Annotated in this window: 55 protein-coding genes and 1 riboswitch; of the genes, 18 read left to right on the plus strand and 37 right to left on the minus strand. The window is 58.9% G+C overall.

Annotated features, from left to right (window positions below):
- Nucleotides 1–1244 (minus strand): cobyrinate a,c-diamide synthase (locus tag DA915_RS25330; RefSeq protein WP_107677665.1); only part of this gene is annotated, 1244 nt, incomplete at its 3' end.
- Nucleotides 1241–2029 carry a uroporphyrinogen-III C-methyltransferase gene (cobA, locus tag DA915_RS25335; protein WP_107677666.1) on the minus strand — a complete coding sequence of 263 codons (789 nt, stop codon included), beginning with the start codon at nt 2027–2029 and terminating at the stop codon, nt 1241–1243. The genes DA915_RS25330 and cobA, both read right to left, overlap by 4 nt.
- A gap of 58 nt (nt 2030–2087) precedes the next feature.
- Here cobA and DA915_RS25340 point away from each other — a divergent pair, with 58 nt between their 5' ends.
- Complete coding sequence (locus DA915_RS25340) at nt 2088–3218, plus strand: cobalt-precorrin-5B (C(1))-methyltransferase (protein ID WP_162687267.1); 1131 nt, start codon at nt 2088–2090, stop codon at nt 3216–3218.
- On the opposite strand, the gene cobM is transcribed toward DA915_RS25340, so the two are convergent.
- From cobM to cbiE, 3 genes are read right to left on the minus strand one after another with little or no spacing between them, the layout of a single operon-like run.
- On the minus strand, nt 3173–3946 hold the full coding sequence (gene cobM, locus DA915_RS25345) for a precorrin-4 C(11)-methyltransferase (RefSeq protein WP_107677667.1): 774 nt from the start codon (nt 3944–3946) through the stop codon (nt 3173–3175). The genes DA915_RS25340 and cobM overlap by 46 nt on opposite strands.
- Entirely contained in the window at nt 3943–4362 is a 420-nt protein-coding gene (locus DA915_RS25350; RefSeq protein ID WP_192886661.1) for a cobalamin biosynthesis protein, read from the minus strand. Before DA915_RS25350 ends, cobM begins: the two co-directional genes overlap by 4 nt.
- Complete coding sequence (cbiE, locus tag DA915_RS25355) at nt 4356–5615, minus strand: precorrin-6y C5,15-methyltransferase (decarboxylating) subunit CbiE (protein WP_107677669.1); 1260 nt, start codon at nt 5613–5615, stop codon at nt 4356–4358. Before cbiE ends, DA915_RS25350 begins: the two co-directional genes overlap by 7 nt.
- Between cbiE and DA915_RS25360 the strand changes: the two genes are divergently transcribed.
- A complete protein-coding gene (locus DA915_RS25360; protein ID WP_107677670.1) occupies nt 5614–6396 on the plus strand; it encodes a cobalt-precorrin-6A reductase in 783 nt (260 codons plus the stop codon). The two genes, cbiE and DA915_RS25360, sit on opposite strands and share 2 nt — an antisense overlap.
- On the opposite strand, the gene DA915_RS25365 is transcribed toward DA915_RS25360, so the two are convergent.
- Genes DA915_RS25365 through DA915_RS25395 form a run of 7 tightly spaced genes read right to left on the minus strand, consistent with a single transcriptional unit; the run spans nt 6363 to nt 14675 of the window.
- Nucleotides 6363–7124: a precorrin-3B C(17)-methyltransferase gene (locus DA915_RS25365; protein WP_107677671.1), complete on the minus strand. Its 762-nt coding sequence runs from the start codon at nt 7122–7124 to the stop codon at nt 6363–6365. The genes DA915_RS25360 and DA915_RS25365 overlap by 34 nt on opposite strands.
- A complete protein-coding gene (locus DA915_RS25370) occupies nt 7121–7888 on the minus strand; it encodes a precorrin-2 C(20)-methyltransferase (protein ID WP_087745200.1) in 768 nt (255 codons plus the stop codon). Before DA915_RS25370 ends, DA915_RS25365 begins: the two co-directional genes overlap by 4 nt.
- Nucleotides 7885–8517 carry a precorrin-8X methylmutase gene (locus DA915_RS25375; RefSeq protein WP_107677672.1) on the minus strand — a complete coding sequence of 211 codons (633 nt, stop codon included), beginning with the start codon at nt 8515–8517 and terminating at the stop codon, nt 7885–7887. Before DA915_RS25375 ends, DA915_RS25370 begins: the two co-directional genes overlap by 4 nt.
- Nucleotides 8514–9869, minus strand: coding sequence for a precorrin-3B synthase (gene cobG, locus DA915_RS25380; protein ID WP_107677673.1), 1356 nt, complete (start codon nt 9867–9869; stop codon nt 8514–8516). The genes DA915_RS25375 and cobG overlap by 4 nt, the downstream gene beginning before the upstream one ends.
- Nucleotides 9869–13219 (minus strand): cobaltochelatase subunit CobN, encoded by a 3351-nt coding sequence (gene cobN, locus DA915_RS25385; RefSeq protein ID WP_107677674.1) that lies wholly within the window; start codon nt 13217–13219, stop codon nt 9869–9871. The genes cobG and cobN overlap by 1 nt, the downstream gene beginning before the upstream one ends.
- A gap of 2 nt (nt 13220–13221) precedes the next feature.
- A complete protein-coding gene (gene cobW, locus DA915_RS25390; RefSeq protein ID WP_003505281.1) occupies nt 13222–14259 on the minus strand; it encodes a cobalamin biosynthesis protein CobW in 1038 nt (345 codons plus the stop codon).
- On the minus strand, nt 14256–14675 hold the full coding sequence (locus tag DA915_RS25395) for a DUF1636 family protein (protein ID WP_107677675.1): 420 nt from the start codon (nt 14673–14675) through the stop codon (nt 14256–14258). The genes cobW and DA915_RS25395 overlap by 4 nt, the downstream gene beginning before the upstream one ends.
- 118 nt (nt 14676–14793) lie before the next feature.
- A riboswitch (cobalamin riboswitch) is annotated at nt 14794–15009 on the minus strand.
- A gap of 134 nt (nt 15010–15143) precedes the next feature.
- On the opposite strand from DA915_RS25395, the gene cobO reads away from it, so the two are divergent.
- On the plus strand, nt 15144–15761 hold the full coding sequence (gene cobO, locus DA915_RS25400) for a cob(I)yrinic acid a,c-diamide adenosyltransferase (protein WP_031233710.1): 618 nt from the start codon (nt 15144–15146) through the stop codon (nt 15759–15761).
- Between the two features lies 1 nt (nt 15762).
- On the plus strand, nt 15763–17220 hold the full coding sequence (locus tag DA915_RS25405) for a cobyric acid synthase (RefSeq protein WP_107677676.1): 1458 nt from the start codon (nt 15763–15765) through the stop codon (nt 17218–17220).
- Here DA915_RS25405 and cbiB read toward each other — a convergent pair.
- Nucleotides 17207–18172: an adenosylcobinamide-phosphate synthase CbiB gene (gene cbiB, locus DA915_RS25410; protein WP_107677677.1), complete on the minus strand. Its 966-nt coding sequence runs from the start codon at nt 18170–18172 to the stop codon at nt 17207–17209. The genes DA915_RS25405 and cbiB overlap by 14 nt on opposite strands.
- Here cbiB and cobD point away from each other — a divergent pair.
- A complete protein-coding gene (gene cobD, locus DA915_RS25415) occupies nt 18171–19220 on the plus strand; it encodes a threonine-phosphate decarboxylase CobD (protein ID WP_107677678.1) in 1050 nt (349 codons plus the stop codon). The two genes, cbiB and cobD, sit on opposite strands and share 2 nt — an antisense overlap.
- Here the strand turns inward: cobD and DA915_RS25420 are convergent.
- The 9 genes from DA915_RS25420 to DA915_RS25460 form a co-directional block, all read right to left on the minus strand.
- Complete coding sequence (locus tag DA915_RS25420; protein ID WP_107677679.1) at nt 19202–20479, minus strand: L-fuconate dehydratase; 1278 nt, start codon at nt 20477–20479, stop codon at nt 19202–19204. The genes cobD and DA915_RS25420 overlap by 19 nt on opposite strands.
- Nucleotides 20480–20515: 36 nt before the next feature.
- Entirely contained in the window at nt 20516–20845 is a 330-nt protein-coding gene (locus DA915_RS25425; protein WP_020809694.1) for an L-rhamnose mutarotase, read from the minus strand.
- An 11-nt stretch (nt 20846–20856) separates the two neighbouring features.
- The gene (locus DA915_RS25430; RefSeq protein WP_107677680.1) at nt 20857–21990 is read right to left on the minus strand and encodes a mannitol dehydrogenase family protein; all 1134 of its coding nucleotides are present in this window, start codon (nt 21988–21990) and stop codon (nt 20857–20859) included.
- Nucleotides 21987–22997 carry a zinc-binding alcohol dehydrogenase family protein gene (locus tag DA915_RS25435; protein WP_107677681.1) on the minus strand — a complete coding sequence of 337 codons (1011 nt, stop codon included), beginning with the start codon at nt 22995–22997 and terminating at the stop codon, nt 21987–21989. The genes DA915_RS25430 and DA915_RS25435 overlap by 4 nt, the downstream gene beginning before the upstream one ends.
- Before the next feature lie 3 nt (nt 22998–23000).
- The gene (locus DA915_RS25440; protein WP_107677682.1) at nt 23001–23822 is read right to left on the minus strand and encodes an amidohydrolase; all 822 of its coding nucleotides are present in this window, start codon (nt 23820–23822) and stop codon (nt 23001–23003) included.
- 3 nt (nt 23823–23825) lie between these two features.
- Entirely contained in the window at nt 23826–24839 is a 1014-nt protein-coding gene (locus DA915_RS25445; RefSeq protein WP_107677683.1) for an aldo/keto reductase, read from the minus strand.
- A gap of 97 nt (nt 24840–24936) precedes the next feature.
- Nucleotides 24937–25878, minus strand: a complete 942-nt coding sequence (locus DA915_RS25450) for an ABC transporter substrate-binding protein (RefSeq protein WP_003505310.1) — start codon at nt 25876–25878, stop codon at nt 24937–24939.
- A gap of 75 nt (nt 25879–25953) precedes the next feature.
- On the minus strand, nt 25954–26976 hold the full coding sequence (locus tag DA915_RS25455; RefSeq protein WP_003505311.1) for an ABC transporter permease: 1023 nt from the start codon (nt 26974–26976) through the stop codon (nt 25954–25956).
- 8 nt (nt 26977–26984) lie between these two features.
- A complete protein-coding gene (locus DA915_RS25460; protein ID WP_192886662.1) occupies nt 26985–28550 on the minus strand; it encodes a sugar ABC transporter ATP-binding protein in 1566 nt (521 codons plus the stop codon).
- A 255-nt stretch (nt 28551–28805) separates the two neighbouring features.
- Between DA915_RS25460 and DA915_RS25465 the strand changes: the two genes are divergently transcribed.
- Nucleotides 28806–29498 (plus strand): FadR/GntR family transcriptional regulator, encoded by a 693-nt coding sequence (locus DA915_RS25465; RefSeq protein ID WP_020809701.1) that lies wholly within the window; start codon nt 28806–28808, stop codon nt 29496–29498.
- A 44-nt stretch (nt 29499–29542) separates the two neighbouring features.
- A complete protein-coding gene (locus DA915_RS25470; RefSeq protein WP_107677684.1) occupies nt 29543–31075 on the plus strand; it encodes a UxaA family hydrolase in 1533 nt (510 codons plus the stop codon).
- An 84-nt stretch (nt 31076–31159) separates the two neighbouring features.
- Here DA915_RS25470 and purH read toward each other — a convergent pair whose 3' ends face one another.
- From purH to htpX, 4 genes are all read right to left on the minus strand, one after another.
- Nucleotides 31160–32776, minus strand: a complete 1617-nt coding sequence (gene purH, locus DA915_RS25475) for a bifunctional phosphoribosylaminoimidazolecarboxamide formyltransferase/IMP cyclohydrolase (protein ID WP_107677685.1) — start codon at nt 32774–32776, stop codon at nt 31160–31162.
- A 152-nt stretch (nt 32777–32928) separates the two neighbouring features.
- Complete coding sequence (locus DA915_RS25480) at nt 32929–34596, minus strand: heparinase II/III family protein (protein ID WP_192886665.1); 1668 nt, start codon at nt 34594–34596, stop codon at nt 32929–32931.
- Nucleotides 34597–34721: 125 nt separating this feature from the next.
- Entirely contained in the window at nt 34722–36107 is a 1386-nt protein-coding gene (locus DA915_RS25485) for an RsmB/NOP family class I SAM-dependent RNA methyltransferase (protein ID WP_107677686.1), read from the minus strand.
- Entirely contained in the window at nt 36104–37069 is a 966-nt protein-coding gene (gene htpX / locus DA915_RS25490) for a zinc metalloprotease HtpX (RefSeq protein ID WP_099085787.1), read from the minus strand. The genes DA915_RS25485 and htpX overlap by 4 nt, the downstream gene beginning before the upstream one ends.
- A gap of 116 nt (nt 37070–37185) precedes the next feature.
- Here htpX and DA915_RS25495 point away from each other — a divergent pair, with 116 nt between their 5' ends.
- Nucleotides 37186–37395, plus strand: a complete 210-nt coding sequence (locus DA915_RS25495) for a DUF1674 domain-containing protein (protein WP_087745228.1) — start codon at nt 37186–37188, stop codon at nt 37393–37395.
- Between the two features lie 59 nt (nt 37396–37454).
- Here the strand turns inward: DA915_RS25495 and DA915_RS25500 are convergent, their stop codons facing one another.
- From DA915_RS25500 to hemE, 8 genes are all read right to left on the minus strand, one after another.
- Nucleotides 37455–38336 (minus strand): ParB/RepB/Spo0J family partition protein, encoded by an 882-nt coding sequence (locus DA915_RS25500; protein WP_107677687.1) that lies wholly within the window; start codon nt 38334–38336, stop codon nt 37455–37457.
- Nucleotides 38337–38366: 30 nt separating this feature from the next.
- Nucleotides 38367–39161: a ParA family protein gene (locus DA915_RS25505; protein ID WP_003505322.1), complete on the minus strand. Its 795-nt coding sequence runs from the start codon at nt 39159–39161 to the stop codon at nt 38367–38369.
- 19 nt (nt 39162–39180) lie between these two features.
- Nucleotides 39181–39798 carry a 16S rRNA (guanine(527)-N(7))-methyltransferase RsmG gene (gene rsmG / locus DA915_RS25510; RefSeq protein WP_080866499.1) on the minus strand — a complete coding sequence of 206 codons (618 nt, stop codon included), beginning with the start codon at nt 39796–39798 and terminating at the stop codon, nt 39181–39183.
- A gap of 11 nt (nt 39799–39809) precedes the next feature.
- Nucleotides 39810–41693, minus strand: a complete 1884-nt coding sequence (gene mnmG / locus DA915_RS25515) for a tRNA uridine-5-carboxymethylaminomethyl(34) synthesis enzyme MnmG (RefSeq protein WP_107677688.1) — start codon at nt 41691–41693, stop codon at nt 39810–39812.
- A 63-nt stretch (nt 41694–41756) separates the two neighbouring features.
- The gene (mnmE, locus tag DA915_RS25520; protein WP_192886663.1) at nt 41757–43088 is read right to left on the minus strand and encodes a tRNA uridine-5-carboxymethylaminomethyl(34) synthesis GTPase MnmE; all 1332 of its coding nucleotides are present in this window, start codon (nt 43086–43088) and stop codon (nt 41757–41759) included.
- Between the two features lie 87 nt (nt 43089–43175).
- Nucleotides 43176–44441, minus strand: coding sequence for a transcription termination factor Rho (rho, locus tag DA915_RS25525; protein WP_004444236.1), 1266 nt, complete (start codon nt 44439–44441; stop codon nt 43176–43178).
- Nucleotides 44442–44626: 185 nt separating this feature from the next.
- Nucleotides 44627–45172, minus strand: coding sequence for a protoporphyrinogen oxidase HemJ (hemJ, locus tag DA915_RS25530; protein ID WP_020809711.1), 546 nt, complete (start codon nt 45170–45172; stop codon nt 44627–44629).
- Complete coding sequence (gene hemE / locus DA915_RS25535) at nt 45169–46203, minus strand: uroporphyrinogen decarboxylase (RefSeq protein WP_107677689.1); 1035 nt, start codon at nt 46201–46203, stop codon at nt 45169–45171. Before hemE ends, hemJ begins: the two co-directional genes overlap by 4 nt.
- A gap of 409 nt (nt 46204–46612) precedes the next feature.
- On the opposite strand from hemE, the gene DA915_RS25540 reads away from it, so the two are divergent.
- Genes DA915_RS25540 through dnaQ form a run of 5 tightly spaced genes read left to right on the plus strand, consistent with a single transcriptional unit; the run spans nt 46613 to nt 50217 of the window.
- Nucleotides 46613–47434: a pyruvate, water dikinase regulatory protein gene (locus DA915_RS25540; protein WP_107677690.1), complete on the plus strand. Its 822-nt coding sequence runs from the start codon at nt 46613–46615 to the stop codon at nt 47432–47434.
- Nucleotides 47435–47465: 31 nt separating this feature from the next.
- Entirely contained in the window at nt 47466–48065 is a 600-nt protein-coding gene (locus tag DA915_RS25545; protein ID WP_107677691.1) for a Maf-like protein, read from the plus strand.
- On the plus strand, nt 48058–48918 hold the full coding sequence (locus DA915_RS25550; protein ID WP_107677692.1) for a shikimate dehydrogenase: 861 nt from the start codon (nt 48058–48060) through the stop codon (nt 48916–48918). The genes DA915_RS25545 and DA915_RS25550 overlap by 8 nt, the downstream gene beginning before the upstream one ends.
- Nucleotides 48918–49526 carry a dephospho-CoA kinase gene (gene coaE / locus DA915_RS25555; protein WP_107677693.1) on the plus strand — a complete coding sequence of 203 codons (609 nt, stop codon included), beginning with the start codon at nt 48918–48920 and terminating at the stop codon, nt 49524–49526. Before DA915_RS25550 ends, coaE begins: the two co-directional genes overlap by 1 nt.
- A complete protein-coding gene (dnaQ, locus tag DA915_RS25560; protein WP_107677694.1) occupies nt 49519–50217 on the plus strand; it encodes a DNA polymerase III subunit epsilon in 699 nt (232 codons plus the stop codon). The genes coaE and dnaQ overlap by 8 nt, the downstream gene beginning before the upstream one ends.
- A 98-nt stretch (nt 50218–50315) precedes the next feature.
- On the opposite strand, the gene secB is transcribed toward dnaQ, so the two are convergent.
- Both secB and DA915_RS25570 read right to left on the minus strand, forming a co-directional pair.
- On the minus strand, nt 50316–50798 hold the full coding sequence (gene secB / locus DA915_RS25565; RefSeq protein ID WP_004444254.1) for a protein-export chaperone SecB: 483 nt from the start codon (nt 50796–50798) through the stop codon (nt 50316–50318).
- 102 nt (nt 50799–50900) lie between these two features.
- A complete protein-coding gene (locus tag DA915_RS25570; protein WP_107677695.1) occupies nt 50901–51449 on the minus strand; it encodes an FxsA family protein in 549 nt (182 codons plus the stop codon).
- Between the two features lie 140 nt (nt 51450–51589).
- Between DA915_RS25570 and DA915_RS25575 the strand changes: the two genes are divergently transcribed.
- From DA915_RS25575 to gyrB, 5 genes are all read left to right on the plus strand, one after another.
- Entirely contained in the window at nt 51590–52288 is a 699-nt protein-coding gene (locus tag DA915_RS25575; protein WP_003505341.1) for a Tim44/TimA family putative adaptor protein, read from the plus strand.
- Nucleotides 52285–53394 carry a murein transglycosylase A gene (locus tag DA915_RS25580; RefSeq protein ID WP_107677696.1) on the plus strand — a complete coding sequence of 370 codons (1110 nt, stop codon included), beginning with the start codon at nt 52285–52287 and terminating at the stop codon, nt 53392–53394. Before DA915_RS25575 ends, DA915_RS25580 begins: the two co-directional genes overlap by 4 nt.
- The gene (locus tag DA915_RS25585; protein ID WP_107677697.1) at nt 53394–53963 is read left to right on the plus strand and encodes a Smr/MutS family protein; all 570 of its coding nucleotides are present in this window, start codon (nt 53394–53396) and stop codon (nt 53961–53963) included. Before DA915_RS25580 ends, DA915_RS25585 begins: the two co-directional genes overlap by 1 nt.
- Nucleotides 53960–54325, plus strand: a complete 366-nt coding sequence (locus DA915_RS25590) for a helix-turn-helix domain-containing protein (RefSeq protein ID WP_107677698.1) — start codon at nt 53960–53962, stop codon at nt 54323–54325. Before DA915_RS25585 ends, DA915_RS25590 begins: the two co-directional genes overlap by 4 nt.
- Before the next feature lie 156 nt (nt 54326–54481).
- Entirely contained in the window at nt 54482–56917 is a 2436-nt protein-coding gene (gene gyrB / locus DA915_RS25595) for a DNA topoisomerase (ATP-hydrolyzing) subunit B (protein ID WP_003505346.1), read from the plus strand.
- Between the two features lie 105 nt (nt 56918–57022).
- Here the strand turns inward: gyrB and DA915_RS25600 are convergent, their stop codons facing one another.
- Nucleotides 57023–57625, minus strand: coding sequence for a nitroreductase family protein (locus tag DA915_RS25600; RefSeq protein ID WP_099085781.1), 603 nt, complete (start codon nt 57623–57625; stop codon nt 57023–57025).
- Between the last annotated feature and the right edge of the window lie 46 nt (nt 57626–57671).

Genomic DNA, 57671 nt, shown 5'->3' on the forward strand with positions numbered 1-57671 from the left:
GGACGACCCTGCCCGTCAGCAATCTGGGCGAAGGGCTCATCGCTGCCGGCATCAGTAACCCGCGCATAATGGAATTCATGGCCGCGCAGAACATCCCCCGCCGTGCCGAGCGGGCCGCTTGCCGCAATTGTTGCCTGCCGGTAGCCTAGATTCATCTTGCGCGTCGCAAAGCTGGTGGCATGCGACAGAAGCCCGGTCATTGCGTGGGTCACCCCATCCGCATCTTCCAATGCCTCGCCGAGTACCATGTAACCGCCGCACTCGCCATGCACAGGCTTTGTCGCGGCAAAGCGGGCAATGCCTGCCTTGAAACCAGCCGCATCTGCAAGCTTCCCTGCAAAAAGCTCGGGATATCCGCCGGGCAGCCAGCAGATATCACAGCTGTCGTCCGGCGCCTCATCCGCGAGCGGTGAGAACGGCACGATCTCGGCCCCGGCCGCCTGCCAATGCTTCCTAAGATGCGGGTAAAGGAAGGTGAACGCCGCATCCTCCGCCAGCGCGATACGCTGACCGGGCGGTGCGATTGCCGCATCCACCGAGCCTGAAGGCACGTCCACCGGCGCGGCGAGTGAAAGCAAGGCATCGAGATCGATGGATTTTTCCATCGCATCCGCCAGCCGTTCTATATGTGCATCGATCTCCGGATGTTCGCTGGCCTGCACCAGCCCCAGATGCCGTTCGGGCAGGATGAGCGAAGGATCACGCAGCACGCAGCCGGCAACGGGAAGGCCGATTTTTTCGATGGCTTCCGTGCACAGCGTCCGGTGTCTTTCACTGCCCGCCCGGTTCAGCACAACCGCCGCCATGGTAACGGCCGGATCGTAGTGAGCAAAACCATGGGCGACGGCAGCGGCCGTCTGCGACTGACCGGACACATCCAGCACGAGCAGCACGGGAATGCCGAACAGCCGCGCCAGATCAGCCGCAGAACCCGTGCGATTTTCCGCCACCGGAATGCCGTCGAACAGGCCCATGGCGCTTTCGATCAGAACGAGTTCCGCATCTTCCGTCTGTTGCGAAAAAAGATGTCGTAACAGGTCCGGCTGCATGGCCCAGCTGTCCAGATTAAGACCCGGTGTGCCGGTAGCGAAGGCATGGAAACCGGGATCGATGTAATCCGGCCCCGTCTTGATACCGCGCACCTTGATACCGCGTCGAGCAAAGGCGCGGAGCAAACCGATGGTCACGCTGGTCTTGCCAGAGCCCGAGCGTGGCGCGCCAATGATGATCGCCCGCGCCGTCATGAGCCGGAAACTCCAAGACGCGCCCGCATCGAAACAATCTCGCCGATAACGATCAAAGCCGGCGCTTCGAAATTTTCCCTGATTGCATCGTCAGCTATGTTTTCCAGCTTACCGATGAAAATCCGCTCCAGCGCAGTCGTTGCCGACATGATGACGGCGACCGGCGTTTCGCCGGAACGGCCGCCCTGCATCAGAAGACCGGCGATCGTGCCAATATTCTTCAGCCCCATGTAAACGACGATGGGTTCCCGTGTTTTCGCCAGCGCCAGCCAGTCCAGATCCTCTTCCGTGCCCGCTGCGTGGCCCGTGGCGAGAGTCACGGCGCGGCTGATGCCGCGCATGGTGGCGGGAATGCGGGCTGAAGCAAGCGCTGTGAACGACGAGGTCATCCCAGGCAATATGCGAAACGGAATGCCGGCATGGACAAGCGCCTCCGCCTCTTCACCGCCACGCCCGAAAATAAAGGGATCGCCGCCCTTCAGCCGCAGCACCTTTTTGCCTTGACCGGCGAAATCGATCAGCGAAGCGGTAATGTCATCCTGCGTTGCGGAAGGCTTGCCGCCCCTTTTACCGGCAAAAACAATCTCTGCCTGCGGACCCAAAGCGACGACATCGTCGCCCACCAAAGCATCGCGCACGATGACGTCGGCCTGAGACAGCGCGAGCGCCACTTCCAGCGTCAGATAACGCACATCGCCCGGCCCTGCGCCCGCGAGCCAGACGTGACCGGCCTGGAAGACCGGACCTTTTGCGGCAATGCTGTTCAAAATCTGCGGTATCGACATTCTTCTTGGCTGCTTTTTAACGATGACGGAAAAAGCCGTCCCGGCTATAGAAATTCATATGGATACGGATGGAAAGACCCTTCGCCGCGGCTGGACCACGGGCACCTGCGCGGCGGCCGCCACGAAGGCGGCCTGCGCTGCCCTTTTGACCGGCGAATTTCCTTACCCTGTCGAGGTCGAACTTCCAAGCGGCGCGAGGCCGGCATTTTCCCTCGCCACCGAGGAAAAGGGTGAAAATTTCGCCCGCGCCGGTGTCGTCAAGGATGCGGGTGACGATCCCGACGTCACCCACGGCGCGCTGATCGAAAGCACGGTGCGACGAGGTCAACCGGGAAGCGGTATCATTTTCAAGGCCGGCAAGGGCGTAGGCATCATCACAAGGCCAGGCCTGCCCCTGCCGCCGGGAGAACCCGCCATCAACCCCGTACCGCGCAAGATGATCGAAACAGCGATTCGCGAGGTGGCTGGAGAAAGTGCCGATTTCGAAGTCGAGATTTCCGTCCGCGACGGCGAGAAACTGGCGGAAAAAACCCTGAACGGCAGGCTCGGCATCGTTGGCGGTATTTCCATCCTCGGCACAACAGGCATCGTTATTCCCTTTTCCTGCTCCGCCTGGATCCACTCCATCTGGCGTGGCATTGATGTGGCGCGCGCGACCGGCTGCGCCCATGTGCTGGGCGCCACCGGCAACACCTCCGAAAAAGCCGGGCAGGCGCTTTACGATCTGCCGGAAACCGCGCTGATCGACATGGGCGATTTCATCGGCGGCATGCTGAAATACCTGCGCAGTCATCCGGTCGAGCGGGTGACGATTGCCGGCGGCGTCGCCAAGATGACCAAGCTCGCGCAGGGAATGCTCGACGTGCACTCCAAGAAGGGACTGGCAGATCTTGATGCGCTGGCGGCATTGGCGACGGAAGCCGGAGGAGACGAAAGCCTCGCCATTGCCATCCGTCAGGCCAACATGGTGGCGCACGCCTTTGAGCTGGCCGAACGCGCGGGTATAGACCTCGGTGCGGTCGTGGCGGAAAAAGCCTGGGTGACCGCAGCGGCGGCGCTGAAGACGCCCGCCATTGCGCTTGATATTCTGGTGTTCGATCGTCAGGGCACGCTCAAGGGGCGCACCGCCTCCACGCCGTCGCATCAGCCCGTCGCATCTTCTTTCGGAGATCGGAACCGCCGGACATAGTCGGTGCTATAAAGCGCGCTTTCACGAAAATCCGTCGAGGCAAGTCCACGTCCGACGAAGATCAGGGCCGTCCGCTCCACCGGTTCGGCTGCGAGCTTTCCTTCAATGTCGAACAGCGTTCCCCTGATAACCCGCTCATCCGGCCAGGAGGCGCGAACCACGATGGCAACCGGGCAATCGGAGCCGTAAAGTGGCGCCAGTTCTTCTACCACCTTGCCGATGGCATGAATGGCGAGATGAATGGCGAGCGTCGTACCCGTCGCACCGAAAGCCTTCAGTGTCTCACCGTCAGGCATCTTCGATGCACGACCGGAAATGCGGGTCAGTACAAGGCTCTGCGCCACTTCCGGCACCGTCAGTTCCCGCTGCAAAGTGGCGGCTGCAGCGGCAAAGGAGGGCACGCCGGGCGTGACGGTATAATCGAGACCCAGCCGCTCCAGACGGCGAATCTGTTCACCCATGGCGCTCCAGACGGAAAGGTCGCCGGAATGCAACCGCGCCACATCCTTGCCGGCCTCTGCTGCAGCCACAAACTCCGCCTCGATCTCGTCAAGCGAAAGCGCTGCCGTATCGACAATGCGTGCACCCGGCGGGCAATAATCGATGAGCGCCTTCGGAACCAGTGAACCCGCATAAAGGCACACCGGGCAGGCGGCGATAAAATCGCGCCCGCGCACCGTAATGAGATCGGCGGCACCCGGACCGGCGCCGATGAAATGAACCGTCATTGTTGTTCTCCATGTTCGATGGCGCAGCCGCTATCACGTGGGGCATCGTCAGTCGTTGCGATGGCCACCGTCACATCGCCAACCACAAGACGCGGCGCGACCAGCCTTGCATTCTCTCCGGCGGCGGCAAGCGCCGCCGCTTCGCTGACACTTGGCGAGCCGGCATGATCAAGGCTTGCCTGTGAAAATGTCATTGTTTTCGAAGCGACCGCATCGAGCCGCTCCTGCGATACGATTTCCAGCGACAGCGACAAACCTTTTGCCGCTTCCGCAAGTCCGGCTTCCCCGGCTTTGAGCGGCGCGGTCGCCAGGCATTCTGCGGTCATGCCAAAAGCATGCTCCGCAGCGCGCACGGCGGCCAGGACAGCATCCGGACCCGTGCCCTTGCGACAGCCTATGCCAGCCACTGTCACCATGGCTTGACCCAGTTCCACTGCGTCACCGGCATTGCCGGACGCCAGCCCGACATGGAGCCGACAGCCACCACCCGCGACACATCCAGACGGATCATCGAACCGCCAAGCCGCGCATGGGCGGCAAGCAGTACCGCCTCCATTTCCAGCGTCACCGCATTGGCGACCAGCCGCCCACCCGGTTTCAGGGCCTCCATGGCCCCCTCCAGCACGCCCGTTTCACTACCGCCGCCGCCAATGAAAATCACATCCGGCTGAGGCAAGCCTTCAAAAGCTGCGGGGGCCGCGCCGATCATGACCTCAAGCCCCGGTACACCGAAAGCTTCGGCATTGCGGGCGATACGCTCCGCCCTTTCCGGGTGCTGCTCTATTGCGATCGCACGAAGCGAGGGATGCGACAGCATCCATTCGATACCGATCGAACCCGAACCGGCACCAATATCCCACAACAATTCGCCCCGCCGTGGCGCGAGAGAGGAAAGTGTCACGGCGCGGATTTCGCGTTTGGTGATCTGCCCGTCATGTTCGAACAGGCTGTCATCCAGTCCCTGTGCAAAAGGCAGGATACGGGCACCCTCAGCCGCGACGACATCAATCGCCACCACATTCAGCGGGTCGATGTCTTCAAAGGCGAAATCAGCCGCCCTGACCTGCCGCTGCTTTTCCCGCTCTCCGCCTAGGGCTTCGAGCAAAACGAATTCCGACTGACCGAAATCCAAATCGGACAACAATTCCGCAATCAAAGCCGGGGCGTGAGCATCCGAGGTAAGCGCAATGATGCGCGCACCGGCATGGAGATACGGCCGCAAGAGATCGATGGAACGGCCGTGTAGCGAAACGCATTCGACCGATTGCAGCCCCCAACCAAGCCGCGCAGCCGCCAGGGAAAAGGCGGAAGGCGAGGGATGACAAACCGTCTCATCCGCCTCGACATGCCGCAGAAGCGTGACGCCGACGCCATAAAAGAACGGATCGCCGGAGGCGAGCACACAAACCCGCTTGCCACGCAGCGCCACGACATCACTCATATCCGTGTCGAACGGCACCGGCCAGCGTCGTGCTTCACCACGAACAGCCGCAGCCGCCAGTTCCAGATGGCGTTTACCGCCGAAAACGATCTCGGCCGCCCCTATCGCCTGGATCGCGTTCCGGCCCAGCCCCGCGAGCCCATCCTCACCAATACCGACGATGGAAAGCCACGGCTCCTCTTTCTTTTCTGTGGAAGCATCGCCCGTTCCGGAATATTCAGACGTCATGACACGCTCCATACTCATCCTTGGCGGCACGACGGATGCCCGCATTCTGGCCGGCAGGCTGGCAGAAGACTCCGGCTACCGAATTCTGCTTTCCATGGCCGGTCGAACACTCTCGCCGGTCGAACAGCCGGTGCCGATGCGCAGTGGCGGTTTTGGCGGTGCCGTAGGTCTTGCGGATTTCATTCGCACCGGGGGTTTCGATATTCTGGTGGACGCCACGCATCCCTATGCGGCGAAGATTTCCACCAATGCCGTTGAGGCGGCGCGGCTTGCCAAGGTCCCGCTTGTGGCGCTTTCGCGTTCCGCCTGGCAGTGCCAGCCGGATGACACATGGCATGGTGTCGACAGCGTCGAGCAGGCTGTTATTGCGCTCGGCAGCGAAGGCCGGCGCGTGTTTCTGGCTTTGGGACGGCAGGAGCTGCTTCCTTTCGAAGCCGCGCCCCAGCACAGCTATCTCATCCGCAGCGTTGACCCCGTGGAGCCGCCACTGAAACTGCCGCATGCGCGCTACATCACCGCGCGTGGTCCTTTTGCGCTGGATGATGAAATCCGCATGCTGGAAGAAAACCGCATCGAGACATTGGTCTCGAAAAATTCCGGTGGCAGCGCCAGCTATGGAAAGATCGAGGCCGCAAGACGGCTCCGCCTGCCGGTCATCATGATCGAGCGGCCGCGAAAGCGAAACGACGCGTCCATGAATGATGTGACGGTGCCGGATATTGCAGCTGCGCTCACCGCCATCCAACATCAGCTCTCTCTTCTCGAAAAACGCGGCGAATAAACCAGCGGTTCTATGCCGGATCGTTCAATCAATCGGGTTTCAACCGAACCGACGATGATGCAGGTGGCCATGTCAGCCATGTCGCTCGAGGCTTCCGAAAGAGGTACCACCCGGATACGCTCATCCGCCCGGCCTGCTGCCCGACCGAAGATCACCGGCACAGAACCGGGCAAATGCGCCCGCAACAGATCAAAAGCGGTACTGAGCTGGTGCGGACGCGCCTTGCTGACGGGATTGTAGAAAGCCATGACAAACCCTGCTTCCGCCGCCGCAATCAGCCGTTTTTCAATGATGCTCCAGGGCTTCAGATTATCCGACAGCGAAATGGCGCAGAAATCATGGCCAAGCGGCGCGCCGGCCCTGGCAGCGACCGCCAGCATGGCGGTCACGCCGGGCACGACGGAAAAATCGATCTCGCGCCACTCGGAAGGACCGCTTTCGATCGCCTCGCAAACTGCCGCCGCCATGGCGAAAACGCCGGGATCACCGCCGGACACCACGCAGACCTTGCCGCCGGAAGCCGCAAGCCGCAAAGCCTGCTCGGCGCGGGAAATCTCCTCGCGATTGTCGGACGCATGGCGACGCTGGTGCGGCCCAAGCGAAAGGCGATCGAGATAGGGAATATAACCGAAGAAATCCTCCGAGGCATCGACAGCGGCAAGCGCCTCCGGCGTCACCTGCGCCGCACTGCCCGGGCCGAGGCCGACAACGACGAGCCTGCCGGTCATGGCTTTTCACCTGCAGAGGGCCTCGTTTTCCAGCCCGGCACCAGAACCAGTGAAAAATAGGGAGCAGGCGATGCATCACGCTCGATGAGCCGCACCGCATGGCTGTTGGCCATCGTGCCGCGCTCGACATAAAGCGCTTCTTCAAGCTTACCGGCCTTTTCCAGCGCCCGGCGAATCTTTGGCAGGTTGCGCCCCACCTTCATGATCACCGCACCGTCCGTGCCGGACAGACGTTCCGTCAGAACATCTTCGCCAAGCGTGCCGGGAAGGACGCTCAAAATATCATCGCCCTGCACCAGCGGCAGACCGGCCATGGACCAGCAGCCGGACATTGCCGTGATACCCGCAACGACCTCCGCCGGGTAGGACGGAGCAAGTCGCAAATGAAGGTGCATATAAGAACCGTAAAACAGCGGATCGCCTTCCGACAGCACGGCAACATTGCGCCCCGCCTCGAGATGCACAGCGATATCCTTCGCCGACTGATCAAAAAAGGCGGCGATCGCATCGCGATAATCGCTGCCGTTTTTGTCGCTTTCGACGGTTACCGGATAGACCAGCGGCATTTCCAGCGTACCGGGGCGAATGAAGGCTTCGACAATGCCACGACCGTTACCGCTGCCACCCTTTTTGCAGAAGAAGGCGAGCACATCGGCATTTTCGATGGCACGAACGGCTTTCAGCGTCAGAAGTTCGGGATCACCGGGGCCGGTGCCGACGCCAACGAGTTTACCCCTGGGGTTTTCAAAAAGAGCCGCGCTCACAGGCCAGCCCTCGCAACCGCGTTGATGGCGGCAGCCGTCATCGCCGAGCCACCCATGCGTCCCTTGACGATGGCATAGGGGATGCCGAGCGAACTTGCCTCCAGCGCGTCTTTCGATTCCGCCGCACCGACAAAACCAACGGGCATGCCGATGATGGCGGCGGGGCGCGGCGCGCCTTTTTCCAGCATTTCCAGAAGATAAAACAGGGCCGTCGGCGCATTGCCGATGGCGACCAGCGCGCCATCCAGCTTCTCGGCCCAGAGATCGAGTGCGGCGGCGGAACGGGTATTACCGATCTTTTGCGCTATCTCAGGCGTGCGCGGATCGCGAAGGGTGCAGATCACATCGTTATCAGCCGGAAGACGGGCACGCGTCACGCCGTGGGCCACCATTTCAGCATCACAGAGAACGGGCTTGCCGGCTCGTAGAGCACCACGTGCAGCGGCAACAAAATCCGGCGAAAATCGGAAATGGCTGGCCGCCTCCACCTGCCCGCAGGCGTGGATCATGCGAATGGCGATATCCGCCTGCTCTTCGGTAAAGGCGGACAAATCCGCTTCTTCGCGAATGATGGCGAAGGAGCGCTCGTAGATCGCATTGCCGTCGCGAATATAGTCATAGTCGGTCATCGGTCATCCTGTCGAAGCGCCGCACCGATCGCCTGTTTGCCCAGGCGGGCAAACAGGGTAGCGGCGTTTTCCCCGGGCTTATGTTCTTTTTCGTAAAGACGGGCAAGCCGCGAAAGCGCCGTCCTCTGATGCGGGAAAGGTAAAATGCCATCGGGCACGTCACCGGGGCGGCCTGCAATAGAAAAGACCAGGCCATCGGCAGTGCCGGAAAAAGTGAGAAGCGACGGCGCGGGATGAGCGCAACCCTTGCCACAGCCGGAAATATGCAGCGTGAAAGAGCCATCCAGCAATGACGCGCATTCCTCGGACGCAAAGGCGGCCAGTTCATGGGTGGGAAGAAAAGCCGAAACGCAGCCCGGCGCGCCGGGACAGACGGCGATGGAAGAGCGTGCATCACCTGCCATCGTGATGAAACCGGCCTCCCGCGCGATCTCAAGCAAGGCGTTGCAAGCGGATGACGATCCGAAAAATAGCAGGCTATGGTTTGGGGATGGCCGTAGAGCCTTGATGCCGAGCGTACCGGCCCGTTCGCAGAGATGGGACAAATCGCAGGCCCGGATTTGCCCGAAAGCAGGCGCGACAGCAACTGCAAAGCAGTCCTTTCCCGTCGTCATCAGTCCCAGAGGTGCAGAAGCCACCCTGGCTTCGTCCGCAATCACCCGATCGAGCAGGCGATCTCCGCAAACTGTCTTTATGGTCGAATGGTCCAGATCGCGGCCACGCGCAAGCGCTCCATTGCCGGCCAGAAAGGCGAGCAGCGACACGACGACGCCCGCCGCCGCGCCGGTCTCGACCAGTCCCGCATTCAGCGCCCTGCTTTCCGGCCCGCCAACGAGCAATCGCCAAAAGGTCCGACCATCAAGCGACAGTGCTTTCAGGCGAATATCGGCCAGCAAATCTCCCATGGGGAGGAGCCCGCCGCCATCAATGACGACAGACATTTTAGCGGCAAGCTTCTCATGGAGAATGAGCCTGTCAGCCTCTTTTCGAATCTCTGCGGCGAGTGGGCGGCCATCAGCGATTTCCGCGTCATCCCGACCGGCGAGAGGCGAGGTCTCAACTGCCAGTCCCCCACGCAGCGGCAAATCCAGCGCCAGAACATCTTTTTCCAGGGCGCGGGCGCTTTCCGGCGTCAGGCCGCGAAATTGCAGGCTGCCGCGTGCGGTAATGTCGATCAATCCGTTGCCATGCAGTTCGGCAAAATGGCAAAGCGCCGCCATGTCACGCGGGGCAATATCCGCCTCGAAAGCGATCCGCGACAAAAACCCGTCTCCGGTGCGCATGGGAACGGAGAGGGCCGGGCAGAGGCCACGGCGGCCAAAGGGCTGAACGGGATCAGCAGCGGCCATCATCACGCCTCCACCCTTTGGGGCCGCGGCATGATGAGCATTTCAAGTTCCGCATCCACAGCATTGCGGCGGCTATGCCACAACCCACGACGGCGGGCGGATAAAAACCGTTCGGCCATCACTTGCGCCGCTTTCGGATTTTCCAGCAGAATGAAATCGCGCACGTCCTCATTGCCGAAATAGGCGTCGTAAAGCGCCTCGATCAACGAGGAGGACACCGCATGTGTGGTTTCGGCAAAGCCGATCAGCCGATCCACCGTCTCGGCGAACTCCGCCGCCCCGCGCGGACCATGCCGCATCTGGCCTGCAATGAAGCGTGGATTGACGGCGCGCGCGCGCACCACCCGCGTCAGCGCCTGCGTCATTGACCTTGCACGCGGGCGTGCCGGATCTGTGGTATCCAGCGCCACGATGTCAGCGACCCCGCCAAGCACGGCCTTCGCAGCGGAAAAGCCGCCGATAAAGGCGACATCGGAAGAACCATCGAGAAGGTCACGACCCGGATCATCGCCAGTATGAACCAGAAGGTCGGCCCGCCTGACGAGCTCCACAAAACCGGTATCTTCGAAAATCTCCAGCCCGTCCGCACCACCGAAAGCGTGGCTCGCCGCGTCGAGATAGGCCTGCCCCAGCTCCTCGCGTTCTTCCCATTTCCCGCTCGCAAGCTTTTCTTCGATGCCGGCACCATAGGTGCCGGGCGCGGAGCCGAAAATGCGCGCCGGAATATGCCCAAGCGCGACGGCCTCTTCCGCCAGAGGATTGTCGCCCGGCGCTTCCTCCCGCCGCGCAACGGCCTTGGCGGCGGCGTCGAGAAGCGCGATCAGTGCCGGAAACATGTCGCGGAAAAGGCCGGATATGCGAAAGGTGACGTCGACACGCGGCCGCCCCAGGCTCGCCGGCGGCAGAACCTCGATGCCGGTGACCCGGCCGGTGGCGGGATCGTGGATCGGTCTCGCCCCCATCAGATGCAGCGCTTGGGCCACATCCTCACCGCCATTGCGCAGACTGGCGCTGCCCCACAGATCGAAAACCAGATGTTTCGGCCAGTCGCCGTGGGACTGCAGATGATGGCGCAGCATCTCTTCGCCCGCCATTTTGCCGAGCTCGAACGCCGTCGGCGTCGGCATGGTACGCGGATCGGCGGCATAGAGATTGCGGCCCGTGGGCAGCACATCGAGCCGTCCGCGCGCAGGTGCGCCGGAGGGGCCGGGGGCGATATGCCGGCCATCAAGCGCAGCCAGCAGGGCAGCTTTTTCCGATTTGGCGCTTTCAAGCCTCAGAAGATCGGTCTCGGCTTCGGCACAGCGGCCAAAAACATGCTGGCCGTCCTTGATGGCGAAATCCTTGAGGTCGCACAGAAAGGCGTCGATGCGCGACAGGGCCGCATCGGCATCATCCTTCACACCCACGCCCGCCTCAGCTGCAAGCCCAGTCTCCAGCGCCTTTTCGACAATCAGTTTCGCCAGCCGGTCACGGCGACGGCGATCCAGCCCATCCGCCTGCGCATATTCATCAACGAGCTGTTCCAGCGCCGACTGTTCCGGGGAAAGCCCGGCATTGACCAGCACCGGTGGAACATGGCCGATGGTCACGGCCGCGATACGCCGCTTGGCGACCGCCGCTTCGCCTGGATTGGAAACAATGAACGGATAGACTACGGGCAGCGAGCCGGTGACGATTTCGGGAAAACAATCACGGGAAAGCGCAACCGTTTTGCCCGGCAGCCATTCCAGCGTGCCGTGCGCGCCCACATGCACGATGGCATGCGCATCTGCGACCCGCTGCATCCACGCACCGAAAGCGACTAACGCGTGACGCGGCGGCAGGGCAGGGTCGTGGTAATCCACCCGGCGATCCTCGTTGCGGCCCCGGTCGGGCGCAAGCGCCACGAATACTTCGCCGAAACGGGCGACACGAAACCGGAATGCACCATCAACCAATGCGTCGTCGTCGGTTGCTGCGCCCCATGTCGCATTTACGGATGCGGCAGCTATAGGTGGCAGGGCGGAAAAAAAACTTTCATAGACGGAAAGACCAATCGTCGCTTCCTGCTTTTCGACGCGGTCGAGCAGCGCCCGCGCGGTCTTAGGAATATCCTCGACCGCATAACCTGCGCCAGCGAGATCGCGCAGCATTTCGAGAACGCTTTGCGGCACATCAAGACCGACGGCATAACCGGTTCGCCCGGGCGCCGCACCGGGATAATCCGGCATCAGAATGACGATCCGGCGATCCCGTGGAGCGGCATTCCGCAGCCGCAGGAAAGCGGCGATGCGATTTGCCACCTGCTCGACGCGATCGGCCTCGGGTACATTGAGCAAACTCGCGCCACCATCCATTCGCGCCTGTTTGAACGAGATCGCACCGGCAAGAATCCGGCCATCCAGTTCCGGCAGAACGACATGCATGGCAAGATCGGAGGGATTGAGGTCGCGCGCATTTTCCGCCCAGCCGTCCCGTCGCGTCGTCGCCATCACCACCTGAAACACCGGCACGCCGAGCCGGTCGAACAGGGTTGTGCCCTCGTCATCCGTCTGGCTGGCGAAGGCGGTGGCGGCAATGATGGCGGCGGGTTTGAGATCGGGCAGCACCGTTTCGAGGAAGCGGATCGCCTCGCCATCCTTCAGGCCGCTGACAAAAATCGGCAAAGGTGCAAAACCGCGTTGCTCGAGCGCTTCGAAGAGCGCATCCACAGGTGCAGCATCTGCCGCCAGAAGCATGGAGCGGTAAAAGAGGATCGGCAAAAGGGGCGCATCGGCGGGAAAACCCTCGCAGGCTTCCGCCCGATCCATGACGCCCCTGCCGGGTCGGTAGAAACCGGCTTTCGGCAGCGGTTCAGCCTCGATATCCGGCCATGTCTCACCCTTTGCAAGAGCGGTGAGACCACCGGCAAGCCGGCCCATATTCTCCTCCCCACCCTCACGAAAGAAGGAGAGGGCAGAGGCTAAAGTCCGCCGGTCGACGGTTGATGCCGCTTCAAGCTTTTCATCTCGGTCGCTGCATTCTCCCGGCAGGAGCAGCAGCCTTATGCCGCGCCTGCGCGCCAGAATGGAAAGCTGATCGACACCGTAGCGCCAGCGTTCTGCACCGCCGAGAATCCGAATAAGAATAACCTTGGCGTATTCCGCCGTCTTTTCAATCCACAGATCGACCGACATGGGGTGCCGAAGCTCGGACAGGTTGGCGGCGGACAGGGAGGGTGGTGTACCCTCGGTTCGCCGCCAGGCCTGTTCCAGCCCGGCCAGATCACTGGCCGAAAACGACAGCATCACCACATCCGACCGGGGCTGGTTGAGATCAACCGGCTCTATCAGGTCGTCCAGAGACGAGGATGTGGTGGCGAGAATATGCATCGTCAGGCGGCCAGCATCTGCTCGATCTTTTCGCGGTTCAAGCCCTTTTCACCGATGACGACGAGACGGCTGCGGCGTTCTTCACCCGCGGCCCAGGGCCGGTCGTAATAGTGGTTGACGCGGCTGCCGACAGCCTGCACCTGCAGGCGCATCGGCTTTGCGGAAACCTCGATGAAGCCCTTGATCCGCAGGACATTTTCCGCAGCAGCCGTCTCGGCGATACGGATAGCCAGTGCTTCCGGGTCGGTGACGGCCGGCAAATCGATGACGAAGCTGTCGAAATCGTCATGCTCGTGGTCAAGCTCGCCATCATGGTGGGTGCGGCGGTTTTCGATATCCTCTTCCACCGCAAGGCCAAGACCGATCAGCACGGCGGGATCAATAGCGCCATTGGAGGCCACGACGATCTTTGCTGCCTTCGGCAGATGTTCGAGAATATGCGCCTTGGCCTTGTCCAGGCCGGCATCGTCAAGAAGATCGGCCTTGGTCAGCACAATAAGATCGGCGCAGGCGACCTGATCCTCGAAAACCTCTTCGACCGGGTCATCATGATCGAGCGCCTCGTCATTGGCCCGCTGAGCGGCGAGCGCTTCCATGTCATGCGCCACCTGTCCTTCGGCGAGGGCAGCGCCATCCACCACGGCCACGACGGCATCCACCGTCACGCGGCTCTTGATGGCCGGCCACTGGAAGGCCTGCACAAGGGGCTTCGGCAGGGCAAGGCCCGAGGTCTCGATGAGGATATGCTCCACCTTCGGCTGGCGGCTCAGAATCTGTTCGATGGCGGGCTGGAAATCATCCGCCACCGTACAGCAGATGCAGCCATTGGCCAGTTCGACGATGTTTTCTTCCGGGCAGCTTTCAATACCGCAGCCTTTCAGAATTTCGCCATCGATGCCGATATCGCCGAATTCATTGACGATGATCGCCAGCCGCTTGCCGTCAAGCTTTTCGAGAAGACCGCGCAGCAGCGTGGTTTTGCCGGCCCCCAGAAAACCGGTAACGATGGTGCAGGGAACGCGGTCCAGAAGGGTGCTCATGATCTCTCCTCGGTAAAATCGAATGGGGGAATGCGCGCCACCATGCCGCGCTTTAATGGTTCGGGGCGGCCGCGCCAGGGCATCAGGCCATCGGGGGCGGCAGCCAGCAGCCGCGCGCCGGTCAGCAAATCTTCCGCATCACCGGTCGTCAGCCCGCCGAATACATAGGACCAGCCATTGGCGCTGCGCAGCACGGCGCTGAGGCCGCGCTTGCAATTGGCAAGACAGTTGACGGAACGAACGGTGACACCCGTTTCCTCCGCCTTTGCCATGACGGCATCGACGAGACGCGAACCGGGGCGCGGTTCGGCATTGGCTTCATCGCGGCAGCTTCTGCAAATGAAGACGGTCACGCCGGACGCCGTTTCGTCCTGCGTGTTTCCACTCGTAGAAGAAGATGTCGCTGAAATATCCAAACCGTATCGTTTCCCGCGCCTTGCAAAAAATCTCGGGGTGCGGATGTCGAAAACGGCATGCGGACAGGCGCAAACCGGATGTTCGATCTAACCGACTGACCGGAGCACCCCGCCCGGCAGACGTTTTTCCTGAAACGGCAGGTCTCCTGGCTCGCGGCTTTACACCCTGACACCGCCTTCCCGAACCATCTTCAAGGGTCCAGTGGCTTTACGGTGCGGGCTTACCGCTTACAGTTGCGGGGGCAGCCACGGAATGACCCGGCAATCGGGTTGGACCGTGTTCCCTCTTAGCTTTTCCCGTTGCCGGGAAAAGACCGTCAGTCCGTTACCCTTAGGCTGAACGGGCGTGAGGGTCAATGCTGCGGGCCCTGCGGCGGCACATTGCCGGGTGCGGCAAATTGGGTATAGTCGCCGCTCCGAATGGCGGGGGCACCGAATCTCGCACAGCTGGATGAAAAGGAAAATGCAATGACACGCGACATCAGCGACAGCGAGGCCGAACGCCACCGGCAGAAAATGGTCAACCGCAAGACGGTGCAGGATGCCGAAGTTGCGGAAAAGACCATTGAAAAGGGTCTGCTGATGATTAATACCGGCCCGGGCAAGGGCAAATCCACCGCCGCTTTCGGCCTTGCCCTGCGCATGCTCGGCACCGGACGCAGGGTCGGCGTGGTGCAATTCATCAAGGGGGCATGGTCGACGGGCGAACAGCAGGCGCTGACCTTGTTCGGCGACAAGGTCGTCTGGCGCACCATGGGCGAGGGTTTCACCTGGGACACTCAAGATCTGAAACGCGATGTCGCAGCGGCGGCAAAGGCCTGGGAAGAAGCCAAGATCCTGATGGCCGACGAAACCATCGGCCTGCTGATCCTCGATGAGCTGAACATCGCACTCCGCTACGATTACCTGCCGCTGGAGGAGGTGGTGGAAACGCTTTCCAGCCGCAGGCCCGATCTGCATGTCATCGTTACCGGCCGCAACGCCAAGCAACCGCTCATCGACGCCGCTGACATGGTGACGGAAATGACCCTCGTCAAACATCATTTCAAGGCGGGCGTGAAGGCGCAGGCGGGGATAGAATTCTGACATGGCTGCACGCGTGCTGATGTTTCAGGGAACCGGCTCGGATGTCGGCAAATCGCTGATGGTGGCCGGTCTTGCCCGTGCCTTCGTCAGGCGCGGCCTGTCTGTCATGCCGTTCAAGCCGCAGAACATGTCGAACAATGCGGCCGTGACCGCCGATGGCGGCGAGATTGGCCGCGCGCAGGCGCTGCAGGCGCGGGCGGCGGGCGTGCCGCTTTCCGTGCACATGAACCCGGTGCTCCTGAAGCCGCAGAGCGAAACCGGCGCACAGGTGGTCGTGCAGGGCAAGATCGCTGGCAATGCCAAAGCGGCCGATTACCAGCACATGAAGGCCGGACTGATGCCGCGCGTGCTGGAAAGCTTCGAGCTCCTGAAACAGCAGGCCGATCTGGTGCTGGTGGAAGGGGCGGGCAGCGCGTCCGAAATCAACCTGCGTGCCAATGACATCGCCAATATGGGATTTGCGAGAGCTGCGGACGCGCCTGTGATCCTCATCGGCGATATCGACCGGGGCGGCGTCATCGCCAGCCTCATCGGTACCAAAGCCGTGCTCGAAACGGAAGACGCGGCGATGATCGAAGGTTTTATCGTCAACCGCTTTCGCGGTGATCCGGCCCTGTTTTCGGACGGCATGCGGATAATTGCGGAAAAGACCGGCTGGGCCTCCATCGGGCTTCTGCCGCATTTTGCCGACGCCGCACAATTGCCGGCGGAGGATGCTCTCGGGCTTTCCGGGCCAGCTGAACGGAAACCTGGCGCGAAGATGCGCATTGCCGTGCCGATCCTGCCGCATATTTCCAATTTCGATGATCTCGATCCCCTGGACATGGAACCCGATGTCGAACTGATCCGCGTGCGGCCGGGCGAGACAATTCCTACCGATTGCCGGCTGGTATTGCTGTGCGGTTCGAAATCCACTATCGCCGACCTTGCCGTGCTGAAGAATGCTGGCCTGGACATTGATATCAAGGCGCATGTAAGACGCGGCGGCTATGTTCTGGGCCTCTGCGGCGGATACCAGATGCTTGGAAAAACAGTTGCCGATCCTGACGGTATCGAAGGATCGCCAGCGACGGTCGAGGGAATGGGCCTGCTGGATGTCGACACGGTTCTGACGGGCGACAAGCGGCTCATTTCCGTTCGCGGCACGAGTTTCGACGGCATAGATTTATCCGGCTACGAAATGCATGTCGGTGAAACCACAGGCATGACGGACCATCTGCCGTTCTCGACGCTTGATGGGCATAATGATGGCGCCATCTCGGCCTCTGGCCGCGTCTTCGGCACCTATATTCACGGTCTTTTCGCGGATGATCGCCAACGCGGCGCATGGCTGGAGCGGCTCGGCGGGCAGGGCGCGGACCTGAACTATGATGCGCAGGTGGAGGCCGTCCTCGATCATCTTGCGGCGCATATGGAGCAGCACCTCGATCTCGACCGTCTGCTGGCTATAGCGCGATAAGGATCGCCAGAAGTCCGAACAGGCCGATCAACAGCAGGTCGGCAACCCGCGCCAGCTCCAGCGCCCTGCGAATATCCCCCGCAACCAGCGTCGCCCTCCCGCCTTCGCCCATGAAGCGCGCCTCGATCATCTGCCCGCCATAGGAGCGCGGCCCTGCAAGCGCGAAGCCCAGAGCGCCGGCCAGCGCCGCCTCCGGCCAGCCGGCATTGGGGGAACGGTGATGACGGGCATCGCGACGTATCGCGGCAATGGCCCCGCCGGGTGATGCGCCCTTCACGAAAAACGAAGCGGCCACGAAAAGGCCGCCACTCAGTCTCGACGCCGGCAGATTGACCAGATCGTCCAGCCGGGCGGACGCCCAGCCGAAGGCCTCATGGCGGGGTGAGCGATGGCCGATCATGCTGTCAGCCGTATTGATTGCCTTGTAAGCCGCGCCGCCCGGCAGGCCCAGGAGACCGAGCCACAGGGCGGGTGCAACGATGCCGTCGGAAAAATTCTCGGCCAGACTTTCAACCGCCGCCCGGCAGATCGCCGCTTCGTCCAGCTTTTGCGGATCGCGCCCGACGATCATCGATACCGCCTTGCGGCCGCCTTCCACACCCTCGCGCTCCAGAGCAATGGCGACAGTCTCCACATGCTGCTCAAGACTTTTCTGCGCCGGAAGCGAAGCGCCCAGCACGGCAACCAGCAAAATGCCGAAGGGCAGAAAAATCAGAGTGGATTGCGCAAACCACGCAACAAGCAGCGTCAGCCCGACGAAACCGGCCAGAGCCGCCACACCTGCCGCCTTGCGCTGTGAAAATGACTCGTTCTCCCGGTTCCATTTTTTGTCCAGCAGCGCGATAAGCGAACCGACCCAGGTTACGGGATGGCCGATGCGTTTGAACAGCCAGTCCGGATAACCGGTCAGGCGTTCGATCAAGAGCGACAGGAAAGCGAGAGCAAAGAACATGGGTGAAACAGTACCAGAAAAGGCGCGGGCTGCGATCCGTCACGGCGGCAATCTCGGCAGGGCGCGTCTGATGTTTCCTGAAGCGCCGGCACCGTGGATCGACCTTTCGACCGGGATCAATCCGCACTCCTATCCGCATTCGGCCGTTCCCGCCAGCGCATTCACCCGCCTGCCGGAACCGGATGCCGCCGAAGAATTGAAACAGCTGGCTGCAGCCCATTTCGGCGCGCCTTCCGCCCGGCATGTGACGCTTTCCCCCGGCACCCAGATGCTGATGCCATTACTGGCTCAGATTGCACTTGCCCGCGGGGCAAAAAGCGGAGCCGTGCTTTCGCCCGCTTATGCGGAACATGCCCGGACCGCGCGGATGGCCGGACTGGCTGTGACCGAAGTGGAAGACACCCGGGAACTGTCGGCTCACGACTATGCCGTGGTGGTTAATCCCAATAATCCCGATGGCCGCATCACGGATCGCGCAGCGTTGCTGTCGCTGGCCGAAGCCATGCGCGACAAGGGCGGGCTGCTCGTCGTGGACGAAGCCTTCATCGAGACGGGAGGAGGTGCAGAAAGCCTCGCAAATGCAGCCAGCCAGGATGCGCTGGTGGTCCTGCGCTCTTTCGGCAAATTTTACGGTATGGCGGGCGTTCGGCTAGGTTTCGCCATTGCGCAGCCCGATATCGCTGCTGAACTGGAGGGAAGACTCGGCCCCTGGGCGGTTTCCGGCCCTGCGCTGCATATCGCAACACAGGCTCTGGCAGATGGAAAATGGCAATCGTCCATGCGTCTGCGCCTTGCCGAAGACACCCGGCGCATGAACGACATGCTGGAAAAAGTGGGACTGGCGATTGCCGGCGGTACGTCCCTTTTTACTTTGGCGCGGAACCCTCGCGCCACCGAACTGTTCAGCCATCTTGGCCAACACGGCATTCTGGTCCGCATTTTTGATGAAAGGCCGAACGACGTGCGTTTCGGCCTTCCCGGGAGCGAAACGGAGTGGCAGCGCCTTGAGGAGGCGCTGTCATCCTTTGGTTATTCCTCGAAGGTGTAGGTCTCGATCGACTCCGGCTTCATTTCGATGGAGAAGCCCGGCAGTTTCGGCGGCATGTAAGCGGCGTTTCTGATATCGCAGGGTTCGATGAAGTGCTCGTGCAGGTGGTCGACATACTCGATCACACGGCCTTCCTTAGTACCTGATACCACCAGATAGTCGATCATCGACAGATGCTGCACATATTCGCAAAGGCCGACGCCGCCGGCATGCGGCCAAACCGGCAAATTGTATTTGGCGGCGATCAGGAGAACCGCCAGCACCTCGTTCAGGCCACCCATGCGGCAGCTGTCGATCTGCACCACATCGATCGCGCCTTCGGCGATGAACTGCTTGAACATGATGCGGTTCTGGCACATTTCGCCCGTCGCTACCTTCACCGAGCCGATGGCAGCACGAATTTTGCGATGACCAGCGACATCATCCGGGCTGGTCGGTTCTTCGATGAAGAAGGGCTTGGAAAAGGCGAGCTTATTCACCCACTCGATTGCCTGATCAACTTCCCACACCTGATTGGCATCGATCATCAGGTAACGGTCGGGACCAATCACCTCGCGAGCTATGGTAAGACGGCGAATGTCGTCTTCCAGATCACGGCCGACCTTCATCTTCACATGGTTGAAACCGGCATCGATGGCTTCCTGGCAAAGACGGCGCAGCTTGGCGTCGTCATAGCCAAGCCAGCCGGCCGACGTGGTATAGCAGGCGTAACCTTCGTTCTTCAGCGTCTCGATACGTTGCTTCTTGCCGCTTTCGGCTTTTTTGAGGATCGCGAGCGCATCGTCGCGGGTGAGCACGTCGGTCAGATAGCGATAATCGACGATATCGGCGATTTCTTCCGGGCTCATATCGGCAACAAGCTGCCACACTGGCTTGCCCGCCTTCTTGGCCAGCAGATCCCATACCGCATTCACAACGGCGCCGGTGGCAAGATGCATCGCGCCCTTGTCCGGGCCGATCCAGCGCAGCTGGCTGTCGCTGGTCAGATGCCGCCAATATTTGCCGGGGTTCTCGGTGACGGTGGCAAGATCGGTGCCGACCACCAGATGACGCATCGCTTCGATGGCCATGCAGCAGATGTCATTGCCGCGGCCGATGGTGAAGGTCAGCCCGTGGCCTTTGAGACCCGCCTCATCGGTATCGATAATGACATAAGCCGCCGAATAATCCGGGTCGGGGTTCATCGCATCCGAACCGTCGAGACTTTGGGAGGTCGGAAAACGCAGGTCGAAAACACGCAGATCAGTAATTTTGGTCATGGCCGGTCACTCGCGGTCAGTGTCAAAGGAAATCGTTCAATCGTGGTGGAAGGTCTCTTCCATCATCGCCCACCACTCGCCTTCCTTGCGGCTTTCGAGTGGTTGCTGGCAGGGAATCGTGAAGGACCACCATTCCTGGTTCTTGGGGCTTTCGGCCATCTTCGCCATGTCGGCGCTGATATCGGTGCCGTGATATTCCCAATAGCCGAAGAGCAGATTTTCCGGCTCGCGCAGGAAGATCGTGTAATTGCGGATATTGCAGTCGCTGATGAGCGCCAGAATTTCAGGCCAGACGGCGGCGTGCAGCCTTTTATATTCCGCGATCATGTCAGGTTTGACGCCTATGACCATGCCCATACGCTGCATGAAAAACTCCGTTATTGCTTGATGGTGGCGAGCGCAGCGCGCAGCTTTGTCTGCGGTAAGCTTAATCCCAGCCGTTCCGCCGCGGCAATGACCGAAGCGAAGCGGCGACGCTTCTTTTCGTCGTGGTTGCCGGCGATATCAGCCAGCCGATGCGCGAGAAAGGGATTGCGCAAACGCTCCCGCAACTGACCTACATAGGCCTGCGCTTCGTCTCCCATGCCTTCAGCCGCAAAGACCGGCAGAACCTCGTCCCGCCAGAGCGTCTCCAGATCCGCGACGAGAGCGTCGTCGGCCATTGCCTGACGCACCGTTTCGTCCTTCCCGCGCGCATCCTGCGTCCAGCGTTCCGCCAGATAGGAATGGCCGAGATTGAGCAAGAAAAGCTTCAGCTTTTCATAGTGATCGAGATCGTCCGTGAGCACCACGGCAGGGTGCGTGCAGGGAATGACAAGCCCGTCCTGCTTCTCGATCGCCCATAGCGCATAGGGCTCCGCCACCGCACCCACCGGATCGATAGGTTCGGAGACGATGCGATCCACCAGACTATTGGCGAAACGGCACTTCTCGTTCAGATAAAAGGCAAAACCCGCCGGCAATTGCCATTCATCGGCAAGCCGGCGAATGACCTCCTTCAGCCTTTCGCCGTTACGCGGCACAAGCTCACAGGGGAAGATGGACACGGTCGCTTCCGGATTGCTCTGAAAACGCTCCAGCAGCAACATGCAGAGTTTCGCCGGAAAGCTCTTCGGCACGATCGTAAAATCGCCAGCAAGCCCAGCATTGTCGGCCGAATCCAGCTCATAACCGCGGTCGCCCGTATTGGACAGAATGACCTCGGCCTCGCAGGCGAGGCGGCGCACTTCGGCCCAGTCGGTCGCAGCGGTCAGTGCCCGCGCGACAGCCCTGCCTTGAATTTCCTCGTCCACTTCATGCCCATCACGGATACCACGAATAAGCACGGGATAGGGCGCGCCGCTGTTCAGCGCCGCAACACGCTTCAGGCTCTCCGCATTGCCGGTCGTCTGGACAATCGCGATGCGCCCGAGCGCTTCGCCCTTGTCCAGCGCCTGCGAAACAAAGAGATCCGCATGCGCCAGGAGAAAGCGGCTGGTGCCAAATTGCAGGATGGGCGTATCGGACGTCATGCGACCTCCACCATGCCTTTGATCACTCCGGCCTTCGGATCGGTCAGGCCGGCGAATCTGGAGGGCACATCGGCAAGTGTCATGCGATGGGTGATCAGTGCCTCCGGCACCTTACCTTCCCGCAGCGCCTGCAGGACGCGCTCGAAATCTTGAGGCGTGGCATTGCGGCTGCCGAGCAGCGTCGTCTCACGCTTGTGGAACTCAGGATCGTTGAAGCTGATATCGCTGGCGACGATGGAGACCAGCACGTAGGAACCGCCATGGCCAACAAAGGAAAAGCCGCGCTCCATGGCTTTCGGATTGCCGGTCGCATCAAAGACCGCATCGAAGAAATCGCCGTCGGTGATTTCGGAAAGACGATCTTTGTCGCCTTCCCCGAGTGTCACCGTATGCGCAACGCCAAGATGCTCCTTGCAGAAATCCAGCCGGTCGGTACGCCCATCGATCATCGTCACTTCGCCACCATCGAGAACGGCGAAAACCGCAACGGCCATGCCGATCGGGCCGGCACCGACGATCAGAACCTTCTGCCCCTTCTCGACTGCGCCACGGCGCACCGCATGCGCACCAATAGCCAGAAATTCGGTCATCGCCGCCTGGTCGAGGCTTAGCCCCTCCGCCTTCAGTACAAATTGCTGCGGCACGCTCAGATATTCGACCATGCCGCCGTCACGATGAACGCCGAGCACACCGATATTGCGGCAGCAATTGCTCTTGCCCTTAAGGCAGGCGCTGCATTTGCCGCACGAGATATAGGGAATGACGGTGACCACGTCGCCCGCGGACAGATGGCTGCCTTGCGGCGCCTCTTCCACCGTGCCGGAAAGCTCATGGCCCATGATACGCGGATAGGAAAGATAAGGCTGGTTTCCGGTGAAGATGTGCAAATCCGTGCCGCAAACACCAATGCGGCGGATGCGCACCAGCACTTCACCTTCGCCACGCGCTGGTTTCGGCAGTTCCTTGGGGACGAGTTGACCTGGAGTTTCGCAGAAAATCGCCAGCATGCATCACCTGTGGGAAAGGGAATAAAAACGAATGGCGTTACCGCCAAAGACTGCCGCATGGTCCTCTGCCCGCACGATATCGCGGCAGAAATCCAGCCATGCCTGATAATCGCCGGCCAGCCGCAACACCGGCCAGTCACTGCCGAAAATCACGCGGCTACTGCCAAAGAGTTCCAGAATGGTCTCGGCATAGGGTCGCACGGCTTCCGGTCGCTGTTCACCGCGCTCGGTCAGCAGACCGGAGAGTTTGCAATGGACATTGGGAAGAGCAGCCAAAGCGGCCATATCCTTGCGCCAGTCGCTGTAGTGACCGGTGGCAATCAGGGGCTTCGCGCCATGGTCGATGACAACAGTCAACTGCGGATGACGGCAGGCGAACGACAGCAGATGCGGCAGATTGGGCGGCAGGACCAGCGCATCGAACGCCAGACCGTGCTTTACCAAAGCCGCCGCGGCTGGATCGAGTGCCGGATCATCGATCCAGGCAACATCCTCCATGCCCTGCAACATCGGACGCACAGCCTTGAAGGCCGGATGTTTTGCCCGGCGAGCAATTTCACTCGCCGCGTCGGGAGACTTCATGTCCACCCAGCCGACCACACCCTTGATGAAATCGGTCTTTTCCGCCAGTTCCAGCATGAAATCCGTGTCGGCCCGCGTCTCCATCGTCTGCACCAGCACGGTGCCGGAAACTCCGGCAGCGGCCAGCAAGGGCGACAGATCGGCGGGGAGAAAATCCCGATGGATGGCGGCGAGCGACGGCGGCGGCCATTGCCCGGCACGATCCTTCATCAGCCAGAAATGCTGGTGGGCGTCGATAATCATGCCTCAAGCCTTCCCGGCGGGCGTAGGCGCACCTTCGGCAATCAGGCCACGCCTGTGCAGCTCGGACCAGAACTCATCCGGGATCGACTGTTCGAACCATTCGATATTGGAAGCGAGCTGCTGCGCATTGCGCGCACCCGAAACAACAGTGACCGAAGCCGGATGGGCGAGCGGAAATTGCAATGCGGCGGCCTGCAGCGATACGCCGAGTTCCTCGCAAACACCCTGCAGCGCATCGACACGCGTGAGAATATCGGCAGGCGCGTCAGCATAATTGAATTTGCGGTTGCCAGCCAGAATACCGGAATTGAAAGCACCGGCGACAACGATACCGACGCCGCTTTCAGCGCAACGGTTCATGAAACCAAGGCTCTGCTGCTCCAGCAGCGTATAACGGCCAGCGAGCATGGCGACGTCGATGTCGAAGACATCCATCGCGTCGCTAACAATTTCCCACTCGTTGACGCCAAGGCCGATGGCCCCCGTCGATCCTTCCTCGCGCAGCTTGCCAAGCGCCCGGAAGCCGCCGCCCGTGGTCAACTGCTCCCAATAATGCTGGTGCTTTTCGCCATGGGTGTAGGAACCGATATCATGGACATAAAGAATATCCGGCTTCAGGACGCCTAGCCGCTGCTGGCTTGCCTCGAAGGAGCGCAGAATACCGTCATAGGAATAATCATAGACCGGGCGGAAGGGCAGGGGTGCTATATAGGCATCCTCCTCCGGACCGACGGTCTCGTCAGGAACCATCACACGGCCGACCTTGGTGCTGAGCGTATATTCGCTCCGGTCATGCTCCGTAACCATGGTGCCGAGACGACGCTCCGACCGCGTATAGCCATAAAACGGCGCGGTATCGAAATAACGCATGCCGCTTTCCCATGCCTTGTCGAACGCACCCTTGGACTCTTCATAGGGGGTGACGCGGTAGAGATTGCCCATCTGGGCGCAACCGAGGCCCATGACGGTGACGTCAACGGCGCGGTGCGGCAACTTACGTGTATCGGAGACTTTCATCGCAGGGACTTCCTGAATTTCTAGCTAGAGCGGGATGGTGAAAACCGCATCTCAAACAGGTAAGGCGCGCCGCCACAGGGCGGCGCGCCATCATGCATCAGTAAAGAACGTTCTTGGCTTCCGGCTTTTCGATATTGTCCTTGGTGACAACAACGACGCCGGTATCGACGAACTTCTCGACCTTTTCCTTGTTGATGAGCTTGGAAATGGTCTCTACGCCCTTTTCACCCATCTGGTAGGAACCCTGAACCACGATACCGCCCAGCGTGCCATCCTTGACGAAGCTCTGAAGGTCCTGATTGCCGTCGAAACCGATGGCGACGACCTTGCCGGCCTTGCCGCTCTGGGCGAGAGCGCGGCCAACGCCGATTGCCGTCGGCTCGTTAGCGCCGAAAATGCCCTTGAGGTCCGAATTGGCGGCCAGAACGTCGGTCGTCTGGTTCAGCGCGGTGGCCATCTGCGACTGCGAGTAGAACGGTCCGACAATCTTCAGATTGGAGTTCATCTGGATATAGTCGGTGAAACCGCCGACACGGCCGATTTCGGAACCGGCACCGGCGACATAGGACATGACGGCGATCTTGCCTTCCTTGCCCACCTTGTCGATCAGCGCCTGCGCTGCCAGTTCGCCGGCTTTCTTGTTATCGGTCGCCAGGAACGACTGGTAATATTGCTCCGAGCCCTTGGCGAGCTGCGAGTCGATCAGGACGACGGGAATACGGGCTTCCCAGGCCTTCTTGACGGCAGGCACCAGCGCGTCCGGATCGGAAGGTGCGAGAACAATACCAGCAACCTTACGGTTGATGGCGTTTTCAACCATGTTGACCTGGTCGGCAATCGCCGATTCAGCAGCCGGACCCTGGAAGGTCATGGTGTTGCCGGAAGAATTCTTCATCGCCGCGTCAGCGCCCTTCTGGACGTTCTGCCAGAAGGTGGAGTTGACGGTCTTGACGATGACGGCGATTTCACCGGCCTGCACGGTGGAAACGCTCCACAGCGCGATTGCGGATGTCAGAAGGGCAGTCGCAATTTTCTTCATTTCTTCCTCCGTGATGTCGGCATACCGGGCCTCCCCTGCCGATCTTTTTTGCGGAAAGGGTCCGCAGCCCTTTGATCAGCGGCGGTTGCGCAGCTGGTCGATCCAGACGGTGACCAGAATGACGAGGCCGATGATGATCTGTTGCGTGAAGGCGGAGACGCCATTCATATTGAGACCGTTGCGCAGGATGCCGATGACGAAGGCGCCGATGGCCGTACCGGAAATCGTGCCGACGCCGCCGATCAGCGATGTGCCGCCAATAACGGCGCTGGCAATCGCATCCAGCTCATACATCACGCCCTCATTCGGCTGGGCCGTGACAAGGCGCGACATCAGCACGCAGCCCGTTAGCCCGGCGAGCGTGCCGGACAGGATGTAGGTGAAATTGGTGACGCGGGCGACGTTGACACCGGAAAGGCGTGCAGCATCCGCATTGGAGCCCACGGCGTAGATGTGGCGGCCGAGGATCGAGCGGTTGAGCATGAAGGAAACCGCAAGCGCGATTACCACCATCAGGATGACAGGGTAAGGAATGCCGGGGAAAACGACATTCGGAAAGCCGTCGTCACCGATATTGACGATGCGGAAGAGAGCGCCGTTACCGAGTTCGCCGAAGGATTCGCCAAGGCCCGAAACAGCGCGCGCACCGGTGATCTGCAGCGCCACGCCGCGCGCGATCAGCATCATGCCGAGAGTGGCGATAAAGGGCGGTAGCTTAAAACGCGTGACCAAAAGGCCGTTGATGAAACCACAGAGCGATCCCGTCAGAATGCCGAGCAGCATGCCGATCGGCACCGGCATGCCGAGTTCCTTCACCGCCAGGGCGGCAACCACACCGGCGAGCGCCAGCACCGAACCGACAGAAAGATCGATGCCGCCGGTGATGATGACGCAGGTGGCACCAATGCCGAGCAGAGCGATGGACGTGACCTGCAACGCAATCGTCATGCCGTTATTGACGGTGAAGAAGGCGCTGCTGGTGGCGGAGAAGACCGCGACGAGGGCGAACAGGCTGCCGAGCGCAGCAAACTTCTGGATGATGTCCTTCTGGCGGTCGCTGACAGCAAAGCTCTTCTTGGGTTCTGCAATATTGGCCATGTCGTTCCTCACTGCGCGGCCCGGCCGTAACCGGACGCATACCGCATGATTTCTTCCTGATTGGTCTTGGCGGTTTCGAGTACGCCCGTGATGCGGCCCTGATGGAAGACCGCGATGCGATCCGTCAGCCCCAGAATTTCCGGCAATTCCGAACTGATGAGAACGACGCCGATGCCCTGTGCGGCCAGTTCGTCCATGATCTTGTAGATCGCGAATTTCGCGCCGACATCGATGCCGCGTGTCGGCTCATCGAAGAACAGCACGCGCGACTGGCGGAACAGCCATTTGCCGATGATGATTTTCTGCTGATTGCCACCCGAAAGCAGCCGCACCGTCTGATCGATCGAAGGGGTGCGGATATTCAGAAGGTCGACGTAGCGCTTGGCGACGTCGTCGTGCTTCTTGAAGTCGATCAGCCCGAAACGGTTGGAAACCTCGCCGAGATTGGCAAGCGTCGTATTGGCCGCCACCGACATCTTGATGGCGAGGCCATCGCTTTTGCGGTCTTCCGAGAGATAGGCAATACCTTCTTCGATCGCGTCTTGTGGCGAGTTGATCGAAAGCTCGCGCCCATTGAAGGTGATTTTGCCGGCATCAAGCGGATCGGCCCCGAAGATCGCCCGCGCGACTTCCGTTCGTCCCGCGCCCATAAGTCCGGCAAAACCGAGGATTTCACCGCGCCGCAGTGAAAAGCTCACATCGCTGAACACGCCATTGCGGGCCAGACCTTCAACGGAGAAGATGACGTCTTCCGTCGGGCGCGATGTGCGCTCGGGGAATTTGTCTTCCAGTGAACGCCCGACCATGCGGGTGACGATGTCATCGACGGTAATCGAGGCGAAATCGTCGGTCGAAATATAACGTCCGTCACGCAGGACCGTCACACGGTCGACGATCTCGGCCATTTCATCGAGACGATGGGAAATGTAAACGATGCCGACGCCGGAGGCCTTGAGGTCCCGGATAACCTTGAAAAGAAGGCGGGTTTCCTGCTCGGTCAGCGAAGAGGTCGGCTCATCCATGATGAGCACTTCCGCATCAAGCGACAGCGCCTTGGCAATCTCCACCATCTGACATTGGGCGACGGAGAGGCCACGGACCATCTGGTCGGGGTTGATATCAACACCCAGCCGGTCGAGACAGCGCTTGGCGTCGAGACGCAGCTTCTTGCGGTCAACGAGGAAACCGCGACGCGGTTCGCGCGCAAGATAGATGTTCTCGGCAACGGAAAGATGCGGAACGAGGTTGAGTTCCTGGTGAATGATGGCGATGCCGGCGGCTTCGGATTCCAGCGGTGATGCATATTGCACCTTCACGCCCTTGTGCAGGATCGTGCCGTCGCTCGGCTGATAAACGCCGCTGATGATTTTCATCAGCGTCGATTTTCCCGCACCATTCTCACCGCAGACGGCATGCACTTCACCGCCGCGCAAATCAAAATGCACGTTGGACAGCGCTTTGACGCCCGGAAATTCCTTGCTGATATTGTCGAGACGCAGAAGGGCCGAACGCTCCGCGCGCGCCATCTCCTCAGGCGAAAAATAGCCCCGAATTGTCGATGCGCCCTGCGACATCTGGAAACCTCCCACCCGTATCCCCGCTCCACCGGGGTTCATGAACAGGTCAAATGGTTAGGCCGATTTTTCAGAATGGTCAAGCCAATTAGGTCAAAATTTGCTATCCTGCATCCGAAGCGGAAACAGAGTATCGAAATCATATCGGTAATAAGCATGTATTTTCATGTGATTAAGTAATTCCTTGCGCATTGATACGCTTGGCGTTACGGTAAGGCCAAATACGGATTGCAGATAGGGCTCGTCGGAAAACACATGAGTGGTCAGGCCAAAATAGCGGAACCGCGCAGGCTTTATCAGCAGATTGCGGACCAGATACGTGAACTCATCGATATAGGTGAATTCCTACCCGGTACGCGGCTTCCCGCCGAACGGGAACTGGCCCAGAAGCTCGGTGTATCAAGGCCTTCGTTGCGCGAGGCGCTGATTGCGCTTGAAATCGACAACACCGTCGAGATTCGCATGGGTTCCGGCGTCTATGTGTCGGCGGAAGCTCTGCAGACGACCCATCATACCAAATCGCTTGGCGACAGCCCCTCCGAACTGATGCAGGCGCGGGCCGCGCTGGAGGGCGCGACCATCGTGCTGGCGGCAAGCCGGATGACCGATGAGACGATCGCGACCCTCCGCCAGATACTCAACACCATGCAAAGGGAAATCGAGGCCGGTCGCAAACCTCTGGATCAGGACCGGCTGTTTCACGTCACCATAGCCGAGCAATCCGGTAACAGCGTTCTGGCCCGAATGGTGGCGAACCTCTTCGATGAGCGCCACAGCCCAATTTCGGCCCAGCTTCGCGTGAAATTTGAAGACCGCGATACCTGGACCCATGCGCTTCAGGAACATGAAGCCATTCTGGCGGCGCTTGAACTTAAAGACCCGCTGCTGGCGCAGGCGGCCATGCATACCCATCTGGAAGGTTCGAAGAGACGCTGGGTGGAAAGCTGATTTTGAAACATAGCAGGCAATATATACCGGGAGGAGGATAACCCGTGAGTGAGAATTCCGAGGCGACCATTTTGCTGAACGCCAACGACAATGTCGCGGTGGCGCGTCGGTCCATTCCGGCCGGCGGCGCAACGGGCAGGGGAGATCTGGCGGCGCTCGAGCTGATCGGGCGCGGGCATAAGGTGGCCCTCAAACTCATCAAATCCGGAGACGAGGTGCTGAAATACGGACAGGTGATCGGCATCGCCACACAGGATATCGAGCCCGGCCGGCATGTTCACCTGCACAATCTTGCCATGGTGCCGTCCGAACACGCCCATCAGTTCAGTGTCGATATTGAAGAAAAGGGCATGCTGCCGGAAGCCGAGCGCCGGACGTTCAAGGGGTATGACCGCGGCCTCGGTGGCGTCGGAACGAGAAACTATATCGGCGTCATCGCTTCGGTGAACTGTTCCGCCACGGTATCGCGTTACATCGCTGATTATTTCAACAAGCAGGGCGGCCTTGATGGTTTCGACAATGTCGATGGCGTCGTGGCGCTGACCCATGGGGGCGGCTGTGCGCTGAACACAAAATCGGAAGGTTACCGCCTGCTGATCCGCACCATTCAGGGTTATGCCCGTCATCCCAACTTCGGCGGCATTCTGCTGATCGGCCTCGGCTGTGAAACCAACCAGATCGCCCCCATCCTCGAACATTACAAGATGGAAGAGGGTGAGCGGCTGCGCACCATGACGATCCAGCAGCATGGCGGCACCCGCAAGACGATCGATGCGGCGATTGCCGAGATCAAGGCCATGCTGCCAATGGTCAACGCCGCCAGCCGCACCGAGCAATCGCTCTCCAAGCTGAAGGTGGCGCTGGAATGTGGTGGTTCGGATGGTTACTCCGGCATTTCCGCCAACCCGGCCCTGGGTTATGCCTCCGACCTCATCGTCCGCAACGGCGGCACCACAGTCCTCTCCGAAACGCCGGAGATTTACGGCGCCGAGCATCTGTTGACGAAGCGCGCAGTCACCCCTGCTGTGGCCGAGAAGCTCTTGCAGCGTATCGACTGGTGGCGGGATTATACCGCCAGGAACGGTGACGAACTAAACAACAACCCTTCCCACGGCAACAAGCTTGGCGGCCTGACCACCATTCTGGAAAAATCACTCGGCGCAGTCGCAAAGGGCGGCTCCATGCCGCTGAAGGCAGTTTATGAATTTGCCGAGACCGTGACGGAGCAGGGTTTCGTCTTCATGGATACACCAGGCTATGATCCCGTTGCCGTCACCGGCCAGGTCGCGGGCGGCTGCAACGTCATCTGTTTCACCACCGGCCGCGGCTCGGTCTCGGGCTTCAAGCCGGCTCCCTGCATCAAGATCGCCACCAATTCCGAAATGTATGAACACATGAAGGAAGACATGGATATCAATTGCGGCGAGATCGTCACCGGCAACGAAACCATCGAAGAATCCGGCAAACGAATTTTCGAGCATATTCTGGCCGTCGCATCCGGCGACAAGACCGTCAGCGAGATTTACGACTACGGCGACAACGAATTTGTGCCGTGGCAGGTTGGGGCTGTGACCTGAACCTGCGACACCAGACTGTCCCACGTGAAACAAAAGGCCCGGAAATCACTTTCCGGGCCTTTGTCATTTCTGCCTGTTCCGCACTTAGTGGCGGAAGTGACGCATGCCGGTAAAGACCATTGCCACATTGTGCTCGTTCGCAGCGTCGATCACTTCCTGATCGCGCATGGAGCCACCGGGCTGGATAACAGCGGTAGCACCTGCGGCGATCGCGGCGAGCAGACCGTCAGCAAAGGGATAAAATGCTTCCGAAGCGACGGCAGAGCCGCGTGTCAGCGGCTCGGAAAGACCAAGAGCCTTGGCGGCATCTTCCGCCTTCTGGGCGGCAATGCGGGCGGAATCCACACGGCTCATCTGGCCGGCACCGATGCCTGCGGTCTGCCCGTCCTTGGCATAGATAACGGCGTTGGACTTCACGTGCTTGGCGATCTTGAAGGCGAACTTCATGTCTTCAAGCTCCTGCGCCGTTGGCGCACGCTTGGTAACAACCTTGAGATCCAGGTCTTCGACCATGCCATTGTCGCGGCTCTGCACCAGCAGGCCACCCGAAACGGTCTTCGCCGTAATCCCGGCCGCGCGCGGATCAGGCAGACCGCCAGCGGTCAGCAGGCGCAGGTTCGGCTTGCGGGCGATGATGGACTTGGCTTCTTCCGTCACGTCAGGTGCGATGATGACTTCCGTGAAGAGCTTGACGATCTCTTCTGCCGTTTCCGCATCTAGCGTGCGATTCAAGGCGATGACACCGCCAAAGGCGGAAACGGAATCACATGCCAGCGCGCGCCGATAGGCTTCGGCAAGCGTCGGGCCGGTCGCAACGCCACAGGGATTGGCGTGCTTGATGATGGCAACGGCCGGCGCGTTTTCCGGCAGGAATTCCGCCACAAGCTCGTAAGCTGCGTCGGTATCATTGATGTTGTTGTAGGAAAGCTGTTTGCCCTGAAGCAGAGTGGCGGTCGCCACGCCAGGGCGCTTTTCGCCCGTCAAGTAGAAGCCGGCGCTCTGATGCGGGTTTTCGCCATAGCGCATCTTTTCCTTCAGCACGCCGCCGATGGCGCGGTAATCCGGCGTCTCGATCGCGAGCGCCTGGGCAAACCAGTTGGAAATCACCGCGTCATAGGCAGCCGTGCGGGCATAGGCCTTGGCGGCAAAACGCTGGCGTAGCGCATAGGAGGTCTGGCCGTCATCAGCCTGCAGGGCTTCAACCAGGTCAGGGTAATCGGACGGATCGGTAACAACAGTGACATAGGCATGGTTCTTGGCGGAAGCGCGGATCATTGCCGGGCCACCAATATCGATGTTTTCGACCGTCGTCGGATAATCGCCGCCCTTGGCGCGAACTTCCTCGAAGGGATAGAGATTGATGACCGAGAGATCGATCGCCTCGATGCCGTGCGCCTTCATCGCCTCGACATGCTCCGCGTCATCCCTGATAGCCAGCAGCCCACCATGGACATTGGGGTGCAGAGTCTTGACGCGGCCGTCCATGATCTCAGGAAAATTCGTCACGTCGGAGACATCCGTCACCGGCAGGCCTGCTTCCGCAATGGCTTTCGCCGTACCACCGGTCGACAGGAGCTTGACGCCAAGCTTCGACAGAACCGTCGCCAGCTCTATAATGTCAGTCTTGTCAGACACGGAAAGAAGCGCCGTGCGGATTTTGACCTTGTCGGGGGCGGGGATTTTCTTGGACACGACGGCCATCAGGCATACTCCGTTAAACGGGGAGGACAGGCTGGAATGGGATTGATCCAGCAATTGCCGCCGCGTTAACACAGCTTACCGGATTAATAAACAGCGGGGATGCTGAACGGCGTAAACTATGGCGGTTTTTGCCCCGCGCCGCCGGAAATTTCCTAGGCCTGGCGTTCAATCAGCCAGCGGATTTCCCGCGTATTCGCAAGATTGAAGGGGAGCTCGATTTGTTGCGACGGGCGCATACCGGACGCATCGGCCATAAACACATCCTCGGTGACGAAAAGCTCCAGCCCGGGTGCCGAAAACAGCCAGACGGTTCCATCCGCCGCCTCCAGGTAGACCGACTCTTCGTCCCGCTGATGCAGCTGAATGTGAGGATGAATGTGGAAACGCGAAACCGCGGAGATCGACTGCAATTGCGTTTTTGCGGCATTCTCATCAGCCCGAAGCAGATCCCGGCCTTTTATCTTGGTGCCGGCCGCATTCAATTCTATTTCCCGCTCATGATAGCAGCCGAAATTCTGCAAATAACCGTCATGAGACGCCCACAGGATGTCATTGCCGTTTGCGTCCGTTCCACGTCGGCTGTCAACCTGGCTGACACCTGATACCATGATCGGACCAAGCAGCCTCGAGCGCGACAGTCTGCAGGATGATGTATCCGCAAGCGTGACAGTGGAATGCGCGGCCGTCGAACGGCTGGCCCGCTGATATTCCGGCGCGGCATTGCGCGGAAAACCGGAATTGACGATGAAGCGGTTCTTGCCACAGGACATTTCAAACGAAAGGCAACCCGAATGGGCATTGCGTGAAAGCTCCGCCGAACCGGGATACCCTGTATCGACGATGATGACCGTATCGTCCGTCGCAAGCCGGTGATAGTTCACATCCGGCAGGACTTTGGAGGGCCTGCCAGCCGTTTCGTCGTAGCGCAGCACGGAAACAAGCTCATTGGCCAGTGTGGCCGTGGCGCCGTTGAACAGCGCGAGATCGCCGCCCTGATGCCGGAAGAACCGGATCGCCGGAAACATGCGGTCTATCGCCGGCACCAGACCGGAGGGCAGATCATGGCCCAGATTGATATAACTTTGTCGCAGCGGCAGGAGATCGAGCAGCAAATCCAGCATGACCCGTGGGTTGCGGGAAACATGCCCGCCATCTGGCAGAATCTGGCGTTCCATTTCCTGAGCCAGCTTCATTCCGTTCCGGTTGATGCGCGACAGGCGGGTAGGCATGGCGATAGAGGCCATGGCAAGCGCGATCCTAACCCTCAGCCGCGCTTCGCCGTCAGGCGCATGTCTGACGATTCTTTCGAGATACCGCACATGAAAGGCAAGGCTTTTCAGAAAACGGCGATAAAAACCGGCATCAGCCTCGTATAAAACCACGGGAGAGTGCGAGAGCCAGGCTATCAACCTCTGCGCCGCGATTTCCGGCGACCAGGCGATACCCGCAAGCCGTCTGCCATGGAGCACCATCCATTCGGCGACGATGCGGCGAGCCCGCTTGCAGGCCTCGCTCGATTTATCGGAACGAATATGCCGCAGCCAAGTGAATGCATGCAGCCGTTCTTCAAAAACCGCCGAGGGGTAGTCCACCTGAAAGGGCGAAGCTCCGCCGGTTTCGACGACACGCCCGGCCAACGCGATGCGGCCCCGCAACAATTCCTCGGCGAAATAGGGATCGATCGCTCTGAGATCGGTCGGCGCCGCCACCAGACCATCGGGCACACGATTGGCAAATCGCGACACATGCAGGCGCAAGGGCGTAAGGCCGACACACAAATGACGATACGCCATCCGCGAAAGAAGACCGGCGGCATTCATGCTGCCTGCAAAGGACCCTAACAAGCTGTGTTTCCCGTTTCACATGTTTTGTTTTTATCAGTGAACCGCGACGACCGGAACGTTTTCGATAAATATCTAATGATTCGCGAGAGCTTGGCTTTTTTCTACTTCTTACGCAAGACACTGCTAAAAAACCCATCGACGCCGCCGAACATATCAGGCGTCGTACGAAGATCGCCATCGGCGCTGATAGCCGCTTCCATTCCGGGCCAATCCTCGCGGCGGACGGCAACACGCTCCACGCCGGGAATTTCCGCCAGAACCTCGGCAATCATCTCTTCCCCTTCGGAAGGATCAAGCGAGCAATTGGAGAAGACCACGAGACCGCCGGGACGAACAAGGGTCAGCGCCTGCCGCAGCATCTGGCCCTGAAGAGCGGCCAATTTGGCGATATCGTTCTCATCCTTAGTCCAGCAGACATCAGGATGTTTGCGAAGTGTCCCGGTGGAAGAACATGGCGCATCAAGGAGAACCGCGTCAAAAAGCTGTTCCGGCTGGTACTTCAGCATATTCGCCTCCACCGTCTCGGCATTTAGGCCAAGTCGATCGAGATTTTCCCTGAGGCGACGAAGACGGTTGCCGGACTGATCCAGCGCCGTCACCCTGGCGCCCGCCAGCGCAAGCTGGGCGGTCTTGCCGCCCGGGGCCGCGCAGAGATCGGCGACACGCTTGCCGGAGATATCGCCCAGTAACCTGACAGGCATGCTCGCCGCAAGATCCTGCACCCACCATGCACCCTCGGCAAAACCCTCGAGCGATGGGATTTGTCCCTCGAATTCACCCAGTCGCACGCTGCCGTTCGGCATGAGCGTACCGCCCAGTTTCTCCGCCCAAAGAGCGGGATCCGCCTTGATCGTGAGATCAATGGAGGAGGGTGTCAGCTGCGCCTGCGAAATCCTTTGAGCTGCCTCATTTCCGTAAGCCGAAACAAGCCGCGCATAGAACCAGTCCGGCAGCACGGGAACATCGGCGACAGCCTTTTCGATCTCCGCTTTTTCACGACCGAGCCTTCTGAGAACGGCATTCACCAGCTTGACGAAACGCTTGTTGCGCGGATCGCGGTGAGCCTGCTCCACGGCGAGGTCGACAGCGGAATGATCCGGCACATCGAGGTAGAGCATCTGGGCTGCACCGACGACAAGGACGTGGTGCAGCGATCGCGCGCCCTGCGGCAACGGCCCATCGAGCAGCATCGACAATGCCGTTTCAATCCGGGGCAGGTGGCGAAGCGCGCTGTTGACGATGGCCCTTACCAGCGCCCGGTCGGCAAGCGACAGGGCTCGATAGACGGGATTGCCGTTTTCGCTATCAAGCATCCCGTCCAGCGAGGTCTTCTTTTCCAGAACGGCCGCCAGAATGCGGGTGGCGGCAATGCGCGCGGCAAGGCCTGGCTTATCCTGGAAAGACGAAGGGCCGTCTTCACGGCCCCCACCATTCGCCGGTCTCGGTTTTCTGGACCGCGCCGGCTTATTCTGAATATCGGATGTCAAGACCACGGCCCCTTGCGCTCGTTTTCATTGCCTCGTCCCCAGCCTGTTTTGGGGACGGAACCTGATTTGCGCAGAGGTCTATCACCCGATGACGGCGGCGTCGATCCTCGCGGAGAAAACTCCTGCGCCATGGCGTGCAGCGCCGCCACGCGGTTTTCCGTGTTCGGATGCGTGGAAAAGAGATTGTCCATGCGCTCGCCGGAAAGCGGATTGATGATGAACATATGCGCCGTCGCCGGGTTGCGCTCGGCATCATCATTGTGAATGCGCTGCGCCATGCCCGAAATCTTCTGCAGGGCGGAGGCAAGCCAGAGCGGGTTGCCACAGATTTCCGCGCCGCGGCGGTCGGCGGAATATTCACGCGTGCGGCTGATCGCCATCTGCACCAGCATTGCCGCCAGCGGCGCGACAATCATCGCAACCAGCACACCGATAAAGCCCAACGGGTTGTTGTTGTTCTCCCGGTTGCCGCCGAAGAAGAAGGCAAAATTGCCGAGCATGGAAATGGCACCCGCCAGCGTGGCGGTGATTGTCATGGTCAGCGTATCCCGGTTCTGCACATGTGCGAGTTCATGCGCCATGACACCGGCCACTTCCTCAGGGGTCAAGCGCTCCAGCAACCCGGTCGAAGCCGCAACAGCGGCGTTCTGCGGATTTCGTCCAGTCGCGAAGGCATTGGGCTGCGGGCTGTCGTAAATATAGACCTTTGGCATTGGCAGACCGGCATTCTGCGACAGATCGCGGATCATATGAAAAAACTCGGGCGCATTGGCCTCATCAATCTCCCGCGCATGATAGGCGGAGAGGACCATCTTGTCAGAATTCCAGTAGGAGAAAAGATTCATACCGGCCGCAATAAGCAGCGCAATCATCATGCCGCCCTTGCCGCCAATCAGAAAACCGACACCCATGAACAATGCGGTCATGAAGGCCAGAAGCATTGCCGTGCGCATCATGTTCATCCGTTAAACTCTCCTTCTCACTCACCGGGAATATTCCGGGGTTTATAAAGCCCATCAGATTATATAATCTGGTAAGCGGCAAACGTATTTCAATATCCCGTCATAGGGAGGATTTCATGCAGAATGCGGATAATGACAATGCCACGGACGGCGCGGAAAGGCCCAAGCAGCTTTCGCCGGCGGCGCAACGGGCTTTGAAGGAAGCAGAAGAACGGCGCAGACAACAGGCCGATCTTCAATTGCCGCCGGAAACCGGCGGTCGCGGTGGCGCTGAACCCGTGCGTTTCGGTGATTACGAAATAAAAGGCCGGGCCATCGATTTTTGAGCCCACAAATAAAAATACCCGCCTTTGGCGGGTATTTTATAATTAAAAACAATTAGTTACTACTTCTGATCCAGAAGGCGGCATACCGCTTCAAGCTGTTCCAACGTCCGGTAACCGATGCGGATTTGCCCGGATCCACCTTTGTGGCTGATCTTCACATCGAGTCCGAGAGCATCGGACAGGCTGCGTTCGAGCGCGATCGTGTCGGAATCTTTTTCCGCAGCAGGTCGCTTCTCCGCTACATCACCCTGCGACTTGATATCGTTCTGCGCCAGGCGCTCGGCATCACGCACCGAAAGTCCCTTGGACACGATTGTTTTGGCAAGCGTCGCCGGATCGGATGTGGAAACAAGCGCACGCGCGTGACCTGCGGAAAGCGAACCATCCGCCAGCATATCACGTACCGGATCTGGAAGCTTGAGAAGCCGAAGGCTATTGGCAACGTGGCTTCGGCTCTTGCCGATGATTTCGCCGAGATCATTTTGCGTATAGCCGTGTTCGGCGATCAGCTGTTCATATCCCATCGCTTCTTCGAGCGGATTGAGGTCTGAACGCTGTACGTTTTCGACAATCGCCAATTCCAGCGCCGTGCGATCATCCACGTCGCGAACGATGACAGGGACATCGGCAAAGCCCGCCAGCTGCGCCGCGCGCCAGCGTCTTTCACCCGCAATAATCTCGTAGCGGTTGACTCCAACCGTTCTCACGACCACAGGCTGAACAATTCCGTGCTGACGAATGGAGGCGGCCAGATCCTGCAGCTCATTCTCATCGAAATGACGACGGGGGTTTCTCTGGCTGCGAGCGATGAATTCGATCGGAATGGTACGGTCAGCATTAACAGCGCGCTGAGGCTCACCCACCGGCACTGGTTGATCCATTTCTCCGATCAATGCAGCAAGACCGCGCCCCAGCCGACGCTTGGAAAGATCATCACTCATAAGATATTACTCCATACATTCCGGCAAACGTCAGGCGGCTTTACGCAGACGCTCTCTCTGGATCACTTCCGACGCCAGCTGCAAATAGGCCTGGCTGCCGGCGCATTTCAGATCGTAAAGAATTGCCGGTTTACCATAAGAAGGCGCTTCGGAAACACGCACGTTGCGTGGAATGAGCGTGTGGTAAACCTTTTCTCCAAGATGCGTGCGTACATCTGACACAACCTGTTGCGCAAGATTGTTCCGCGCATCGAACATCGTCAGAACGATGCCCTGTATATCAAGCTGCGGATTGACAGACCCGCGAATCTGACTGACCGTGTCCAGCAGCTGACTAAGGCCCTCCAGCGCAAAGAACTCGCATTGCAGCGGCACGAGTACAGAATGCGCCGCCGTCATGGCATTCATGGTCAGAAGATTGAAAGAAGGGGGGCAATCAACGAGAATATAGGAATAGCCTCTGGCTTCCTGTGTTTCCATGGCTGCGCGCAACAGAAAAACGCGGTTGGAAACATTCGCGACCTGCATCTCGAAACCGAGCAGATCCATTGTGGAGGGCACAATATCAAGATTAGGAACTGCCGTGGGAACAGCGACTTCCGCGACTCCATGATCTCCCACCAGAAGATCATAAGACGAAAGCTTGCGCTCCTTGCGGTCGATTCCAAGGCCGGTACTCGCATTACCCTGCGGATCCAGATCCACGATCAGCACCCGCTCACCAATAGCCGCCAGCGCGGTAGCCAGATTAATGGCGGTGGTTGTTTTACCAACGCCGCCTTTCTGGTTAGCAACTGCGATAATCCGGTTTTTTTCAAAAGTCATACCGCACCTGGCCAGTTCGTCAGCGCCTCAAAACGAGGTTGCTGATTTCAAGAACAACAGAATCTGCCTCAATGGCACTCTGATGTTTTACCAGATCAAACTCCCAGCGACCATGTGCTTTCTGCACTTCGGAATCATAATCCCGGCCTTTATTAAAATAGGCCTTCAGATTTGGATTATTCCGCGCCCAGGGGTGAATATAATCGAAAAGCAGGTCCAGTTCGGCGAGCGCGCGCGCTGAAACGGCGTCGCAATTCTTGATGACTTCGGGTGCCCTCTCGATTCTGACAGGATGTACCGCACCTCTTGCACCGGTTTCCTTCAGTGCAATTCGCAGGAATGCCGCTTTTTTATTGTTGCTTTCAACGAGATCGACCCAGCCATCGCCAAGCTCAGCCAGAAAAATTGCAGTGACGACGCCAGGGAATCCGCCGCCGCTTCCAAGATCAATCCAGTTTTTTGGCCGAGGGGAGAGCTGAAATATCTGCGCGCTGTCGGCGACATGCCGGCTCCAAAGCTCGGTGAGAGTGGAGGGCGCGACCAGATTTGTGGTTCTGTTCCACTTCTTAAAAAGCTCGACAAAATGTTCGAGCCTCTCCTGTGTTTCACGTGAAACACTCTGGCCGTTTATCTTCATAATCCGACTCGCTATTGGTGCATGCGCAATTTTTCATTTCGCGTTGCGGAGTCCTTCCGCAGAAGCGCGAGCAGCAGCGATATCGCAGCCGGTGTCATGCCGTCAACACGAGCGGCCTGCGCAATATTTTCGGGACGGGCTTTTTCCAGCTTTTGTTTAAGCTCATTGGAGAGGCCGGAGAGGTCCTTAAAGTCGAAATCGTCGGGAATTTTCCTGTCTTCATCCCGTTTGATATCAACGATATCAGCGCTCTGCCTCTGCATATAGACCGCATAGCTCGCTTCGATCTGCAAGACTTCGGCGACTTTCCTGTCAAGCGCGCCCAATTCAGGCCAATGTCCGGTGAGGGTCTCCAACGTCATATCAGGATAGGCAAGTAATTCATAAACGGAACGGCGCTGGCCGTCCTGATTGAGTTTCAATCCCTGTTTTGCCGCCTGGGACGGACTGATGGAGATTGCCTTCATCAACTCACGACCACGATCCAGATCGGAAATGAAATTTGCAAAGCGTTCCTGCCGCTCACGACCGACAATGCCCACCATCTGGCCGACCGGTGTAAGTCGCAGATCCGCATTATCCACGCGCAGCGAGAGGCGATACTCCGCTCTTGATGTAAACATCCGGTAGGGTTCACTGACACCCTTTGACGTCAGGTCATCGATCATGACACCGATATAGGACTCGGTGCGGCTGAAATAGACTGGATCAGCATCGCCCGCATAAAGCGAAGCGTTCAGACCGGCCACGAGACCCTGGGCACCCGCTTCTTCATAACCGGTCGTGCCGTTGATCTGGCCGGCAAGAAACAGCCCCGGAATCTTGCGGCATTCCAGAGACGGCTTCAGCTCGCGCGGATCGACATAATCATATTCGATCGCATAACCAGGCTGGAGAATTGTAACCTGTTCAAGCCCGGGTATCGTCCTGATAAATTGCTCCTGCACGGAAGCGGGCAGGGAAGTCGATATGCCGTTCGGATAGATGGTGTGATCATCAAGGCCTTCCGGCTCAAGAAATATCTGGTGGCCGTCCCGCTCGCCGAAACGGGTTATCTTGTCTTCGATTGACGGGCAATAACGCGGACCAACCCCTTCGATCTGACCGGAGTACATTGCCGATAGATGAATATTGTCCTTGATAATATTGTGACCAGCCGGCGTGGTGCGAGTGACGCCACATTCGATCTGGGGATTAACAATACGATCCGTCATGAAGGAAAACGGTACGGGATCCTCATCAGCCGCTTGGCGATCCACCGCATTCCAGTCAATCGTACGTCCGTCCAGTCGGGCAGGGGTCCCTGTTTTCAGACGACCCATAACAAGACCGAGCCGCGAGAGCGTGTCCGAGAGACCTAGAGACGGCATTTCTCCTACGCGGCCCGCCGGAATCTTTTCGGAACCGATATGAATGAGACCACGCAGGAAGGTGCCGCTCGTCAGCACGACGGCGCCACAAGGAATCCGGCTACCGTTTTTCATGATGACCGCCGCGACCCGATTATCGGCCATTTCAATATCGAAAGCATCGCCCTCAATAATCGTCAGGTTTTCAATCGCATCGATTTCACGCTGCATCGCCTCGCGATAAAGCCGTCGATCAGCCTGTGTGCGCGGCCCGCGAACAGCGGGACCCTTCTTGCGATTGAGCATGCGGAACTGAATACCCGCCGCATCGGCAACGCGACCCATCAAACCATCCAGCGCATCGATCTCACGAACGAGATGCCCCTTGCCGAGGCCGCCAATAGCGGGGTTGCAGGACATGACGCCAATCGTCTCGCGCTTGTGGGTCACAAGGGCGGTCTTTGCACCGTGCCTTGCAGCCGCGGCGGCGGCTTCGCTACCCGCGTGACCACCACCAATAACAATGACATCGAATGACTGGTGCATATCCTTGCGCCCTGTTCCGTCAGCGTCAACATCACGGTCTCAGCCGCCGATGTTTCACGTGAATCATTTTCCTATGCAGAATTCCGAGAAGATCACGCCCAGCAAATCTTCCACATCAACACGGCCGGTGATCCGTCCGAGCGATGTGGCGGCGAGCCTCAAATATTCCGACCTTATAGCAAGGTCTGGGGTCGCGGAATTGAGCGCATCACTAACATAGTTCAGCGTCTCTTCAAGTCGTTTTTTATGACGGGCACGGGCAGGAACCAAAGTCTGGCCGACACCGACGCGCTTTTCTATTTCCCGCTTAAGCACCGAACGCAATTCGTTGAGGCCTATCCCTTCTTTGGCTGAGATAGACAAATCAAATTCATCGTCCAATATAGCGGAATGGAGTGCGGTTTTTGTTCTCACCCGCAGATAGCTCTGATTTTTGAATGATTCGAGAGATTGTTTCGGGATCGAATCATTATCTTGCAGCAGCAGAATAAGATCTGCCGTTTCAGCCGTCAGAACCGCACGCCGCACGCCTTCCAGTTCCACGATATCCTTTGTTTCCCGTATTCCTGCCGTATCAAATATCCTGACCAGATATCCTTCCAGATTGATATCGACACTCAAGACATCTCTCGTCGTGCCGGCAATGTCGGTAACGATCGCAACGTCTCGGCCGCTCAGGGCGTTCAAGAGGGTGGATTTACCCGCGTTCGGTTCGCCAACGAGCGCAACCTTGAACCCGTCACGGATGATTTCACCACTTCCGCCTCCCTGGAGATGATCACGGATTTCCTCGCGCAACTGCACCATTGCATCCCAAACCTGTTCAGCCACCGAATCCGGAACATCCTCCTCGTCAGCAAAATCCAGTTCCGCTTCGATGAGGGCACGAGCACGCGTCAGGCGGCTGGCCCAGCCATCATAGAGTGCCGATAATTTGCCGGTGCTCTGTTCCACCGCCAGCCGCCGCTGCATTTCCGTTTCGGCCTGCAACAGGTCTGCCAGACCTTCGACCTCAAGGAGGTCCATCTTCCCGTTCTCGAAGGCTCTACGGGAAAATTCGCCAGCGTCAGCGGGCCGAAATCCACTGAGGTTTTCGAGTTCGGTAAAAATCGAAGCCATAACCGCGCGACTGCCGTGGCTATGAATTTCGACGCAATCCTCACCGGTGAAAGAATTTGGCGCTGGAAAAGCAATTACCAGCGCCTGGTCGATCACCTCATTGTTTCGATTCCGAATCGAGCAGAGCGTGGTCTTTCGTGGTGATGGAAGTTCCCGACCCGTCAGCATCTTCAAGGCATCAAAAGCCCCCGACCCGCTGATCCTGAGAACAGCGACGCCAGCAGGCAAGGCACCGCTGGAAAGCGCATAGATCGTATCGGCGGAAGCTGGCATCATTTACCTCGGTCTAAAACAGTCAAGCCGCATCCGAGTGAACGGATACGGCTTTACAGATCTTATGATGAATCCGGCTAAAAGTTCGGATCAGGTATTCATTGATTCGAAGAAATCCGAATTGTTCTTTGTCTGCTTCAGCTTGTCGATCAGGAACTCGATGGCGTCCATCGTTCCCATCGGCGCGAGAATGCGGCGAAGAACGAAAATCTTTTGCAGATCCTGGCGCGGCACCAGCAGGTCTTCCTTACGCGTACCGGATTTGAGAATATCCAGAGCCGGGAAGATACGCTTGTCGGCAACCTTGCGGTCAAGCACGATTTCCGAGTTGCCGGTACCCTTGAACTCTTCGAAGATGACTTCGTCCATACGGCTGCCGGTATCGATCAGCGCCGTGGCGATAATCGTCAGCGAACCGCCTTCCTCGATATTACGAGCAGCGCCGAAGAAACGCTTCGGGCGCTGCAGGGCGTTGGCATCCACACCACCGGTCAGGACCTTGCCGGAGGAGGGAACGACGGTGTTGTAGGCGCGGCCAAGACGGGTGATGGAATCGAGCAAGATGACAACGTCGCGGCCGTGTTCGACCAGGCGCTTCGCCTTTTCGATGACCATCTCAGCGACCTGCACGTGACGGACAGCCGGCTCGTCAAAGGTAGAGGAAACAACCTCGCCCTTCACGGAACGCTGCATGTCGGTCACTTCCTCCGGACGCTCATCGATCAGGAGAACGATCAGGTAGCATTCCGGATGGTTTGCCGTGATGGAGTGGGCGATGTTCTGCAGCAGAACCGTCTTACCGGTGCGCGGCGGCGCCACGATCAATCCGCGCTGGCCCTTGCCGAGCGGCGCGACGAGATCGATCACACGCGACGACAGGTCCTTCGAGGTCGGAACATCCAGTTCCATTTTGAAGCGCTCATTCGGGTAGAGCGGCGTCAGATTGTCGAAGTGAACCTTGTGGCGGATCTTTTCAGGATCGTCGAAATTGATCGTGTTGACCTTGAGAAGTGCGAAATAACGCTCGCCTTCCTTGGGGCCGCGGATCGGGCCTTCAACGGTATCACCGGTCTTCAGCGAGAACCGGCGGATCTGCGAGGGCGAAATATAGATATCGTCCGGACCGGGCAGATAGTTTGCGTTTGCGGACCGCAGGAATCCGAACCCGTCCTGCAGGACTTCAACGACGCCTTCGCCGATTATTTCGATGTCCTGGCTCGCGAGAACCTTGAGGATTGCGAACATAAGCTCCTGCTTGCGCATGGTGCTCGCATTTTCAACTTCCAGGGATTCAGCAAAAGTCAGCAAGTCGGTAGGCGATTTGCTCTTAAGTTCCTGAAGCTTCATTTCAGCCATGAAGGAAAGACCGTTTGATAATGTAATTTGGGGGAGGGCGTGTTCGCGAATCAGATGCTGAGGGAGACACCGCAGATGACTGAATAATTCACATGCCACGAAGATGAGTGGTCCGAAAATAGCGATTGAACACGGCCGCTGCAAGAGGAAAGCACGAATTCCGCGAAATTTATCGTCGCACCGTCTTAACCGAAGGGTTTCACAACCACAAGTATGACAATCAGGATCATCAGCAGGGTCGGAACTTCATTCATCAACCGCCAGTGACGGGCAGGTCTTGTATTTTCATCCCGCGCAAAACGCTTCGCACTGCGGGTGAAATAAACATGCGTCGCTGTCAAAAGCACCACCAGCCCGATTTTTGCATGCAGCCAGCCGCCGGAAAAACCATAAACCGACCATGCGAGATAAAGCCCCAATATCCAGGAAATCATCATCGCCGGGTTCATGATGACCTTGATCAGCCGCTGCTCCATGACCTTGAAGGTTTCGGATTGCTGCGAACCGACAGGTGCATCGGTGTGGTAGATGAAAAGCCGCGGCAGGTAAAAAATCGCCGCCATCCAGGAAATCACGGCGATGATATGCAGCGCCTTGACCCACAGATAGAGATCGGCCGGATCAGCATAAAATAACAGGGCGACGAAAGCGGCAAAGACACCAAGTGCAATGCCGGCGCGCAGAGCCGCGCGATTGCCGGAACGGGCGGAGGTTTGTTTTTCATCACTCATGCCCCGGCTCCACCGCCGCGCACGCGCTGCACCAGCCGGGTGACGTTTTCCGGGTCAGCCTGCGGGGTAATGCCATGGCCTAGATTGAAGATCAGCGGACCCTGTCCCAGCGCCTGCAAAACAGCGTCGATGCCATCCTGCAAGGCCTTGCCGCCCGCTACCATCAGCATGGGATCCAGATTGCCCTGCACCGGGCCTTCCTTCTGCAAGTCCCTGGCAAAACCGAGCGGCACCGACCAGTCGAGCCCGATGGCGTCAGCGCCCGTCTTGCGACGATAATCTTTGAGAAGATAACCGGCCCCTTTGGCGAAAGCGATGATCTTTGCCGAGGGCCGACGGGCACGCACCGATGCGATAATGCGGGCAACCGGCTTTATCGCATAATCCTCGAATTCCTTCTCACCGAGCACACCGGCCCAGGAATCGAATATCTGCACCGCATCGGCGCCGGCATCGATCTGCGCCACCAGATAATCAGCGGAAACATCGGCAAGAAAAGCCAGCAGCTTTTCCATGGCGGCCGGCTCCTGATAACCGAACAGCCGCGCCGGAGCCTGATCCGGTGTTCCGTGTCCCGCGATCATGTAGGTCGCAACCGTCCAAGGCGCGCCGCAAAAGCCAAGAAGCGTCGTTTCATCCGGCAAGGTCTTACGCAAACGGGAAACGGTTTCGAAAACGGGCGAAAGATGCGCCATGACATTTGCGGCATCCAGCTTCTCGATACCACCGACATTGATCGGGTCCATGGCAGGACCCTTGCCTTCGCTGAAGGAGACGTTGCGGTGAAGCGCGTCGGGTATCACCAGAATATCGGAAAAGAGAATTGCGGCATCCAGCCCGAACCGACGAATGGGCTGGAGAGTGACCTCCGTTGCCAGCTCGGGGTTATAACAGAGATCGAGGAAACTTCCGGCACTCTTCCGCGTTTCCCGATACTCGGGAAGATAGCGCCCAGCCTGTCGCATCAGCCAAATGGGCGGCGGCGTGACCGTCTGCCCGTTCAACACCGTCATAACCTTGCGTTCGCTCATGGCACCTAGCTTCTAAAAAATAAAATCAAAGAGATTTAAAAGATTTTCTATTTCTTAGAGTCTGTGAGTAGCAAGGATTAAAATCATTCCAGTCGAAATGCCGCAGTTGCAAGGTCCATCAGGTACCTGAGGATATTGTCGATGTGCTTGTTCGTAGATAATTCGGAAAACGACAATTTACTAAATTATTTCATTTAGTTACCGCCGAACCAGAAAACCGCATATCTGTGGATAATCTGGGGAGAATTTTTGAACAACTCCACATTCTTCAAATAATTCACAGGCGCGCCGGCGATGATTGAAGCCACTTGCGGATTGTGGAAAAACACCACTTTATTCACGGCGCGGTTCGGCCCGCAGGGCAATTCGGGGATTTGTCCCGGTTTATCAACAGCGGGAGAAAAACAGCGTGGAGAACAAAAAAAGCTTCTTCCATCTGCACCTGATTTCGGACTCAACCGGCGAGACTCTGATGTCGGCCGGTCGTGCCGTCTCGGCCCAGTTCCACGCCTCAATGCCGGTGGAACATGTCTATCCGATGATCCGAAACCAGAAACAGCTCGCGCAGGTGGTCGACCTCATCGACAAGGAGCCGGGCATCGTCCTCTATACCATCGTCGATCAGCAGCTGGCGGAGTTCCTGGATTTGCGCTGTCACGCGATCGGGGTGCCCTGCGTCAACGTCCTCGAACCGATCATTGGTATTTTCCAGACTTATCTCGGTGCGCCGTCCCGACGGCGGGTGGGCGCACAGCACGCCTTGAATGCGGATTATTTTGCCCGGATCGAGGCGCTCAATTTCGCCATGGATCATGATGATGGGCAAATGCCGGAAACCTATGACGAGGCTGATATTGTTATCATCGGCATCAGCCGCACATCAAAAACACCAACCAGCATCTATCTCGCCAACAGGGGAATAAAGACTGCCAATATTCCGGTTGTTCCCAATGTGCCTTTGCCCGAAAGCCTCTATGCCGCCACCCGGCCGCTGATTGTGGGTCTGGTCGCGACATCGGATCGCATATCGCAGGTGCGTGAAAACCGGGAGCTGGGCACGACGGGCGGATTTGACAGCGGGCTTTACACGGATCGCGCCACCATCATGGAAGAGCTGAAATATGCGCGCTCGCTCTGCGCCCGCAATAATTGGCCACTGATTGATGTCACACGCCGCTCCATCGAGGAAACGGCCGCAGCCATCCTTGCCCTCCGCTCGAGGACGCGATAATCCGGATCGCACCATTCGGAGCAGACAGTCGATGAAACAAGAGTTGATCCTCGCCTCGTCCAGCGCATCCCGCCAAATGCTGATGCGCAATGCGGGGCTGACATTTTCGGCAATCCCGGCGGATATTGATGAGCGTGCGCTCGATGAGCAGCTGGAACGAGACGGCGCCAGCCCGGAAGAGGTCGCACTGGAACTTGCCAGGGCCAAGGCTCTTGCGGTTGGCGCGCTCCATCCGGAAGCACTGGTTCTTGGCTGCGACCAGACCATGGCGCTTGGTGCCCGTGTCTATCACAAGCCAAAAACGATGGTGGAGGCCGAAGCGCATCTGCTCTCATTGTCCGGCAAGGTCCATCGTCTGAACAGCGCTGCCGTTCTCGTCCGGCATGGAGAGGTGGTGTGGCAGACCGTTTCCAGCGCCGAGCTAGGCGTTCGAACATTAAGTGCAGAATTTGTCTCCCGTCACCTGAAACGGGTGGGCGAAAAGGCCTTGAGCAGTGTCGGCGCTTACCAGCTTGAGGGAGAGGGAATCCAGCTATTCACCTCAATCGAGGGCGATTATTTCACCATTCTAGGTCTGCCGCTTCTGCCGCTTTTATCGAAACTGCGCGACATGGATGTCATTGATGGCTGATTCACGTGAAACATTAACCATAAATGCCTTCGTTGTCGGTTACCCGATCAAGCATTCGCGGTCGCCTATTATCCATTCTTACTGGTTGAAGAAATTCGGGATTGCCGGTTCGTATAAGGCCGTTGAAGTCTCTCCTGATGATTTCACGAATTTCATTGCAGTGCTGAAGGAAGGCAAGCCGGGCACACCCGTCGGCGGCAATGTCACTATTCCCCATAAGGAAGCGGCCTATCGGCTGGCAGATAAACCCGATGCTCTGGCGGAAGAACTCGGTGCCGCCAACACTGTCTGGATGGAGGAGGGCAGTCTTCGTGCTACCAATACGGATGGTTACGGTTTCGTCGCCAATCTCGATGAACGTCATCCGGGCTGGGACAAGACCGAGCGGGCCGTGGTTTTGGGTGCCGGCGGCGCAAGCCGGGCAGTCATTCAGTCCCTGCGTGATCGCGGTATTGTCGAGATCCACGTCCTCAACCGTACGGTCGAACGTGCGCGTGAACTGGCCGACCGTTTTGGACCGCGGGTCTTTTCCCATCCCCAGGCAGCGCTTCATGAGGTCATGCAGGGCGCCGGGCTTTTCGTGAACACGACATCGCTCGGCATGGATGGAACGGAAGCGCCGCATCTTGATTTTTCGCCGCTGGCCGCCCAGGCCGTCGTGACCGATATCGTCTATGTGCCTTTGAAGACCCCGATCCTGAAGATGGCGGAAAAGCAAGGCATTGCGACGGTTGACGGATTGGGCATGCTGCTTCATCAGGCAAAACCCGGTTTCATGCGATGGTTCGGCAAAATGCCTGAGGTCGATGAAACCCTGCGTTCTCTCATCATCGAGGACATGGAGAAACATTGATGATTGTCATCGGTCTCACCGGCTCGATTGGAATGGGAAAAACGACGACCGCCAAGCTGTTTGCGGGGGAAGGGGTTCCGGTTCTCGATTCGGATGAGGTCGTGCATGGGCTATACCGGAGCGAAGCCGTTCCGCTGATTGAGGCAGCCTTTCCGGGTACCACCGTTTCCGGTGTGGTGGACAGGCAGAAACTCGGCGATGTCTTGCGGAAGAATCCGGCTAATTTTGGCAGACTGGAAGAGATCGTACATCCGCTGGTGCGCAAGAGGCAGGAAGCCTTTCTGGCGGCGGCAAGGAAAGACGATCGGCAATTCGCCCTCCTCGATATTCCCCTGCTGTTCGAAACCGGGGCGGAAAGTCGCGTCGATAAAGTCGTGGTGGTAAGTTGTGCGCCGGAGATTCAGCGAGAGCGGGTTTTGTCCCGTCCTGGCATGACGGAAGAGAAATTCGAAATGATCCTCGCCCGGCAGACGCCCGATGCGGAAAAGCGCCGGCGTGCCGATTTTATCGTCGATTCCGGAAGTGGTGTCGAAGCAGCACGGGATCAGGTAAGAGAGATATTGCAGAAACTGGCCGCTGAGTCGCGCCGCGGAGAGATGAATGCGTGAGATCATTTTCGATACGGAAACCACAGGCCTTGAATCGAAGCTGGACCGCGTGATTGAAATCGGCGGTATCGAGCTGATCAACCACTTTCCTACCGGCCGCACGCTGCATCTCTATATCAGCCCTGAAGATCGCAAGGTTCATCCCGACGCGCTTGCCGTTCACGGCATTACCGACGAGTTTCTGAAAGACAAACCGAAATTCGCCGAGGTCGTCGACCAGATTCGTGACTTCTTCGATGGTGCGCGCTGGGTGGCGCATAATGCCACATTCGACATGGGCTTCATCAATGCGGAATTCGCTCGCCTCGGCATCGAACCGGTGTCCGCCGATCTGGTGACGGACACGCTTTCGCTTGCCCGCCGCAAGCACCCCATGGGGCCGAATTCGCTGGATGCGCTTTGCCGGCGTTACGGCATCGATAATTCCCACCGTACCAAGCACGGCGCACTTCTCGACTCCGAACTGCTGGCCGAAGTCTATATTGAAATGATCGGCGGGCGGCAGACGGCGCTCGGCTTCGGTTCCGCCGCCAAGCAGGAAACCATTGTCATCGAGGATGATGTGCCGCTTGCGCCGCTGCAAAGACCGAGCCCCTTGCCCTCAAGACTGGATGCGGAAACGGTGGCGGCCCATGGCAAGCTCGTTTTCGGCATGGGCGACAAGGCGATCTGGAACCGCTACCAGAATTGACGCCTGCTGAGGCGTTGAAATGGAACTCTGGCCAAAGAAAAACCCGGGCGAGGAACCCGGGTTTTGTTTTATCTGCAATGTAGGGCCTTGGGCACCGCTTAGTTCGGTACAGCCTGAACCTGGGCCTTGGCCTGTTCTTCGGCAACGCGCTGCGCAAACATCTGCGCGAAATCGATCGGGTCGATCATCAGCGGCGGGAAGCCGCCATTGCGGGTGACGTCGGCGATGATCTGGCGGGCGAAGGGGAAGAGCAGGCGCGGGCACTCGATGAACAGCACCGGCAGCATATGCTCCTGCGGGAAACCGGCAATGCGGAACACGCCGCCATAAACCAGCTCGGCCGCAAACAGGACCTTGTCGCCATCCTTGGCTTCCGCATTCAGCGTCAGGACAACGTCGAAATCCGAGCCGGAGATCGGGTTTGCGTTGACGTTGACATTGATGTTGATCGAAGGCGCATTCTCACGGGCCTGAAGCGAACGAGGAGCACCCGGATTTTCGAAGGAAAGATCCTTGATGTACTGGGCAAGAATGTTGAGGGAAGGACTTACTGCGCCCTGTGCACCATTTTCAGCGGTCATTACGTTTCCTCACGGCGTGAATTCGTGGAAGGCGGTCTATCATTTCGACCCGGGGCTTACAACCCTTCGTGATCGGGTCATCGCGATCCATTCCGCCCGAGATCAGGGTTTGGGCAGGTCGCGATCATCAGGTTTGCGCGACCGTGGGGAACCCTTTGGCTCCTCGCGGTGAAACTCCTCCTCGTCGAGATCCACCACCTTCGAATTGCCGGCATGTCCTGGACCGTTGCGAAAGCCGGAAAAATCACCGGGCTGAGGACCGGATTGCTGGCCGGATTGCCGAAACGAACCCGCAACGACGACCCGCGGTCCGAAGGCTTTCCAGAAAAACCGCCGTACGATCGGAGACAGAAGCAGAAGGCCGAGAATGTCGGTAATGAAGCCGGGAATGATAAGCAGGATCCCGGCAACGACGCGCATGGCGCCATTCACCAGTTCATCCGCCGGCTGCGCGCCGGTGCGGCCCGCATCCTGAAGGTTTCTCACCATGCCGATGCCGCCGAGACGTAGGATCAGGAGCCCCAGAAACGACGTGAACAAGACAAGCGCCAATGTCAGCCACAAGCCGATCGCTTTGCCGACGATAATGAAGCCGGCAATTTCGAGAATGGGCATCATCAGGATGACGATGGGGAGAAAGGAAAAACGCATCTTCTAGCCTTGCGTGTGCATCTCTGGCAGATTGCCGGTTCCCGGGACACCGATGATTGAATCTGCACATTTGAATGATGATAAGATGCAGACTATATGATGGTGAGGTTTTCGAATTTAAATGGCGGTTTTGGTAAAACATGGGCTTTAGCGACTTTATCACATTGTTTTTTCTCGTTGCAGCGGTGCTGATCTTCTTTCAGCTGCGCAGTGTCCTTGGCCGCCGCACGGGCAATGAGAAGCCGCCATTCGACCCCTATAGCCCGCGAGATGTGGCAAAGGGCCCCGTTGCAGATGATAACAAGGTCGTGACCTTGCCGAAACGCAGCGAGGCAGAGGATGAGAACCGCTTTGCCGAGGCGGATGCGCTAGCGCCCGTCGATAGCCCACTCAATGCATCGCTGCGTGAGGTGATGACCAGGGACCCGTCCTTCGGTCCCAAGGAATTCCTGAACGGCGCTCGCATGGCTTATGAAATGATCGTCATGGGTTTTGCCGATGGCGATCGAAAGACGCTCAAGAACCTTCTGTCGAAGGAGGTTTTCGATGGTTTCGAAGCGGCGATTTCAGAGCGGGAAGGTCGTGGCGAGGTGGTGAAGTCCACCTTCGTGGGCATCGAGAAAGCAGATATTACCCAGGCCGGTGTGCGCGATTCCGAAGTGCAGATCACCTTGAGGATCATCAGCCAGCTGATTTCGGCGACCTATGACAAGGACGGCAAGCTGGTGGATGGCGATCCGGATACGGTTGCGGAGGTGGATGATATCTGGACCTTCTCGCGCGATATCCGCTCGCGTGATCCGAACTGGAAGCTGATCGCTACCGAATCCGAGCAATGACCGCGCCCTTTTCGATCGAGGAAGTTTCTTTCAGCGACCTGCCCGGATGGCGGCAAGACGATCCGGGCAAGCTTTTTCCCGCGATGGCGACAATCCTGTCGCATCTTCGGAACGCAAAACCCTACAGGACCGGCGCGCTCGGGGTCACGGCGGCGGAACTTGTTTCGCTTCTGGAAATTGCTGAGAAAAACCCAGCAAACAGTCCGGAGCAAGCGCGCCGGTTTTTCGAAACCAATTGCGTGCCTTTCAGGATTTCTTCGGCTCCGGGAAAAAGCGGTTTCGTAACCGCCTTTTACGAACCCGAATTGGAAGTGTCATCTGAACCCGACGACATCTGGCGTTATCCGATTTACCGCCGGCCGCCCGAACTGGTGGATATCGACGATACCAATCGGCCCGCTGGCTTCGATCCGTCCTATGCTTTCGGCGGGGCGGATGAGGACGGTATTTCCTATTTTCCCGACCGCCAGGCGATCGATGAAGGGCATCTGGAGGGCAGGGGCCTTGAGATCGCCTGGGCGAGATCGAAGGTCGACCTGTTTTTTGTCCATGTGCAGGGTGCGGCGCGTCTGGTTTTTCCTGATGGCGCGGTAAAGCGCATCACCTATGCGGCCAAGGCCGGGCATCCTTTTTCGCCGATTGGCCGCCTGCTTCTTGATCGCGGGGAACTTGATCCGAAAACCGTATCGATGCAGACGATCCGCAAATGGCTCGCTGACCATCCCGACGAGGTGGATGGGGTGTTATGGCATAACCGCTCCTACATTTTTTTCCGGGAGGCGAATGTCGCAGATCTGGATATGGGGCCGATTGCCGCCGCAAAGGTGCCGCTCGTCGCGGGGCGGGCGCTTGCGGTGGACAGGCTCATCCACACGTTCGGGCTTCCCTTCTTCATCCATTCACCGTCGCTTACCCATCTCGATGGTGGAAAACCTTTCGCGCGGCTGATGCTGGCGCTCGATACGGGTTCAGCCATTGTCGGCCCGGCCCGTGGCGATATCTTCACCGGCTCCGGTTTCGAAGCAGGAGAGCTTGCCGGTACGGTGCGCAATGAGGCCGAGTTTTATATACTGATACCGCGGGTTGCTGCGGAGAGGTATCGGTGATGAAGAGCAGTCGCAAGCTTGGCAAGGAAGAGCGCATTCTGTGGGGAAAGGTCGCAAAAACCACGCGGCCGATCTCCGGCAGACTGGAAGACTTGCTGGCTTTCGAGGACATGGAGGAGCCTCCGGTTGAACCCGAGGTTTCCCAGGCCGGCAAGAGTAGCTTCCCGCGCATGCTTGCCGAGCCGGCCGAGCCGCCGTCAGCGGCTCCGGACAAAAAGCCGAAAATTCATCAGCCGATGGAAAAACCGGTCAAGCGCAAGCTCACGCGCGGCCGGCTGCCGCTGGAAGGGCGGATCGATCTGCACGGCATGTTCCAGAGCGAAGCCCATGCGGTGCTGCTTGATTTTCTGTTGCGCGCGCATGAACGGGGTCTCAGGCATGTGCTCGTCATAACGGGCAAGGGGCGTTCCATTGGCAGCGATGGCGCGTTGAAAAGGGCGGTGCCCATGTGGTTTTCCAAACCGGAATATCGCCACCTGATTTCATCCTATGAGGATGCATCCGCCAATCACGGCGGCGATGGCGCGCTTTATGTGCGGCTGGCGCGTCGGCGGGGTGAAAAATCATGACGCCCTTTGCGGAGGCCGTGCGGCAGCTTCGTGAACGCAAGGGCGTGACGCAGAAACAAATGGCCGCCGCCATCGGCGTGTCGCCGGCTTATCTTTCGGCGCTCGAGCATGGCAAGCGCGGTAAGCCGAGCTTTGATCTGCTGCAGCGCATCGCCGGATATTTCAACATCATCTGGGACGAGGCGGAGGAATTGTTCTTTCTGGCCGGCTCGTCCGACCCGAAAGTGGTGATCGACACCATCGGCCTGCCGCCGCAATATACGGCTTTCGCCAACCGTCTCGCACGGGATATTCGCAAGCTGCCGCCGAGTGTGATAGAGGAACTGTCAGCCTTGCTGCAAAAAAGCCGTTCTTGCGATTGAAACCCCTCTATCCCCTGCTTTATTCAGCATCCTGAAGCATGCGGCCTTTGGGATTGGGTGTAGAATTTCTATAGTCGCATGTCGGATTTGAGTGATTCGCTGGCTTCAGGCCTTCTCACTGGAAACCTGGCCAGGAAAACTTTGGAAAGAGTACTTATGACCGAAACATCGTCAAGCGAAGTCGGCGCGAATGCGGAATATGGAGCCGATTCGATCAAGGTTCTCAAGGGCCTTGATGCCGTGCGCAAACGGCCCGGCATGTATATCGGTGATACCGATGACGGTTCCGGCCTGCATCACATGGTCTATGAAGTCGTCGACAATGCCATCGACGAGGCTCTCGCCGGTCATGCCGATCTGGTGACGGTGACGCTGAACGCCGATGGCTCCGTGACGGTGACGGATAACGGACGCGGCATTCCGACCGACATCCATTCTTCCGAAGGCGTTTCCGCCGCCGAAGTCATCATGACCCAGCTGCATGCTGGCGGTAAATTCGACCAGAATTCCTACAAGGTGTCCGGCGGCCTGCATGGCGTGGGCGTGTCGGTGGTCAATGCGCTCTCGGTCTGGCTGAAGCTCAGAATCCGCCGCAATGGCAAGCTGCATGAAATCGGCTTCACCCATGGCGTTGCCGATGCGCCGCTTTCCGTCATTGGCGAATATGAAGGCCGTTCGGGCACGGAAGTCACCTTCCTCGCAAGCCCGCAAACCTTCACCATGACGGACTATGATTATGGAACGCTGGAGCATCGCCTGCGCGAGCTCGCATTCCTGAATTCCGGCGTGCGCATCCTGCTCACCGACAAGCGCCATTCTGATATCAAGCAGGAAGAGCTGCTGTATGATGGCGGCCTCGAAGCCTTCGTCCGTTATCTCGACCGTGCCAAGAAGCCGCTGGTGGACAAGCCTGTCGCCATCAAGGGCGAAAAGGACGGCATTACGGTTGAGGTCGCGCTCTGGTGGAACGACAGCTACCACGAGAACGTGCTCTGCTTTACCAACAACATTCCCCAACGCGACGGCGGCACCCATATGGCCGGTTTCCGCGCGGCGCTGACCCGTCAGGTAACCTCCTATGCCGAAACTTCCGGCATCCTGAAAAAGGAAAAGGTAAGCCTGCAGGGTGAGGACTGCCGCGAAGGTCTGACGGCCATTCTTTCCGTCAAGGTTCCCGACCCCAAGTTTTCCTCGCAGACGAAGGACAAGCTCGTTTCGTCCGAAGTGCGTCCGGTCGTGGAAAGCCTCGTCAACGAAGCGCTCTCCACCTGGCTGGAAGAACATCCGTCCGACGCGAGAATCCTCGTCGGCAAGGTGGTGGAAGCGGCGGTTGCCCGCGAAGCTGCCCGCAAGGCGCGCGAACTGACGCGCCGCAAGGGTGCGCTCGATATCGCCTCTCTGCCCGGCAAGCTTGCCGACTGCTCCGAGCGCGATCCGGCGAAATCCGAACTTTTCCTCGTTGAGGGTGACTCCGCTGGCGGTTCGGCCAAGCAGGGCCGCTCGCGCGAAACGCAGGCGATCCTGCCGCTGCGCGGCAAGATCCTCAATGTCGAACGCGCCCGTTTCGACAAGATGCTGTCCAGCCAGGAAATCGGCACGCTGATCACGGCACTTGGCACGTCCATCGGCAAGGATGAGTTCAACGCCGACAAGCTGCGTTACCACAAGATCATCATCATGACGGATGCTGACGTCGACGGCGCTCACATCCGTACCCTGCTGTTGACCTTCTTCTTCCGCCAGATGCCGGAACTGATCGAGCGCGGCCATCTCTATATCGCCCAGCCGCCGCTTTATAAGGTCACGCGTGGCAAATCCGTGCAGTACCTCAAGGATGAAAAGGCGCTGGAAGAGTACCTGATCTCCATGGGTATCGAGGAAGCATCGCTGACCCTCGGCTCTGGCGAAGTGCGCGTCGGCGCCGATCTTCGCGAAGTCATTCTGGATGCGTTGCGCATGCGCTCGCTGATCGACGGGCTGCATTCCCGTTACAGCCGCTCGATCGTGGAACAGGCTGCCATTGCCGGCGCGCTGAACCCCGAGCTTTCGGCCGATGCCGCCCGCGCCGAAGAAACCGTTGCCGAAGTGGCGCGGCGTCTCGACATGATTGCGGAAGAAACCGAACGCGGCTGGTCCGGCACCGTGCTGCAGGATGGCGGTTTGCGCTTCGAGCGCATGGTGCGTGGCGTCAAGGAAGTCTCGACGCTGGATATGGGCCTGCTCGGTTCGGCCGATGCCCGCCATATCGATCAGCTCGCGGCCCGCACGCGCGATATCTACGTCACGCCGCCGGTCCTGCAACGCAAGGATGGCACGATGGAACTGGCTGGTCCGCGCGCGCTGCTGGATGCGATTTTCGCGGCCGGGCGCAAGGGTCTTTCCATGCAGCGCTACAAGGGTCTTGGCGAAATGAATGCCGAGCAGCTGTGGGAAACGACGCTTGACGCCAATGTTCGCTCGCTTCTGCAAGTCAAGGTCAACGACGCCACCGATGCTGACGGCCTGTTTGCCCGCCTGATGGGTGACGAAGTGGAGCCGCGCCGCGACTTCATCCAGGAAAATGCGCTGAGCGTTGCAAACCTCGACATTTAATCCTGTGGAGCAGTTCGCGTAACGATTCACGTGAAACGAAACTTTAACAAAAGGCCCGGCGGTCAATTTCCGCCGGGCCTTTTGTTTTGTGCGGACAAGCTGATATCAGTCGGTCTTGCCCGTGAAGCGTCCTTCAAAAGCCACGTCTGAAAGAGGCAGACGCTTGCTCGGTACTTCCCGTTCCGCCAGATCATCAGGAAGAACGGACTTGTCGGTCAACGTGCCGATGGCGACCCCGGCCTCCACCCTGTAGCCTTCCGGAATATTTAGCCTCTCAACGATTTGGTCTTTCAAGATGCCGGCCATGCCGTGGGCGTGGTACCCGAGCAGATGCGCCTGCATGGCAAGCGAAAACCAGGCAGCACCCGCATCGAAGGAATGGGTCGCGGATGGCTTTTTCTCACCTTCGCGCGAGATGTTATGGTCGCGGGAAATGACGAAGAGCAGCACGGAGGCGTTTTTTGCCCAGCGCTGGTTTCCTTCCATCAGCAGTTCCACGAAGAGCGGCCAGTCTTCACTATCCTTGTGCGCATAGACAAACCGCCATGGCTGATAGTTGGAAGCGGAGGGTGCCCAGTGCGCCGCATCCAGAATGGTCATCAGATGCTGGGGCGGCATGGCGTTGCCGTCGAAGGCGCGGGGAGACCAGCGATCAAGGAAGAGGGGATCAACGGGATATTCGGATTGCCGGGAATTGCTGTTCGTCACGGGCCATGTCCTTTTGATTGACGGGAAGGAAAAGGTATTTTTCGAA

Source organism: Agrobacterium sp. LAD9 (assembly GCF_003031125.1).
Classification (GTDB): Bacteria; Pseudomonadota; Alphaproteobacteria; order Rhizobiales; family Rhizobiaceae; genus Agrobacterium; species Agrobacterium radiobacter.

Coding starts and splice junctions, on each gene's coding strand:
- DA915_RS25425 (WP_020809694.1), bottom strand. CDS start 20,845: ATGCAGCGTATGGGCATGGTCATAGGCGTCAAACCTGACATGATCGCG.
- DA915_RS25435 (WP_107677681.1), bottom strand. CDS start 22,997: ATGCTGGCGATTTTCTGCGAAACTCCAGGTCAACTCGTCCCCAAGGAA.
- DA915_RS25575 (WP_003505341.1), top strand. CDS start 51,590: ATGGGCTTTAGCGACTTTATCACATTGTTTTTTCTCGTTGCAGCGGTG.
- mnmG (WP_107677688.1), bottom strand. CDS start 41,693: ATGCACCAGTCATTCGATGTCATTGTTATTGGTGGTGGTCACGCGGGT.
- dnaQ (WP_107677694.1), top strand. CDS start 49,519: ATGCGTGAGATCATTTTCGATACGGAAACCACAGGCCTTGAATCGAAG.
- cobM (WP_107677667.1), bottom strand. CDS start 3,946: ATGACGGTTCATTTCATCGGCGCCGGTCCGGGTGCCGCCGATCTCATT.
- mnmE (WP_192886663.1), bottom strand. CDS start 43,088: ATGATGCCAGCTTCCGCCGATACGATCTATGCGCTTTCCAGCGGTGCC.
- DA915_RS25500 (WP_107677687.1), bottom strand. CDS start 38,336: ATGAGTGATGATCTTTCCAAGCGTCGGCTGGGGCGCGGTCTTGCTGCA.
- DA915_RS25455 (WP_003505311.1), bottom strand. CDS start 26,976: ATGGCCAATATTGCAGAACCCAAGAAGAGCTTTGCTGTCAGCGACCGC.
- DA915_RS25350 (WP_192886661.1), bottom strand. CDS start 4,362: ATGGTGACAGTGGCTGGCATAGGCTGTCGCAAGGGCACGGGTCCGGAT.
- DA915_RS25340 (WP_162687267.1), top strand. CDS start 2,088: ATGGATACGGATGGAAAGACCCTTCGCCGCGGCTGGACCACGGGCACC.
- DA915_RS25420 (WP_107677679.1), bottom strand. CDS start 20,479: ATGACCAAAATTACTGATCTGCGTGTTTTCGACCTGCGTTTTCCGACC.
- purH (WP_107677685.1), bottom strand. CDS start 32,776: ATGGCCGTCGTGTCCAAGAAAATCCCCGCCCCCGACAAGGTCAAAATC.
- DA915_RS25480 (WP_192886665.1), bottom strand. CDS start 34,596: ATGAATGCCGCCGGTCTTCTTTCGCGGATGGCGTATCGTCATTTGTGT.
- cobD (WP_107677678.1), top strand. CDS start 18,171: ATGGGTGAAACAGTACCAGAAAAGGCGCGGGCTGCGATCCGTCACGGC.
- hemE (WP_107677689.1), bottom strand. CDS start 46,203: ATGAGCGAACGCAAGGTTATGACGGTGTTGAACGGGCAGACGGTCACG.
- hemJ (WP_020809711.1), bottom strand. CDS start 45,172: ATGAGTGATGAAAAACAAACCTCCGCCCGTTCCGGCAATCGCGCGGCT.
- DA915_RS25375 (WP_107677672.1), bottom strand. CDS start 8,517: ATGACCGACTATGACTATATTCGCGACGGCAATGCGATCTACGAGCGC.
- rsmG (WP_080866499.1), bottom strand. CDS start 39,798: ATGAAGATAAACGGCCAGAGTGTTTCACGTGAAACACAGGAGAGGCTC.
- DA915_RS25505 (WP_003505322.1), bottom strand. CDS start 39,161: ATGACTTTTGAAAAAAACCGGATTATCGCAGTTGCTAACCAGAAAGGC.
- DA915_RS25580 (WP_107677696.1), top strand. CDS start 52,285: ATGACCGCGCCCTTTTCGATCGAGGAAGTTTCTTTCAGCGACCTGCCC.
- coaE (WP_107677693.1), top strand. CDS start 48,918: ATGATTGTCATCGGTCTCACCGGCTCGATTGGAATGGGAAAAACGACG.
- DA915_RS25430 (WP_107677680.1), bottom strand. CDS start 21,990: ATGACGTCCGATACGCCCATCCTGCAATTTGGCACCAGCCGCTTTCTC.
- DA915_RS25585 (WP_107677697.1), top strand. CDS start 53,394: ATGAAGAGCAGTCGCAAGCTTGGCAAGGAAGAGCGCATTCTGTGGGGA.
- cobW (WP_003505281.1), bottom strand. CDS start 14,259: ATGAGCACCCTTCTGGACCGCGTTCCCTGCACCATCGTTACCGGTTTT.
- cobO (WP_031233710.1), top strand. CDS start 15,144: ATGACACGCGACATCAGCGACAGCGAGGCCGAACGCCACCGGCAGAAA.
- DA915_RS25590 (WP_107677698.1), top strand. CDS start 53,960: ATGACGCCCTTTGCGGAGGCCGTGCGGCAGCTTCGTGAACGCAAGGGC.
- DA915_RS25465 (WP_020809701.1), top strand. CDS start 28,806: ATGAGTGGTCAGGCCAAAATAGCGGAACCGCGCAGGCTTTATCAGCAG.
- DA915_RS25450 (WP_003505310.1), bottom strand. CDS start 25,878: ATGAAGAAAATTGCGACTGCCCTTCTGACATCCGCAATCGCGCTGTGG.
- gyrB (WP_003505346.1), top strand. CDS start 54,482: ATGACCGAAACATCGTCAAGCGAAGTCGGCGCGAATGCGGAATATGGA.
- cobN (WP_107677674.1), bottom strand. CDS start 13,219: ATGCATATTCTCGCCACCACATCCTCGTCTCTGGACGACCTGATAGAG.
- DA915_RS25570 (WP_107677695.1), bottom strand. CDS start 51,449: ATGCGTTTTTCCTTTCTCCCCATCGTCATCCTGATGATGCCCATTCTC.
- DA915_RS25440 (WP_107677682.1), bottom strand. CDS start 23,822: ATGATTATCGACGCCCACCAGCATTTCTGGCTGATGAAGGATCGTGCC.
- cobG (WP_107677673.1), bottom strand. CDS start 9,869: ATGATGGCCGCTGCTGATCCCGTTCAGCCCTTTGGCCGCCGTGGCCTC.
- DA915_RS25550 (WP_107677692.1), top strand. CDS start 48,058: ATGGCTGATTCACGTGAAACATTAACCATAAATGCCTTCGTTGTCGGT.
- cobA (WP_107677666.1), bottom strand. CDS start 2,029: ATGTCGATACCGCAGATTTTGAACAGCATTGCCGCAAAAGGTCCGGTC.
- DA915_RS25365 (WP_107677671.1), bottom strand. CDS start 7,124: ATGACCGGCAGGCTCGTCGTTGTCGGCCTCGGCCCGGGCAGTGCGGCG.
- secB (WP_004444254.1), bottom strand. CDS start 50,798: ATGACCGCTGAAAATGGTGCACAGGGCGCAGTAAGTCCTTCCCTCAAC.
- DA915_RS25460 (WP_192886662.1), bottom strand. CDS start 28,550: ATGTCGCAGGGCGCATCGACAATTCGGGGCTATTTTTCGCCTGAGGAG.
- cbiB (WP_107677677.1), bottom strand. CDS start 18,172: ATGTTCTTTGCTCTCGCTTTCCTGTCGCTCTTGATCGAACGCCTGACC.
- rho (WP_004444236.1), bottom strand. CDS start 44,441: ATGGCTGAAATGAAGCTTCAGGAACTTAAGAGCAAATCGCCTACCGAC.
- DA915_RS25405 (WP_107677676.1), top strand. CDS start 15,763: ATGGCTGCACGCGTGCTGATGTTTCAGGGAACCGGCTCGGATGTCGGC.
- DA915_RS25360 (WP_107677670.1), top strand. CDS start 5,614: ATGACACGCTCCATACTCATCCTTGGCGGCACGACGGATGCCCGCATT.
- DA915_RS25545 (WP_107677691.1), top strand. CDS start 47,466: ATGAAACAAGAGTTGATCCTCGCCTCGTCCAGCGCATCCCGCCAAATG.
- DA915_RS25495 (WP_087745228.1), top strand. CDS start 37,186: ATGCAGAATGCGGATAATGACAATGCCACGGACGGCGCGGAAAGGCCC.
- htpX (WP_099085787.1), bottom strand. CDS start 37,069: ATGAACATGATGCGCACGGCAATGCTTCTGGCCTTCATGACCGCATTG.
- cbiE (WP_107677669.1), bottom strand. CDS start 5,615: ATGACGTCTGAATATTCCGGAACGGGCGATGCTTCCACAGAAAAGAAA.
- DA915_RS25445 (WP_107677683.1), bottom strand. CDS start 24,839: ATGAAAGTCTCCGATACACGTAAGTTGCCGCACCGCGCCGTTGACGTC.